Raw genomic sequence first — 57,052 nt, 5'->3', positions numbered from 1 at the left:
CATCCCAAAACCACCAATGCTGGAAATGACATCTCCCGCCGTTTTGTTAGATCTTCCTTGTTTAAAATAATCACTCGCGACAGGATTTGTAAATACTTGTTGGTATTGAGAAAATTTATAAGACTGTCCGTCTTTCACTAATTTGTTTCCGGCCATTGTAACTTGGGAAAAGATACTTTGAAAGCAAAATATGGCTCCAAAAAATAGAATTTTTTTCATTGATTTTTTTTGCTAAAATATCATTTTTTTTAAAGTGAAATCGTTTTATTTTGAAAACAGTCGTTTCGACCAAAAAGAGCTGTATGGATTATAATTAGATCTTAATTTTTTCACGCCAAAAGTTGAATTCTTAAGATTTATGGTCAGAAGATTAAGAGAGTCCTGGAAATAGAGATAATATGCTTTCATATAATCGTATTTTGTCTGCATTTCTTTCATGCATTCAACATCGTCTAAACAACTGTTCGTAGAATAAACCTGCATTTCTTTGATCTTCCAGTTTTTATCAAAAGTCAATAATCGATAACCGGTTTCGGGTGGAGAAGCACCACACATTCCTTGTTTGTTAAAGTTGGAATCCCGTTCAAACGAAAGCATAATTCTATTCTCTGTTTTATCTTCGAAAGTTGAAACAATCTCGTTACCTCCATAACCGTCTAAAATATCGAGTAGATTATAAACCTTTCCATTAGGAAGATGAAGCCATTCATTTCTGCTGGTTACATCCAGGGATTGAGTGTTCAGTTTAATTGTAAATTCTTTATCTTGAATTTTAAGTTTCCCTTTTTGAATTTTTCCGTCACCTTGTTTTATTTCTAAAAACTCCTTGTAATCAGAAAAAGCGGGACAGGGTTCAGTCCAACAAAAAAGATCTCCTACAAATTTGGTTTGTTCTATCTTTTTCTGGTTTTCACCGAAATTGTAAAGTAATAAATCACCATTGTAATATCCAATAAGCGGAATTTTCTGTTGATATTGATCGTACTGATACCAGCCAGTTACAGAGAAAACTTTATCGTGCCATCCAGAAATTTGATAATGTTCCAGATGCAATGTTATGTTTTTTCCGGCGACAAAGCCTTTGAACGTTTCGCTTTGTACCCAATCTTTTTTGAGCGTGATTTTGGGATTTATGAATTGGGAAAGCAAAAAGCAACTTAATAAAAGTGTACTCAATGATAAAATTTTTTTCATTTTCAATTAAATATTTTAAGAAAGATATCATTAAAAAGTATGCCAATTTTAAGAAAAAATTAACATAAATTAATAATTCTTTAACAAAATCTTTTTTAATTGAAATCTTTAATATTTTAAACCGAAAATAAATGACCGACAAATGTACTTATTCTGCGCATCGTAATTAGTGTCACCATTTTTTGACACCGAAAAATTGCTGTGTAAAATTGATAGAAGAAATTTATGAATGAAATTAAAATTGTTTGATGAAGCGCTTAATGTCTTCATTTTCACCATATATAACCAATATGTCAGCACTTTCTAAAACAGTATCCGTATTTACGACGCCTTGTATCTGATTAATTCGTTTTACTTTTCCGAACATGTTTTTATCGGCTATTTTTTTAATAATCGTGACACAAACAAGATTGTAATTGTTTCTAAAACCAACTTGTTCTATCGTTTTTCCAACGAGTTTGTCCGGAATTGCAATTTCTGCAATGCTGTAGTTGATACTGAGTTCAAAAGAATCTACCATTCCTTTGAGAGATAATTTTTTCGCCCACCTCTCCGCACTTTCATCCTCAGGATGAATAATGGTTTCTACATCCATTGCTTCTAAAATTGTTTCATGAATTGGCGTAATTGCGCGGCTGATAATACGATTTGGATGCAGTTTCTTCACCATCGCCGTTGCCATAATATTAGCGCCGGTGTCTTCTCCGATGGCGATAATCACAATATCGGTATCTTTCCAGGGAAGACCGCCCATCGTATATTCATCGGTGGCATCAAGGCAAATCGCATAAGAGATTTTTTCTTTTACAGCTTCAACTTTAGTCATACTGTTGTCTACACCGATAACTTCGCTGCCTAATTTGGTTAATTTTTCAGCCAGAGAAAGTCCAAAATTTCCTAAACCGATGACAATATATTTCATGTTTTTTTAAATTTAATTAATTAAAATTTCCTCTCTCGGATATTGATAATTATAGTATTTCTCCCGCTTCACCATGGCGATCAATAAAGAGAACATACTCACTCTGCCGATAAACATCATCGAGATAATGATTAATTTTCCTGCCGGCGAAAGAGTCGGCGTGGTGTTGATACTTTGACCCACCGTTGAGAAGGCGGAAAAAGCTTCGAAAGCCAAAGTCAGTAAATCTTTATCCGGTTCTGCAATAACAAGGAGAAAGATCCCGATTCCTAAAACAAACAGAGATAAGCCAATGATTGCAAAGGCTCTTCTGATGGAATGTTCTCCGATTTCCCGACGGAATATTTCTGTTCTTTTCTTTCCTTTCGCAAGGCTGATAATATTTAATACGGCTATCGCAAAAGTACTGGTCTTAATACCTCCTCCGGTAGAAGCTGGCGAGGCACCAATCCACATTAGAAAGATACAGATCATCAAGGTTGGAGCAGAAATTAAATTCACATCTACCGTATTGAATCCAGCGGTTCTATTGTTGGCAGAGATGAAAAATGCTTCAACCCAAGCGCCAAAAGTGGAATGATCTTTTAAAGCACCATTATATTCAAACAGGTAGATTGACACGGTTCCAAATAATAGCAGCAAGAACGTGGTGGTTAAAATAATCTGCGAATTCAAATTAATGACCCAAGGCGTATACTGAAATTTTTCTTTGCTAAAAAGAGAAAAAAAGAAATTTCTGATCAACGTTTTTAAATATTTATAGACATTGTACACGATTGGGAATCCGAGACCACCGAAAATAAACAAAGATGCAACCGTAAAATGCAATCCGTAATTAAATTGATAGCCCGGCTCGTATAAATTACCGCTTAACGTAGAAAACCCGGCATTACAAAACGCAGAGATGGCGTGAAATATAGAGAAGAAGATTCCTTTATTGACCGAACCATCAAGTAAAGACAAATCGAGCGTTGAATAAATAATAACCGCACCTAACGCTTCTATAATTACGGTAATAATAATAATTCTTTTTAGGGTATTAAAAACTTCTCCCAATTTATCAGAACTCGTCATTTCGCCCAAGCTGATCTGGTTTTCATAAGAAGCGCCACCACGGAAAAAGTAACTGAAATAACTTGCAAAAGTCATAATTCCGAGACCTCCAATTTGGATGAGTGAAATGATGATAATTTTCCCGAACAATGTAAAATCCTTAGAAGTATCTAAAACAATAAGTCCCGTAACACAAACGGCACTGGTAGCAGTAAAAAGTGCGTCTAAAGGTTTAATTCCGTTTACAGTCGCATTGGGCATCATGAGTAGTGCGGTCCCAAACAAAATAATAGCGAGAAAACTTAAGATAAAAAGCTGCGCCGGATTAATAAAAGTTCTTTTAAAATTGATATTCAAACTGGAGAAATCCCGAATGAAACAGAGGACAATCAAAACGTACAATAGCCGAAGACTAAAGAACTGAAACGTATGCGTTGGGGAAAAGTTATATTCGAAACGCGCCAGATAATAAACAATGATAAAACCGGTTACGAGAATTTCTAAAGGCCATATTTTCCTTGTATGAGGGCTTTTCTTATAAAAATTGTAATACAATATATTGAACAGTGTAAGAATAAAACTGAAATCATAGAAATAAATAATTTGACTGCGGAACAGAAATTCATCAAAAAAGCCAGTCTCGACAATCATGATCAACACGGCTAAAAGACTCGTATAAAAAGAAAAAAGGTTTAGTTGTTTATTCCACATTGTTCAAAAGTGCACTGTAAAAGTGTTTTTAGATTTTTAAGTACTACGAATGTAAATAAATTTCAAATAAAAAGGCTAAAAAAGCTTTTTAATAAAAGAATTTATAGAAAGCTTTTCGGTGCCTATCCTTATTTGCTTATTTTTGTAACCAACCTTTATTTCTATGTACAAATCCATTATTCGTCCGATTTTATTCAAATTCGACCCAGAAGAAGTTCATTATTTTACTTTTTCATTATTAAAGAATTTCCGTTTTCTAACAAAAATTTTTCTTCCAAAACCCATTGAAGATAAAAGATTAGAAAGAGAAGTCTTCGGTTTGAAATTTAAAAATCCAGTTGGGTTAGCCGCAGGTTTCGATAAAGATGCGAAAATGTTCAACGAACTTTCAGACTTAGGATTTGGTTTTGTAGAAATCGGAACTTTAACACCGAAAGCGCAAGATGGAAATCCTAAGAAAAGATTGTTTCGTTTAAAAGAAGATTCGGCAATTATCAACCGAATGGGCTTTAATAATGGTGGAGTAGACGCTGCCGTAGAACGATTGAAGAAAAACAAAAACGTGCTCATCGGTGGAAATATTGGTAAAAATAAGATTACGCCGAATGAAGAAGCCGTCAACGATTATATCATCTGTTTTGAAAAATTGTTCGATCACGTTGATTATTTCGTGGTTAATGTAAGTTCACCGAATACGCCAAATCTCCGTGAACTTCAGGATAAAGAGCCTTTGACAAAACTGCTCGGAACTTTACAAGAATTAAATTTAACAAAGAAAAATCCGAAGCCAATTCTTTTAAAAATTGCACCTGACTTAACGGATACGCAACTTTTGGATATTATTGATATCATTAAAGAAACAAAAATTGGTGGAGTGATTGCAACGAACACGACGCTTTCTCGCGAGAATTTAAATTCAGAAAATAAAAAAGAAACGGGCGGGCTTTCCGGGAAGCCTTTAACAAAACGTTCGACAGAAGTCATTGGTTTTCTTTCTGAAAAAAGCGGAAAAGCTTTTCCAATTATCGGTGTTGGCGGAATTCATTCTGCAGAAGATGCTTTAGAGAAATTGGAAGCCGGCGCAAGTTTGGTGCAACTTTATACCGGGTTTATTTATGAAGGACCGGAATTGATTCGGGAAATCAACCAGAAAATATTGGAGAAAATCTAAGTGCTGATAGAGCTTGGAGCTCTAAACAGCGCTCCGCATCAGATAAAGAAATTTGCCACCGTATAAATAATTAATCCAACTAATCCACCGACAATTGTTCCATTCACGCGGATAAACTGCAAATCTTTTCCGACTTCCAGTTCCAGTTTTGCGCTGAGTTCTTTACCTTCCCAGTTTCCAACCGTGGAACTGATTAAAGCGCCGAATTGATGCGTGTTTTTTAGAATGTATTTATAAGCTGTGGCGCGAACCCAACCATCGATTTTGTTTTGAAATTTCTCATCGGTTTGTAAATTTTGAGAAAGTTCAGTAAGATTTTTTTTGATATAATTTTTCAGCGCAGAATTTTCTTCTTCCAGTTCTTTAGAGAGAGATTTTTTAATTGAGTTCCAAATATCTGTCGAATACTGTTGAATTTTTTCTTCTTTCAAAAAGTCGTTTTTAATGTTTCTAAATTCTTCAACCCATTTTTCTTCGGTTTTAATTTCTTTAGAAAACTCGTAAAGCTTCTGCGTGATTTCTTTTCTTAAAGAATGGTTTTCATCCAATTCAACTTCTTCGAAATATTTCGAAAGTCCGTTGGTAATTTTGTCAGCAATATTGTTATCTACGAACTTTGGAATCAAAAAGTAACTTTCACTTTTCACGCGTTCTTTTACCATCTCCTGATTGTTCAAAACGTATTCTTTAATCTGTTTCGAAAGATTGGTGATGAATCTTTGATGGTCTTTTTTATCTAAAACATATTCGAGTCCGTTACCAATAATTTCATTGATTTTTAAATCATCAGACATTTCTTTCGCTTTTCTGCCGATGAAATTCACGACTTCAGTATCATCCAGTTTATTTAAAATATCGAGAATGATATTCGAAACCTCTTTTATTAAATTTCCCTGATTGCGTTCTTTCGAAAGCCACTCGCCTACAAAATTTGAAATCTTGATCTTTTGAATATAAGGACGAATGTTCTGGGGAGAAAGGAAATTATCAACCACGAAATTTCCGAGATTGTCGCCAATTCTTTCTTTGCTGTTTTCGATCAGGTTGGTGTGCGGAATTTTAATTCCGAGAGGATAGTTGAAAAGCGCTGTAACTGCGAACCAATCTGCCAAAGCACCGACCATCGCCGCTTCTGAGAAGGCACGAATATAGCCAATCCAATGCGCATCATTTTTCTTTTCTAAAATCGTCATTACTACAAATACAATAGCCATCAAAACGAAAAGTCCTGTGGCAAACATTTTGTATTTCCTCAGCTGTATCTTTTTTTCTATATCATTCATTATTTCAAATGTACTAAATTTGAATCGCAAAACTTAAAATCGATACGATCTCACTAGAAAATTAGTTTTAAAATTTATGAAAATCATACTTTCAATATTATTTTGCGTTTCGTTGCAAATGTGTTCTCCAATTAAACCAACCGAAAAATCTACCTCAATGGAAAATTCAACTACAAAAAACAATCCATACTATTCCCGAACAGACCGAACAAAACTGGATGTTCCCAACTCTGAATGGAAAAAAATCCTCGATCCCGATTTATACGCCGTGGCAAGAGAAGCCAATACAGAAAGACCAGGAACTGGTAAGTATAACATCTATGACGAGTTAGGTGATTATTACTGCGCGGTCTGCGGAAATCATTTATTCCGTTCTGATGCCAAATTTTCTTCCACTTGTGGCTGGCCAAGTTTCTTCGAAGCTGACAAAGAAGGAACCGCTTACAAACGAGATTCAACCTATGGAATGGAAAGAACCGAAGTCCTGTGTAAAAGATGTGATTCGCATTTAGGTCACGTTTTCAACGATGGTCCGCCACCAACTGGAACTCGCTATTGTATGAATTCTGTAAGTCTGGAATTTGTGGGCGATAGCGAAAAATCAACAAAATAAAAATTACTTTTATTAAAAACAGAACTGCTCAAAAGATTAATTATGGTAGAATATTTTTATACCTGTCCATACTGTTGGGAAGAAATTTCTGCGCTTTTGGATCCTTCGATTCCGAACCAAACGTATATAGAAGATTGCGAAGTTTGCTGTAATCCGATAGAATTGCACGTGATTTTTGAATCCGAAGAATTGGTTGGCTTTGAAGCGGTGAGTATTGAGCAGTAAATTTCTATAAAAAAGTACATATTTGTACGATAGTTTGTGAAAAGAATTCAATTACAAAAAGCAAAACCTCGACGCAAGCCGAGGTTTTTATTTAAAGGTGAAAAAGCAAAGGTTTAAGCTTTTTCTAATTCTACCGTAAAGTGTCGTAAAATTTCAGATTCCCAAACGATATTGTATCCTTTCTGAATCTCGTTTCTTCTGTCGTAAACATTTTTAATAGCAACCGCAATATAATCCATATGATTGTTGGTGTACGTTCTACGCGGAATTGCCAAACGAACCAACTCTAATTTTGGATAACGGTTGATACGTGTTTCTGGATCTCTGTCGGCTAATAAAGTTCCGATTTCTACAGTTCTTATTCCCGCTTCTTTGTAAATTTCGTTCGCCAAAGTTTGAGCAGGATATTCTTCTCTTGGAATATTGGGTAAGAATTGCAGAGAATCAATGAAAACTGCGTGTCCGCCAATCGGTTTCTGCACAGGGATTCCGAATTTAATTAATTTATTTCCCAGATATTCTACCTGTGAAATACGACTTTCTAAATATTCAAATTCTGTCGCTTCATTCAATCCAACGGCTAAAGCTGCCATATCTCTTCCGGCCATTCCACCATAAGTGATGAAACCTTCAAAAATAATCGTGAAGTTAGAAGCTTTTTTAAAAATCTCTGCATCATTCAAAGCAATGAAACCACCGATATTAACTAAACCATCTTTCTTTGAACTCATCGTCATTCCAACTCCATAAGAAAATGCTTCTTTTGCAATTTCTTTTATGGTTCTGTTTTCCTGACCTTTTTCTCTCATTTTAATGAAATAAGCATTCTCCGCAAATCTGGCAGAATCGAAATAGATTGGAATTCCATAACGGTCAGAAAGTTCTTTTACGGCTTTCATATTTTCCAAAGAAACGGGTTGTCCTCCTGACGAATTACAGGTAATCGTAATTAAACAGAAAGGAATTTTTTCTTTTGGATGCGCTTTATAAACTTCTTCGAGTTTTTCTAAATTGATGTTTCCTTTAAACGGATGTGGATCTTCAATATCAAAAGCTTCATCAACGGTACAATCGATGGCGTGGGCTTTTCTGATTTCAATATGTCCTTTGGTAGTATCGAAATGGGAGTTTCCTGGGATCACATCACCATCTTTTACCAACACTGAAAACAAGACATTTTCAGCGGCTCTGCCCTGGTGTGTTGGAAGTAAATATTTGTAACCAGTAATCTTTTGGACGGTTTGGTGCAGTTGTTCGAAACTTTTAGAACCTGCGTAACTTTCGTCTCCTGTCATCAAGGCTCCCCATTGTTGGTCGCTCATTGCGCCCGTTCCCGAATCAGTTAATAAGTCGATATAAACCTGAGAAGACTTTAAATTAAATAAATTGTATTTGGCGTTTTTTAGCCATTCTTCTCTTTCTTCTTTGGTAGATTGGCGGATTTCTTCAACCATTTTAATTCTAAATGGTTCTGCGTACGGTAATTTCATATAAGGATGAGGAATAATTAATTGGTAATAAGTAATAAAAAACTGCGAGCGATAAGTATAAAAATTACTTACTGCTCATTACTGATTACTAATCATTCCGGCGCTTTGAAGACATTGTCATCGGAGTGGAATCCGGCAACGCCACCACTCACAGCAAATTTCATTGCTTGTGCAGCAGTTACATTTTCTAAAATGGTAATATTAGTTGCTAAAACAAATACGACCCAACCCGAAACAGCATATGAATGTGGAAGATAAACCGAAACGTGTTCGGGAAAACCAACAGACGAAAGGTCACTTTGCGTTAAAAATCCGATGCGCCAAATAGCGGGATTTTCTGTAGTTTTAATAAGAACCGGTTGGTTGAATTTTTTCTTATCTCCAACAAAAGAAGTCATTACGTCTTTCAAAGAAGTGTAGATGAATTTAATTCCCGGAGTATGTTCCAGCAGATAATCGAAACTGTCGACGATTACTCTTCCGATAATGAATTTACTTCCAAGATAACCGATTAAAGTTGTGGAGCAAATAACAATAACGAAGGTCATTCCAGGATAAAAGTGGTCGGATAAAGACGGAATGATATTATCAATACTCGAAACGATATACCAAATAATCCAAATTGTTAAGGCAAAAGGTCCTATAATTAACAAACCTTGGAAAAACGATTTTGCAAAGGTGTTAAGTAATTTCTCAAATTGGTGTTTAGTTATCATCTACGACTGGTAATCATTAAAAGTTCAACCGTAAAAATAAGTAAATTTTAGATGAGTTTTAAAAAAAATATTAACCGTGAATGGTTTCTTTTTTTCCGTAGGATTTTATGATCTCGGCTTCATAATCCAACCATTCTTCCCAACGTGCATTTACTTTTTCAACATCTCCTAATTGTCGTGCGAACCCAATAAAAGTCGTGTAATGTCCCGCTTCAGAAATCATCAGATCTTTATAGAAGGTTTTCAATTCTTCATCTTTGATATTCTCGGTTAGAACTCTGAATCTTTCACAACTTCTTGCTTCTATCATCGCCGCAAAAAGCATTCTGTCGATAATGTATTCCTTGCGTGTTCCCTGAACAATGAATTTAAATAACTGACCAACATAATCATCCTTCCTTTCTCTACCGAAAGTATAGCCGCGCTTTTTTATGATTTCGTGTACTTGCTGGAAATGTTCTAATTCTTCCTGTGCGATTTTCAAAAGCTCCGTAACGATTTCCGGGTATTCCGGACACATGGTTATAATCGTAATCGCATTGGTCGTGGCTTTTTGTTCGCACCAAGCGTGATCCGTCAGGATTTCTTCTAAATTACCTTCAGCAATATTCGCCCAACGCGGATCGGTCAAAAGTCTTAATTTAAACATCGTCTTAATTTTGGCGTAAATTTAATGAAATTAAAAGCATGGTCCCAGACTTTAGACATTTGCTAAAATGGTATTTAATTATAGCAATTGCGAATGTAAAGGCTAATATGTGGCATAAATGTTGAATAATCAATAATTAACATTAAAAAATAAACTATTATGAACACTTTATCTTTAAAAAACGGGCTGGAAAAATTTGGAATTTTTATGCTTACTTTTTTCTTTAGCACATTGGCTTTGGCTCAAGAAGCAACGAAAAATCCAGATTTGAATGTTAATGTTACAACTACTAAAACGACTACTACGGAGCAATGGTATTCGAATCCCCTTTATTGGGTAATTGGTGGATTATTTGTCATCGTACTTATCGCAATTATTGCGAGAGGTAATGGAAAAAGAGACTAGTTCTTATACTAAGGAATAAATGAACTGCTTCGGTTTTATACTGAAGCCGTTTTTTTACGTAAAAATTCCATAATTCGCCAGCCAAAAGCATCAACTTTTTTCAATCCTTCAGAAATAATAATAGCCAAGAAAATATTAATACCAAAAATTAAAACAACCAAAATCCCCCACGGCAAATATTCTTTGAGTGGAACAACAATAAAATAAATGAGAGAGGAACTCATACCCTGCGCAAAATAAAAGAAAATCGCATTTTGGCCAATATAAGTTAGCAAATTATTCTTTTCGATTTTTAGTCGATTATATAAAACAAATAAAGTGAGCAGTGAGAAACTTGCCCAAAAAACATAAAGTAATTTCGGTGGAAACTTCGCTTTATTCATTTTTAAAAATAATTCTTTGCCAGAATTCCAGAAAAGGAAAATAAGAATCAGCATTAAAATTCCATATAAAGCAGGAACCCATTTTGTCTTTATTTTTTTACCTTTTAATTGATGAGCGATTAGGAATATTCCCAAATACAAAGCGACGTAACCAACTTGGCCTGTTGGATAATACTGTGGAAAAACATTAAATAGTAAGGTTAAACCTAAACAAAGTCCGATAAACCAATTGATATGTTTCGGGAAAAACCTTAGAATTAAAACTCCAAAAACGGTTAGAATAAAATAGACTTTTAAATACCAAAAACTCCCCATTACGACAGGAAAAGTATCTGCATTCGTATATTGATGAAGATACCAATTACCAAGATTTTGCCATTGTGGAATATCAGTAATACTTTGCGGAACGTATTTAGTGCCGAAAGTGGAATAGAAATCTTTCATCCAATCGAGACCAAAAATAGTTAAGCCAAATACTTTAAATAAATAATCGAGGAAGAAAAGAAAGGTCACGAAAATCATATAAGTGATCTGCAGTTTCAATAATCTATAAAGCGTCTTTTCGATATTTGCGCCAGAAGTAAGTCCACTTAAAGCAAAAAACAAAGGAACATCTATTAATAAGGACAGAACCCGAAGTTCGGTTGGGACATAAAATTGTCCGGACCAAAAAACGGTGTGGATAAAGATAATAGCAAGTGTCGCGAAACCTTTTGCAAAGTCAATGTAGAGATCTCTTTTCATAATTTATTTGAAAATCAAAAGTAAAGAAAAATTGAATGTGAACGTAAATTTAAAAATGAGTAACGGTCTCAAATGCAAATTCTATTTTTTAAACCGCAAAAGAATCAAAAGTTAAATGCAAAACAGAAGTAATTCAAAAGGTTGCAAAGTGCAGAAGCGTTATTCTATAAACCTTTTGCAACCTTTTGATGACCATTTTGAATAAAGCTTTTCGAAATTTTTGCGGTAAAAAAAGCGGAATAATTTTGAAAATATTCGGTTAAATTAGAACTGATTTTAAATTCATAAGTAATTGGTTCAAAAGATTTTCGGAAATTTAAACGTGTATTGTGGATAACTCAAAATTATTTCTTACTTTTGCACCTCGAATTAACTAACAAAAATTATAAACAATGTTTGCAATTGTAGAAATAGCAGGGCTTCAATATAAAGTTGAGCAAGACCAAAAGTTGTTTGTAAACCGTTTGAAAGGCGATAAAGGAGGAAAAGTTTCTTTCGATAAAGTTCTTTTAACTGTAAACGGTTCTACAACAATCGGCGCCCCAGCTGTAAGCGGTATCACTGTTGATGCTGTAATCTTAGACCACTTAAAAGCTGATAAAGTAATCATCTTCAAAAAGAAAAGAAGAAAAGGATACGAAAAGAAAAACGGTCACAGACAGTCTTTAACTCAAATTCAAATTACTGGAATCACTGGTTTCGATAGTAAGAAAGAAGAGAAAAAAGCTGCACCGAAAGCTAAAAAAGAAGCAGCAGTTTCGGAAGAAGCTCCAGTTGCTAAAAAAACAACCAAAAAATCAGACAGCGAAACCGCTGAATAATTTTAACCAAAAAACCTTAAAATACAATGGCACATAAGAAAGGAGTTGGTAGTTCCAAAAATGGTAGAGAATCGCATTCCAAAAGATTGGGAGTTAAGATTTTCGGAGGACAAGAAGCTATCGCTGGTAACATCATCGTGAGACAAAGAGGTACAACACACCACCCAGGTGAAAACGTGGGGATGGGTAAAGACCACACATTGCACGCTTTGATCGCTGGTAAAGTAGTTTTCAGAAAGAAACAAAACAACAGATCATTCGTATCTATTGAACCAAGCACTGAAACAAACGCATAATTTAAAAAGCGTTTTGATCAATATAAAAAGTCTCAATCTTTAGATTGAGACTTTTTTGTGGTCTATTATTAGAAATTATTTATGATTAAAAATAAAACATGATAAAAGCCTAAATGTTTAAACAAATAGGCTTTTAATACTTCGAATTTTGCGTAATAAAATTTCCGAAGGAAATCTTAATTTTCTTAATTTCTTAACCAGAAACTTAACCGTAAAACGTCTAATTTTTCTCTTTAAGTTTTGTCAATCAATGCGCTACTTTCCTTTATTCAGGAAAGCATCCCAGCCTTGTGCATTCAGAGGAATCAATTCACTGCTTCCTCTTGCCACTAAATAATTTCCTTGATCCAAATCAACGGCGTGACCGATAATGGTAAAATCCGGATGATTTTTAATTTTCTCGAAATCAGCGGGTGCGATTGTAAACAACAATTCATAATCTTCGCCGCCGTTCAGTGCGCACATTACAGGATTCAAGTTCAATTCTTCTGCCGTAGAAATCGTTAAAGAATCCATCGGAATTTTTTCTTCGTAGATTCTAAAACCAACTTTACTTTGATCCGATAAATGCAATGTTTCAGAAGATAATCCATCAGAAACATCAATCATAGATGTTGGATGAATATCCAATTCTTTCAAAGTTTTCTTAATGTCAGTTCTTGCTTCCGGTTTCAATTGTCTTTCCAGAATATAATCGTAGCCTTCCATTTCAGGTTGCATATTAGGATTAGCAAGATAAACAGAATGTTCTCTCTCCAAAATTTGCAAGCCCATATAAGCGCCACCTAAATCACCCGTTACTACTAATAGGTCATTTGGTTTTGCACCATTTCTTTTGATTAAATTTTCAGAATTTTCAAGGCCAATCGCTGTAATCGTAATTACTAAACCAGACGTAGAACTTGTCGTGTCGCCACCAACTAAATCAACTTTGTAATGTTTACATGCCATATAAATTCCTGCGTAAATCTCCTCTAAAGCTTCTACCGGGAAACGGCTTGATACGGCAAGTGAAACTAAGATTTGAGTTGGCGTAGCATTCATGGCAGCAACATCACTAAGGTTGACTACAACCGCTTTATATCCTAAGTGTTTCAATGGAACATATCCTAAGTTGAAATGGACTCCTTCCGCCAAAACATCAGTCGTAACAACTACTTTTTGACCTTCAGGATTAATGACTGCGCAATCGTCACCGACAGAAACTTCTGTAGAAGAATTATCAAAACTAAAGTTTTCGGTGAGGTGTTTAATTAATCCAAATTCACCATAAGCGGAAATTGGAGTTAATTCTGGGTTTTTATCTTCTAGCATTTTATTATTTTAAATTTGATGAGGTTTTTGTAGGAATTTTAACAATTATTCTCCCGACGGTTGATCTTTTTCTTTTTTCCAGCTGAAGGTGTTCTTCTTGTGAAATGCTTCCACATTTTCCGGTTTGAAAGGCAAATCTTTCAAGTCTTGTTTTGTTAAAGTTTTCACGTGTTCCCCCTTGAATTCATTCATCACTTCCAAAACATCATCCGGTGGAGTCGTTGATTTTCTTAACATCGTATCAATCCAAACTCCGGTCGCTTCAGCGGTTGCGCAATGAGTTCCGTCAGGTAAATAAAATTTGTGAACGAACTGATAGATGCTTGCATCTTCCGACATTCCTGCAATTTCCAGCGAAACAAAAACCGTTTGGTCAGCATAGATTTCCTTAAAAAAAGAATACCGCTCATGTAAAATTACCGGTCCAATTCCCCAATAACTTAACTCTTTCAAACCCATTTTATGCGTGTTCATAAAAGCCATTCTGGTTTGCGCGCAATACATAACGTATGAAGAATTGGCCAAGTGGCGGTTCGCATCAATATCGCTCCAGCGAACTTCAAATTTGTAATGATAATCAGACATTTTTACTATTTTTTTTATTTGGACGCCTTGATCCGCCTTCCACTCCCAATCTTTTTTGCCTACGCTTTGGCCAATGCAAAAAAAAGGATTTCCGTTCAAGTCGGGGCGCATATTTCGCTTCGATAGAAGCATTTTATTTAATTTGCAAAATTAAGCATTAATCATGGCTTAGAAAAATAGTATTTTTGCAATTCATCAACCACAAAAAGGCACAAAAGTTTTGAGCTATAAATGAATTCAAAACTCCCAAAAAGTTTGAATTACTAAATTTGCGCTCTTTGTGTAAAACCTTTGTCTTGTCCCTAAGAAAAGATGATAAAAATAGTATATTGAAAAAGAAAAAAATAGTCATAATCGGTGGAGGCGCAGCCGGATTCTTCTGTGCAGCAAATCTCGACGAAACCAAGTTTGAAGTAATCATTCTGGAGCAGAATTCTGATGTCCTGCAAAAGGTGAAGATCTCCGGTGGCGGAAGATGCAATGTTGCCCATGCTTGTTTTGATCCGAAAGAACTGGTCCAGTTTTACCCAAGAGGGAATAAAGAGTTATTAAGTGTCTTTCACAAGTTTCAACCTGGCGACACGATGGAATGGTTTGAACAACGAAATGTTTCGTTGAAGATTGAAAACGATAACCGGATCTTTCCAGAAAGTAATTCTTCGCAAACGATCATTAATACTTTACAGGAAGAAGTGTCCAATAAGCATTTTCAAATACATACAAAATCAGTTGTCTTAGAAATTGCACTAAAAGAGAATCAATATTTAATTACAACCAGCACGAATACTTATGTAGCTGATTATGTTATATACACCACAGGAAGTTCGCCGAAGTCTTTGAAGATGATTCAAAGTTTGGGACATAAAATCGTAGAACCTGTTCCGTCTCTTTTTACTTTTAATATTAAAAATGATACTTTAAAAGATTTGATGGGAACGAGTTTTCCTTACGCGGAAGTTTCTATTCCACAATTAAAAATGGATGAATCTGGCCCGATGTTGATTACGCATTGGGGACTTTCCGGCCCAGCCATTTTAAAACTTTCTGCCTGGAAAGCTAGAGAACTTGCGGATTTAAAATATCAGTTTGAAATCATCGTTAATTTTTTAGGAATCGATTTAGAAATCGCTGAAGAGACTTTTAAAACTTTCCGACAAGATCATCCTAAGAAGACGATTGGAAGTTCGAAAATCTTTGATATTACGACCCGCTTTTGGCATCGAATTATTTGGTTGTCAAAAGTAGATCTAGATAAAAACATCTCTAATGTTTCGGGACAAGAACTACAGAAAATTGTTCAACATCTTTGTGAGAACAAAATGAAGGTCAATGGAAAGTCCACCTACAAAGATGAATTCGTAACCGCCGGCGGAATTGATTTGAAAGAAATCGATTTTAAAACAATGAAATCTAAAATCCTTCCTCAATTCTATATTGCCGGAGAAGTTTTAAATATTGACGCAGTTACGGGCGGATTTAATTTTCAGGCTTGCTGGAGTGAGGCTTGGTTGATTGCCCAAGATTTAAATGCCGTTCAATTTTAAAATTAGTTAAAATCAGGCCCATGAACATTAATTTTATTAAATTTGCACAAATTTAAAAAGTAGAATGAAAAACATATTTGTCCTAGTCTTAGCTCTTATAATGTTGACCTCTTGTCAAACACGCGTAGTAAGTACGCAAAAACCAATGAAAAGTAATTCTCTGGAATTGTATCATAAATACACGATTCAAACCAATGATGCAAAGGTTGTAAAATTGGAAGTTTTAAAATTAGATGACGAAAATATTTACGGGAAATTGAAATCAGGTGAAGACGTTGTTATTAATAAAAGTGACGTTCGTGAAGTTAAGAAACCAGATGTATTCTCCTCGGTAATTATCGGTTTGGCTGCTGTAGCTGCCGTTGTTTTTGTGCCGATTTAATTGGATCTTTAAAATAAAAAAAGGAGTGAATTTCAATAATTCACTCCTTTTTTTATATGATTTTGTGGAGATAAATTAAGCTTTCAGCGCATTAATTTCATCTCTTAATTTTGCAGCTTTTATAAAGTCCAGGTTTTTCGCAGCGGCTTCCATGGCTTTTTGTTTTTCACCAATAAGCTGCTCTATGCCTTCTCCACCATATTTCGCTTTTTGTTCTGCAACTTGTTTCAAGATTTCTTTCTGAGTATATTTTTCATCTGGGAAATCTTTACTTCTTCCCACCATTACTTCAGATATTTTTTTATTTAAAGCAGTCGGAACTTGGCCATGCTTTTCATTGTATTCCATCTGCTTTTGTCTTCTATAAAGCGTTTCATCAATCGTTGCCTGCATTGATTTCGTCATTTTATCGGCATACAGAATCGCTTTTCCATTAAGGTTCCTCGCGGCTCTACCAACGGTTTGCGTCATTGATCTTCGGGAACGCAACATTCCTTCTTTGTCCGCATCTAAAATAGCGACCAGGGAAACTTCCGGTAAATCCAATCCTTCTCTCAATAAGTTAACTCCGACTAAAACATCAAATAAACCAACACGTAAGTCCTGCATGATCTGAATACGATCCAAAGTCTCCACATCTGAGTGAATGTATCGTGTTCTTATTCCGAACTTGGTAAAATACTTGGTTAATTCTTCCGCCATTTTTTTAGTCAAAGTCGTAACTAAAGTACGTTCATCAACTTCTGCACGTTTTTGAATTTCTTCCATTAAATCATCAATTTGATTTAAAGAAGGACGAATTTCAATTACAGGATCGAGCAATCCGGTTGGACGAATAATTTGTTCTACATATTCGCCACCACTTTTTTCAAGTTCATAATCTGCGGGAGTTGCAGAAACATAAATGACCTGATTTTGTATCGCTTCAAACTCTGGAAACTTCAACGGACGGTTATCCATCGCTGCTGGAAGTCTAAATCCGTGTTCTACCAAAACTTCTTTTCTGCTTCTGTCACCACCATACATCGCATGAACCTGTGGAATTGTAACGTGACTTTCATCGATGACCATCAAGTAATCTTTCGGAAAATAATCCAATAAACAGAACGGTCTTGAACCAGGCAATCTTCCGTCAAAATATCGGGAATAGTTTTCTATTCCGCTGCAATAGCCGAGTTCTTTCATCATTTCTAAATCGAGTTCCGTACGTTCTTGTAAACGTTTTGCTTCGTAAGGTTTTTCAATGTCATTAAAGAAATCGACCTGCTTCACCATGTCATCCTGAATTTCGCGAATAGCACTTACTTGCGTATCTTTTGACGTAACAAAAAGATTTGCCGGATAAATTTTAATATCATCAAAGTTATCCATTACGTTTCCCGATAAAGGATCAAAACTTTGAATGGTTTCAATCTCATCACCGAAAAACTGAATCCGAATAGCATTATCGGCATAAGCCGGAAATACATCAACCACATCACCTTTAACTCTGAATGTTCCACGCGTAAATTCATGTAAAGTTCTTGAGTATAAAGCATTCACCAAATCATGAAGCAAACTTGTTCTCGTTATTTTTTGATTTTTCTCAATAGAAATTAATGACTTTTCAAATTCTGCGGGATTTCCAACACCGTAAATACACGAAACAGAAGCGACAATTAAAACATCTCTTCTGCCGGAAAGTAAACTCGCCGTGGCCGAAAGTCGTAATTTTTCTACTTCTTCATTAATGGATAAATCCTTTTCTATATAAGTATTGGTAGAAGCGATAAACGCTTCTGGCTGGTAATAATCATAGTAAGACACAAAATACTCCACGGCATTATTTGGAAAAAACTCTTTGAATTCCATGAATAATTGCGCCGCTAAAGTTTTATTATGTGCCAGAACCAAAGTTGGTTTCTGCGTATTGTTCACCACATTGGCTACCGTAAAAGTTTTCCCGGAACCGGTAACTCCGAGAAGAGTTTGGTATTTCTCACCGATTTCAAGGCCTTCGGTCAATTTCTTTATGGCAGTTGGCTGATCGCCTGTAGGTTTGTATTCTGATTGAAGTTCGAATTTCATCTTGCAAAAATACGGAAAAGAAAAGAGGTGGAATTTATAATGCTCGTCTGCAAGATTGAAAGTGTCTATAAAAGCAATATTGTAAAAAGGAGTAAATTGAATTTACTCCTTTTTTAATTTAAAAAGCGTAAGTGCTTCATTTATAGAAGATTTTATGATTTAACTCAATTGGGTTATTATTCTCGCGGATTTCTTTTTGCTCCCTTTCGTTCATTTCTTTAAAATTAGGAATCAATTCATTGCCCTTTTCATCAACCCATTTCATTAAAACTGGTCCTCCTGCATTTTTACCATTTATTTCCCGGGTCGGATCTGAATAATAATCCAGTGCTAATTTTTCATATTGTTTCCAGGAAACGGGTAACGCTTTTTCTTTCTCATACAATTTGCGATCGGAGTTTTTAATTTGAACTAATGAAAAAGTATAATCATTTTGAGTGTCATTAATTTCAGTAATTAAGCCAGGTAATCCATGAAAAACATAAGGTCCTTCTTGCAATGGAATTTCATTGGTGAACCACGCGGTCCACTTTCTGCCACCGTAAGTTGTAGTTGCTTTTTGAGCTTTCATTCCTAACGTTTCCTTCGTTTCTTTCTCAATATTCCAAATTAGTTCTTCATCGATTTTAACGGTAACGAGTTTTTGAAAGTTGTTGATAAATTTCTTCGTTTCCCTTGTCTTCAGATCTTTCGAAACACTTTTGAAATCCTTAAAAGAAGTGGTCATAAAACTTAGTCTCTTCGTAGCATGAAAAGTAGAATCTGCTTCTTTGTCTTTTAATGTTCTAAACATTGATTTCCCATCATTGATATCTAACGCAAATTTTTCCGTAGCGATGCTGTCTTTTGTCGGATTCGGTTTGAATTTTAATTCATAAACGAAACTTTTATTTTGGGAGAAGACGAAACTAAAGGCGAATAGCGAAGCTATTTTTATGAATTGTTTAAACATATTTTCTCGAATTTTTTAACTCAATCTATTGCGGTTTATTGAAACTGCATTGTTAAAGGAAGCGTAAATCTATAGTTTACTGGTTGGCCATCTTCCGTTGCTGGTTTCCAAACATGGTCGATACTTATTAGTTTTACCACTCTTTCTGCTTCTTTATTAAATGTTTCGTTTGGACCTTCAGCTAACACGTCGGTCATCCTTCCATTTTCGTCGATTTTCGTATAAATGACTGTTTTTATTACACCTTTTTGATCTTTAACAACAGAAGTATCAAAATTGGTCTGAATTAAAGTTCTAAAAGCATTAATTCCATCTGGAAATTGTGGTAGAATTCCTGTAAATTTTGCTTGTGACGGTGGAACTGGTGTTGCGACATCTTGTTTTTTCTTTATTGTATCTTTCTTCAATTCAAATTCTTCTCGTATTTTCTTGGAAACCTCAATGAACTCTTTCTCCGCTGCTGTAGCGTTCGTCTCAACAATTGGCATGGCAATATCTTGCTGTTCATTTTGAAGAGGAGTAGGTTCTGCAATAGCAGATGTTTCAGTCTGTGCATTTGCTTTCTTAGTAAAAAGCACAAATAGAATGGCGAGGACTGGAAGAAGAGTAAATTTCTTCAACCAAGTAAATCTGGAGTTTTTAGAAGTCATCATAATAAATCTTTTTTTGGTGTTATTAAAATCGAATTGGTGTGTAAGATTAGAACTTTGTGAAATTTTAATTTCATTTAAAATTAAATGTTGATAGTTACTGATGTCATAATTATTTTGCAAAACATATTCATCAGCCAGAAATTCATGATTGGTGATCATTGCCTTTTTGAAAAAGAATAAGGCTGGATTAAACCATGAAAATATTTTTAAAAATTCTAAAAACAAAATATCAGCGCTATGTCTTTCAACGATATGACATTTTTCGTGTAGAAATATGCGTTCATCAATTTGATCATTGACTAAATGTTTTCTGCTAAAATAAATGGTGTCCAAAAAACTGAACGGAGCATAATTTTTATCGATAATCAGAATGTTCTGGTTTCTGTAGTTTCTTTTTTCACCTTTCAAAAATTTAATCTTAACGATAGAGTAGATAAATTTGATTAAAAAGAAAATAGAAACCGCGACATAAAAAACAAGTAAAAATTTAATCCAATCGATACCTGCATCTTTTATTATATTGATTTGTTGAAAATCCTGAACGGGTTCTCCAATTATTAAATTGGATTGACCTTTTGCGATAAAAGTAGAATCAAAAGGAATAAAAGGAATTACGTAAGCAAATAGTAAGGCAACCAAAAGATAAATCCTATTGAATTTAAATATCCGCTCCTTTTCTAGAAATAAATAATAGAAACCAATAAGCAAACAGGAAGAAAGGGTGATTTTTAAAATAAGTGTTTCCATATTTTTACTCTTTTATTTGGTGATCGATGATCTCTCGAAGTTCTTTCAACTGGCTTTGTGAAAGCTTTTTATTGGAAGCGAAAAATGAAGCAAATTGCGATACGGAACTATTGAAAAAACGGTCAATCATCGAATTCATCTCCTGATTGAAATACGTTTCCTTATCAACTTTAGGAAAATACTCTCTTGAGTTGCCAAAGGTTTTATATCCTACTAAATTTTTCGTCTGCATTCTTTTTAGAAGCGTTGCTATCGTTGTTGAAGCGGGTTTTGGGTCAGGATAAATTTCTAAAATATCTTTCATGAAAGCAACTTTCTGTTCCCATAAAATATCCATGATCTGTTTTTCGGCTTCGGTTAATTTCTGTTTCATTTCTACAAATTTATATCTAACTCTACAAATGTAGAATAACTTTTTTAAATGCACAAGATATTTTTGTATCTTTATTAAAAGTGATAACGAGGAATGTTTTTTGTTGTCAATAATAAATCATTAAATACAATTACCAATGAAATATTCAATCTTGTCAATCTCAGCAATTACCGCTTTTTCATTTTTGGCTGCGTGTTCTGGAAATTCTACAACTTCAACTGTCGATAGAAACAGTGTGATATCAGCAGATCAATTACCAAATCCTGAAACTGCCGAGAAAAATTCACCTACCTATAAACCAGCCTTTGAAAATCAAACCAGAGCTGAAGGTTTAAAAACAAAAACTGCTTATCAAGTGGAAGTTATTAATTCAGCATTAGGAAAACCTTGGGGAATTATCAATTTACCTGATGGTCGATTTTTGATTACAGAAAAATCAGGCTTCATGAATATTGTTACGGCAGACGGAAAAACAATTACTAAAGTGGGAGGTTTTCCTACAGTTGATCCAAATGGACAAGGTGGCTTGTTAGATGTTGCACTTGACCCTGATTTTAAAAATAACAGAATGATTTACTGGACTTTCTCCGAACCTGTTTCAGGTGGAAATCACACTTCTGTCGGGAAAGGAAAACTTTCTGCTGATGAAAAAAGAGTTGAAAATCCACAAGTTATTTTTAGAGCAACCCCAACTTATGATGGTAAGTTGCATTACGGAAGTCGACTGGTTTTTGATAAAGACGGAAATCTCTTTGTAAGTACTGGCGAACGTTCAGATCTGGAAACAAGACCATTAGCACAAAATACAATGGCGTATTTAGGGAAAGTTTTAAAAATTACGAAAGATGGAAAACCGGCGCCGGGAAATCCTTTCCTTGGAAATTCAAAATATAAACCAGAGATTTATTCTTACGGACATCGAAATCCACAAGGTTTAGCCCTGGATGAAAAAGGACAGCTTTGGGAAGCCGAGATGGGACCAAAAGGTGGCGACGAAGTTAATTTAATTCAACCCGGAAAAAATTACGGTTGGGGAGATGTTACGTATGGAATTGAATATAGCGGGAAAAAAGTGGGAGCAGGAATTCAGCAGAAGGAGGGAACTGAGCAGCCCGTCTATTATTGGGATCCATCAATTTCAATGAGTGGAATTACTTTCTATACCGGAAATATCGACGAATGGAAAAATAATATGATGCTCGGCTGTTTGAGTGGTGAGAAAATTATCCGTTTAGTGATAAAAAATAATAAAGTTGTTGGCGAAGAATGGCTGTTGGCAGATACAAAAGAGCGTTTTCGTGATGTGTTAAGTGGACAGGATGGAAACCTCTACGCCATTACTGACACTGGAAAGCTGTATAAAATCTCAAAGAAATAAATATAAAACACAGAATGTTTATCTTTGCACCCGTAAAATTTAACATAGAAATTATGAAAAAAATATTTTTATCTGCAATGATTGCAGTTTTCGGAATTGCAAATGCTCAGTCTGACGCTTTCAAAGGAGCTGGTGATACGCGTTACCAAATCGGTGCAAACCTGCAAAATGGTGGAACAGGAATTATGACTTCGGCAGATTTCGGTTTAGGAGAAAGTTTCTCCATTGGTGCACAAGCCGGATATTTATTAGGTGCTAAAGAAATCGAAGGTTTTGACAAACCTTCATTTGGTGATCGCTTTGACATTAAAGCGAGATTCAATGCAAATCTTGGTAGTGTTTTAGGATTACCGGAAAATATCGATGTTTATCCAGGTCTTAATTTAGGTCTTAAAAACTTTGGTGGTCATTTAGGAGCGAGAATGTTCTTTGATAAAGGTTTCGGTCTTTTTGCTGAAGCACAAGTTCCTTTCGCTAAATACAGCGATAAAGATAAAGTGTACAAAAACCTGAACAATCAGTTCCAGATGAATGTTGGAGTTTCATTTGATCTTTCAAAATAATAAGATCAACAATCTGATATAGAAAAAACCTCGGCTTGCGTCGAGGTTTTTCTTTTATCACATTTAAAAATTGACCATTCACTTAAAAATCGTGGCTCTTTCACTTTTACCTTGGCTCTTATTTAACTAAGCTTCTTCTAGCTGAGCATGTTTTTTAATTAAATCTTGCTGAACGTTCGAAGGAACCAATTGGTAATCGGCAAACTTCATCGTAAATTTCGCACGACCACCAGTAATGGAACGCAGCGTAGAACCGTAATCGTGTAATTCTGCCAATGGAACATCTGCCAATATTTTTTGATAATGACCTTCGGAATCCATTCCTGAAATAATCGCACGTCGGGTTTGTAAATCTCCCATCACGTCGCCGGTATCTTCATCAGGACAAAGAATTTCTACAGAATACATTGGTTCCAAAAGTTGAGGTTTTGCTTGATGGAATGCTTCTTTAAAAGCACCAGCCGCAGCCAGTTGGAAAGAAATATCATTCGAATCTACACTGTGCATTTTTCCATCATAAATAATTACCCGAATATTTTGACAGCGGGAACCTGTCAGCGGACCTTCGCTCATCTGTTGCATAATCCCTTTTTTAATGGCGCCGATATAACGGTTATCAATGGTGCCGCCGACGATACACCAGTAAAAAGAAAGTTTTCCGCCCCAAGGTAGATCTTCAGTTTCTTTTTGTCGAATGTTAAAGCCAGTGGGCTCTTCCATTCCATCGTAGAAATTTTCTACTCTCATATGGATTTCACCAAATTGACCATTACCGCCGGACTGTTTTTTGTGGCGATAATTGGCATCAGCGTTTCCGGTAATGGTTTCTCGATAGGAAATCCTCGGTTCGGCAAAATTCATTTTTACACCAAAGTCATCCTGTAATCTTTCTTTCACTAAATCCAGATGCAATTGACCTTGACCATGAAGAATCGTTTGTTTTAATTCAGAAGATTGTTCCACTTTCAATGTTGGATCTTCTTCCTGAATTTTATGTAAAGCTGTTACCAGTTTTTCCATATCGGCAGCAGCATCGGTATAAATTGCTTTTCTAATTCTGCTTTCCGGGAATTCCATCGGACGAACTTTTCGGTCTAATCCTTTTAAATTTAAAGTGTGGTTTGAACGCGCAAATTTTAATTTAACGGTAACGCCTAAATCTCCGGCAACCAATTCATTCACCGGAATTCTGTCTTTTCCGACCGCCACGAATAATTGAGAAATACGTTCGGTTTCACCATTTTCAGCATTCACCAATTCATCGCCTGGTTTTAAAGTTCCACTTAGAACTTTGAAATAAGAAATGATTCCAACTTGTGGTTCAGAAATCGTTTTATAAATAAAAATCGTTGTTTTATCATCGGAGTTATAAGAAACTTCATCGCCATTTTCTAATTTTCTGGCAGGTCTTTCGGCAGGAGAAGGCGCGATGTCATCAAGGAATCCCATCAGTCGGCCACTTCCCATATCTTTTAAACCACTGGTTACAAATACTGGAAAGAATTGTTGTTTGGCTAAAGCGATGGTAATTCCTTTCGCCAGTTCTTCTTCAGAAAGATAACCTTCTTCAAAATATTTCTCCATTAAACCTTCTTCATTCTCAGCGGCGATTTCTACCAAAGCATTATGCATTTCGTTAACTCTGTCGATTTCACTATCCGGAATTTGTTTTTTCTCCGGCTTCCCACCATCTGCTGGAAATACGTACATCACCATTCTTAAGGCATCGATAATAGAATTAAAATTCTCGCCTGAATTATAAGGATATTGAATTGGAAGAAGCTTGGTTCCAAAACGTTCTTTTGCCTGTTCTAAAGTTTTATCGAAATCGGCTTTCGGATGATCCATCTGGTTGATCACGAATATCGCAGGAGTCTGATATTTCTCAACATATTCCCAAACGAGTTCAGTTCCTACTTCCACGCCATTGGCTGCATTTAAAACGATAATCGCGGTGTCTGCAACCTTTAAAGAAGATACTACTTCGCCAATAAAATCATCAAATCCCGGCGTATCAATCACGTTGATTTTATTATTTCGCCAGTTGACGAACATTTGGTGGGAAAAGAGCGTTTTCCCTTTTTCATGTTCTAAATCAGTATTGTCGCTCACCGTGTTTTGACCTTCTACACTACCACGGCGCTTAATCGCCCCGCCTTCGTACAACATGGTTTCAATCAATGTAGTTTTACCACTGTCGGAATGTCCGAGCAAAACCACATTTCGTAAATTTTTGGTATTAGCACTCATAATATTTGATTTTAATAATTTAATGATAATACTAAAAAGGAAATGGCGAGCACTTGATTTTTAGGAATCTAAAGTTACAAAAGATTTAAATTGATTGTACGCAAACTTATTTTTTAAAGAGATGATATTTAGCATTGTCTTAATCAAAAAATTTCATTTGAAAATTTTTGTTAAAGGAATCTTTTATCAAAACGACCGTCAGTAATCGTTACAACTTGTCCAGCAGAATTTTTTGCTTTAAAATTAAATGTACCAGATGCTATTTTATTTATTTTATCAAATTTTGAAAAGGTAATACTGCCATCAAAATCTGTATTTGTTGTATAATATTGTAAATAATCTAATCCTTTTTCATATCCTGCAACATTATTATTATCTAATTTATAGATTCGATTTACGATTTCATCTACATCAGAAATATAAATAACAATGCGATTATTTATGTTATTCGCTTGTTGGAAAACAATTTTCATTTTATATTTCCCATTTGCATGTTCATACATTGTAGCATTAACACCCCCACCATTAAGATCGGGATAAGCGATTTTTGCAACCCACACTTTTCCATCTACCAATGCACCACCTGTGTTTTTACCAGATTGTGTGGCTTCGGGGAGAACGTTGGGGTCTGCTTCGCGGTCTTTGCAAGCAGAGAAAAGTCCTATTGAAAGTAAGGATAGAAGAATAAGTTTTTTCATATAAAATGTTTTTTCGTTTGGTTTAAAGATATACTAATTCTTGATTCCATAATATTTTTTTTTAATCACAGGTGTTTTCGTAATAAAAACGCAAAAAAAAACATAAATTATTAAATTGACTGATGGTAAACAAAAAAGAACGGACAAATTGCCCGTTCTTAAAAATAATCAAAAGATTAACTTATTTTTTGATCAAACCAAGTTCAACCAATCTTTCATGAAGATATTCTCCCGCTGTTGTATCTTCATACAATTTCGGATGATTTTCATCCACACAATTTTCTAAAGCATTCAGCGGCATTTCGCTCACCGGATGCATAAAAAACGGAATCGAATATCTAGAAGTTCCCCACAATTCTCTTGGCGGATTAACCACTTGGTGAATCGTAGATTTCAGTTTGTTATTGGTATGTCTCGACAACATATCGCCAACGTTGATCATCAATTCGTCTGGTTGCGCAATGGCGTCAATCCATTCGCCTTCATGATTCATTACCTGAAGACCTTTTCCTTGTGCGCCCATCAATAACGTAATCAAATTGATGTCGCCATGAGCAGCAGCACGAACTGCGTTGTCAGGTTCCTGAGTAATCGGCGGATAGTGAATTGGTCTTAAGATAGAGTTTCCTTCAGCGACGTATTTATCGAAATAAAACTCATCTAAACCAAGGTACAACGCCAAAGCTCTCAAAACATAAACGCCCGTTTTCTCCAACATTTGGTAGGCTTCTTTTCCAACCACGTTGAATTTAGGATTTTCTGTAACTTCTACATTATCCGGATATTCAGCTGCGTATTTTGAGCCGTCTTCCAGATACTGTCCGAAATGCCAAAACTCTTTAAGATCTCCTTTTTTGAAACCTTTTGCAGTTTCTTTTCCGAAACCTACATAACCACGTTGTCCACCGATTCCGGGGATTTCGTATTTCTGTTTTGTTTCTACTGGAAGATCAAAGAATTGTTTTACTTCGCCATAAAGTTCATCAACCAATTGGTCATTCAAGAAGTGACCTTTTAGCGCAACGAAGCCAATATCTTCGTATGCTTTTCCGATTTCATTTACAAATTTTTGTTTGCGTTCCGGTTCACCCGAAAGGAAATCACGCAAATCCACACTTGGGATCTGTTTCATATTGTTTGATTAAGAATTCGTGGGCAAATTTAAGTTTTTTTAGATTAGAATTTTCTTTTTGTATGAAGGATTCTAAAAACTTCAATTTCTTTTCCATTCAAAAAATAGTGTACTCCGAATGGGAAATATTCTAGAAAAACGATTCTGTTACCTTTGTATCTTTCTTGAAACTGAAGCGGGTTTTCAGACAGCCTTGCAAGAGTTTTGTCTAGATCATTCCAAAATTTATCAAGTAAAGAGTGACTCTTTTTTAAGTAATAATCATTCGTTTCTTCGAGGTCTTCTTGTGCTTGATCTGAAAGAGTAATGAAATATTTCATCTGTTAAACTTCTTTTTAACCTCTTCCCATGATGTGAAATTGATCAATCCTTTTTCTTTTTTTTCCAGCATTTCGTCGATCATTTTCATATAATCTTCGGTGATTTCAAAATCATCATTTGCTTTTTCAGTAAGAACTTTTTCAAGATAGTTTTTCAAATTTCTGCCATCTTCCTGAGCTTTTATTTTAAGTTTTTCGATAATCGTTTTATCCAAAGAAACTTCTTTTCTAACCTTATCTTGTATCATTTCAGTAAAATTTACGATAAATATACGTATAAAACGCGGATTAAATATTTGTAAATTAAATTTTAATTATCAGTAAATTTGCCGCAATCCATTTAGATTATGAAACAATTCTCTTCCAAACGAAGCATTCAGATATTAGCCCATTTATTAAAAGAGTACGGAATTTTCGATATCGTTATTTCTCCCGGCTCCCGAAATGCACCGTTGGCGATTCACTTTTCAGAAACCGATGACTTTAACTGTTACAGTATTGTGGATGAAAGAAGTGCTGCTTTTGTTGGAATGGGAATGGCGAAAAGCATTAAAAAACCTGTAGCTTTAACTTGTACAAGTGGCTCGGCTGCGGCGAATTATTATCCGGCAATTACGGAAGCGTTTTATCAAAATACGCCGTTGTTAATTTTAACGGCCGATCGTCCGATTGATTTTGTTGATATTTTTGATGGTCAAACGATTCGTCAGAAAGATCTTTATCAACAACATTCTTACGGAGATTTTCAGTTGCTCGAAGATTCAATGGAAAACGCCGACGAGGAAAATTTTTCTATTATTAAAAAAGCGATTGAAGTTTGTTTTGAAAAACAAGGTCCAGTTCATATTAATATTCCGTTAGAAGAACCGCTTTATAATATGGTTTCGGAACTTCCGAACTTTCCACCAGTTGAGAAAACCATTCGGGAAACGACTTATGATTTGCCTCCAAATTTAGTGGCAGAATGGAATACTTCGAAAAGAATTATGCTTCTAGTAGGTACGAGAGATTACAGTGAAGAACTGGAAATGCAGTTAACTCAATTGGTTAAAAATCACAGTGTTGTTGTTTTAAAGGAAGCCAATTCTAATTTGAAACACGATAAGTTTTTTGCCCATATCGATCGTTATATTTTTAATTTTAATGAAGCTGATTTTAAAACGTACGCACCGGATTTATTAATTACGGTCGGACAAAATGTAGTTTCCAAGAAAGTAAAACAGTTTTTACGAAAAGCGAATCCGAAATGTCACTGGCATATTGATGAGGTTTGGCATCCTGATACGTTCTTCGCTTTGACGGAAAAAGTAAAAGCAACGCCTGAAAAGTTTTTTGCTAAATTATTAAATTTCATTTCATTGGAGCCAAGTCCTTATTTTAATCTGTGGGATGTTTTACGTGATAAAAGAGATTTAAAACACGATGAATATTGTATAGGAACAACGTTTTCTGATTTTAAATTATTTGAATTGCTTTCTAAACAACTGCCGGAAAAGACCAATTTACATATTAGTAATTCTTCTGCGATTCGATATGCGCAGCTATTTAATTTCGATAATAATAGAATTTACTGTAATCGCGGAACAAGTGGAATTGATGGCTCGACTTCAACGGCGATGGGATTTGCAATGAAATCTCAAAAGCAAACCGTTTTGGTTACAGGAGACATGAGTTTCTTTTATGACATCAATGGTTTGTGGAACAATTATATTCCACCTTATACCCGAATTATTGTCTTTAATAATGGAGGAGGAGATATTTTCAAAATTATTCCGGGACCAAGTTCTACGAATGCTTTGGATGAATTTATCCTGACGAAGCATCACAAAAATGCAGAACATTTGGCCATGCATTTTGGATTTGCCTATACTAAAGTGGATGATGAAATTACCCTTTCGCGAGTTTTAGATAATTTCTTTAAACATGATGAAAAGGCGAAGATCCTGGAAGTTGATACTTCTGCCGTCGAAAATGCTGAAGTTTTAAAAGGATATTTCGAATTTTTGAAATCTTAATTTATAGTTCTATTTGGTCAGAATTCTTTGGTAAATTCTTAATGCAGTTGATCGGATAACTGTACGCGTCGTCGAATTCATTCATCGCATTAATCAATTGAAAATGAGAATAGTCGTTCAGATTTTGCAAGGTGATTTCGGCTTCTTTAATTTTCTTTGATTTAAGTAAATGCTGTCTTTGAACGCCATTCAATAAAAAGGTTTTTGGCGTAAACCAGTCTTTTCCTTTTTTAAATAGGAGATTAGAATAAGAAGAGTCCGTAATATGATTGTTTTTTACAATAATAATTTCTGCAGCTTTCGATAAAATTTTCATTTTTTCGAGTTCTTTTCGGTCTTCGAATTTGAATGAATAATCGTACGAATTATTTTCAACCAACTGAAAATCGCTGATTTCAGACATCGCATACGGAATCATCTGCGTCCTGTAAGTTCCAGTTAAATCGTAAACGATTCTTAGTTTGTAAAGGCCATCTTCATCATGTTCCAAGCTTTTAAAAATATCGGCTAAGTTGATCGATACTTCTTTACCAAAATAAGAAAACGTTTCATTGACGCGTTTCTGATGTTGGTCTAAGAGAAATATTTCCTTGTCTTCTACCTTAATGCTTTCAATGAATTGGGACATATATTTTGTTTTTCATTTCTTGATACTCGTCGGCAAAAGTACTCAAATGAGTGATGCCACCACCACTTTTAAAATAAAGTTTTCCACTTTCTTTTTCGATGAATCTAATAATCACGCAGGAATCCAGATTCTTTCCGTCGAACCAACCGCAAACGCCCGTATAGAAGCCTCTGTCGTACTTTTCTGCTTCCAGAATTATTTCTAAAGTTTTTGGTTTTGGAGCACCGAGAATAGAGCCAGCCGGAAGCAAACTTTTCATTATACTTCCTATTTTATTCTGAAATTCAGGTTTCAGTTTCCCCGAAATTTCTGAACTCATCGCATAGAGATTTTTCTTATTTGTTTTAAGGAAATCGATTCGTTGAAATTCGTTGACTTTTACTTCATCAGCGACCATGCTTAAATCATTTCGTAGCAAATCTACTACCGTATAATGTTCGGCTTTTTCTTTAACATCATTCTTTAAAACTTCGATCGCATTTTCCTTTGCCGCGTCGATTGTGCCTTTCATCGGATGCGTAAAGATTTGATTATCGATAATTTCAACAAAAGTTTCCGGAGAAAAAAAGACGAATTCATCTTTATAAAGCACTTTATATTTTGCTTTCGATAAATAGAATATTTCTTCTAAACTGAGGTTGATTTCAATTTTAGTTTTGCAAGTATAATTAGTGAGATAAGAATTCCCTAATTTCAGATTTTGCTGAACGATATCAAATCCTTTTTGATAATCCTCTTTACTTTCTGGAAACGATTTTAATTGAATATTACTTTTTTCCTCTTGTTGATGATTGGTGTTTGTATAGTTTTGAAAATCAATTAATAAGCTATTTTCTTTTAATTCGTTTTCAGTATAAATCAGTACGTTTTCCACTACAAAATCAACCATAAAAAAGAAGGGAACTTTCTGTTGGGAAAGCTCATCCATTTTATCAAAGTTCGGATGATTGTTTTTTAGCATTTGGCAAAAATACTCTTTTTAGGAGTTAATCTTTAGGTTTTGCTTATTTTTGCACCATGGAAAAAAAATACCCTCAAAAGGTCAGCATACAGGAAATTTTAAAAACCGCATTTACCTATTGGAACAGTACTTTGTTTTATCAACTGTCGTTTAGTTTACTCTATTTTTCATTGTTTTTTTTGGGTTATTTCTATCTGTTCAAATATTTTGGATTGTGGGATCAAGTGAGCCAATACAGTGAATTGATCAAAACCGATATTCCAGCGTTTAATAAAAAAATGGAAGAGGTTTCAAAATTACCGCAAACTCAAGGTTTTCTTTTAGGAATTTTCTTTCTGTTTGCTTTGTTAAATCCTTTAAATGTTGGTTTCTATAAAATTTACAGAAAGATAGATCTTAAGGAAAAAGTGGGATTGAACGATTTATTCGCAGGTTATCTCGGCTTTGACTTCTTGAAGTTTTTCGGCTTCTACCTTTTTTGGATGATTGTATTTTCATACGCCAATTCATTATTACTACTCGGCGTTGTCTGGATTATTCTAACTCTTTTCTCAATTCCTTTAATGTTCTTTATGAACGTCAATACGATTGAAGGTATTAAGTTGACCTTCAGGGGTTTGAGACAAGATTTCACTACGATTCTCATTTCAGTGGCGATTGCAGTATTATTCAGTTTATCGGGAATTTTGCTGTTTGGATTTGGGTTTTTATTCACTTTTCCATTTTGGCATGCAATGATTTACACTTTATATCAGCAATTCTTTAAAGAAAACGAAGAGAAGGTTTTGTAAAGTTTGACCATATAAATTTTTAATAATATATTTGATAACATTAAAAATAAGACTATGGATACTTTTCAAGAATTTGATCAACCAATCGGCCCGGAAAAATCGGCAGGCGCTATTATTTCCCATGCTTTCGAAATATATAAAGGAGTGTTTCTTTATGCGATTGCAGCGCTACTAATTTCTTTTGTAGTTTCGTCATTAGTTCAACCGATTTCAGGATTTAATCAAGCAGATCTTATGGAAGAAGTGAAATCATCTGGTGGTGGTTTTCCAAATTTATGGGTTGTACCAGGTTTTGTATTTTATTCGGGACTATCAGGTTTGGTAAGTCTACTACTAGCACCATTGTATGTGGGAGTTATTTATATCGCCAACAAATATAATCTTCAAGAGTCTATAAAATTCTCTGATTTATTTATTGGTTTCAAACAAAATTTTGTGAACATTTTGATTTACACTTTAATATCGTGGATCATAATGGTAGTTGCATTTACATTGTGCTTTCTTCCAGGTGTTTTTGTGATGCCTTTCCTGTTATTAGGATATCCTATTTTGTTATTTGAAAACGCTAGCTTTTCTGAAGCTTTGAGTAAATCATTTTCTCTTGCTAAAGATAACTACGGCACTTTTTTAGGAACATCGATACTCGGTTTCTTAGTAAGTATTGCAGGAATATTTCTATGTGGAATTGGAATTGTTTTCACGGCGCTTTTCTATCTTGTAGTAATGTATTCAGCTTATTGTGCGTTCTGCGGAAGACCAAGACCCATTGTGCTTAAAAATTAATTTAAACATTCTGATATTTTATAGAATATCTGTACATTTGGAAGCAATGGTTTTTGGCCGTTGCTTTTTTTAATAATGAATTATGCCAAATAAAAAACATCAAATCAGTGAAGTAAAGATCAAGCAGTTCTTCTTGCTCGTCGTGATTATCGTGCTTGCAGGTTTAATCTGTTTTCATTTATCCTTATTTGTTCCCTCTCTTCTTGGTGCGATAACGCTTTATGTTATTACCAGAAAATACAATTTATATCTCCAGGAAAAGTTAAAGTGGAAACCTTGGGTTGCTTCTTTGGTCATCATTTTGGGAACGTTGGTCGTACTTATTTTGCCAATTTATTTCATTGCCGATCTGCTTATTGAAAAATTAGGAAACGCGTCAGCTTACATGGAAAAGTTCAATGTTTTCATTGATAAAATTCATGATTATATTTATTCTAAAACCAATTTCGATATTTTAAGTGAAGAGAATCTGGCAAAGTTAAAAGAGAACGTTGCTAAGTATTCTACTTCTGCGCTCAGTAGTACTTTCAATACTTTAACCGTAGTGGCTTCGATGTATTTTATATTGTATTTCATGTTAGAAAAGCCACTTTTTTTTGAAAGATTATTGAAAAGTTCCGCACCTCTAAAAAGAGCCAATGTGAATTTATTAGGAGAAAAAATTCGAAAAATGGTGATGGCAAATGCAATTGGAATTCCGGTGGTTGCAATCGGACAAGGTGTTATTGCATTGATTGGTTATTTTATTTTTGGTGCGCCAAGTGCTATTTTATTATTTGCTTTAACTTGTATTGGTTCGATGCTTCCGATTGTGGGAGCGGCGATTGTATATATTCCGGTTTGTATCTTTATGATTGCAGAAGGGAAAGTTGGGTCGGGTTTAGGATTGGCGGTGTATTGTTTAGTTGTCGTAGGATTAACCGATAATTTATTAAGATTTACATTATTAAAGAAACTTGAAAATATTCATCCACTCAATACCGTTTTCGGAATTATTATGGGTATTAATCTGTTTGGTTTTATGGGCTTGATTTTTGGACCGATATTAATTTCGATTACCATTTTGTTAATCCAGGTTTATCGCGATGAATTCTCAGAAGATGACCGCGAGCTTATTATGCCTGAACCGAAAGAAATTGAAGAGAAAATTGATTTAAGTATCTAAAAACTGTTTAAAGATTTAGCGCTATGATTCCCGAATTACGTCCCGAAATATTACAAGAAATCTGTTCAACCGAAATGCCTTTTGGAAAATACAAAGGCACTCTTTTGGTTGATTTACCCATCAATTATTTAGAATGGTTTCAGCGCCAGGGAATGCCGCCCGGTAAATTAGGAATGCAACTTTCTACGATTTATGAAATCAAGATGAATGGATTAATGGATTTGCTTACGCCGTTACGAGGCAAAGCTCCGCAAGCTCCGACTAAGAAGAAGGTTTTTAAGTTTTAGTTGTGAACGTTTTTAAAAAATACATTTTTGCGATTTTAACAGTATTACTGTTGATTTTAGATTTTTGGTGCGTATTAGATTTAATTAGAGGATTTGAATATTTAAATGAAATTAGAAACAATGCAGATTTATTACATAAATATATCTGGATTAATTTCAATATAACTATTTGGCTAATTGTTATTAATGCAATTTATATTTTAATTCTGACTTCAAAATATTTTTATTTGATTAAAAAGAATTAGATGTGTTCAATCGGAACCTTGGAAAAACATTGTTCTAATTTTGTAATTCTTCTTCTTTATTTAAATAACTTCCCTACAATTTTTCCAATTTCCACGAAATCATTCGCATTACCAATATCTCGGGTATCTTTTCGATATTCGATTTCATCTTCGTGAGCTGGGAAAAGCAATAAGAAATTTCGCTCACGGAAATGTTGATTAAGATAATCCGGGACATGATGCATTTCAGATTGATAAGAAACCATTGTACGATGCGCCATGAATAAAATTAAAGCGTCATTGTCTTTCATTTTATTAAAGAGTTTCGGCAACTCATTCCAGTTATTAAAAATTATGAAACTCGCATCGATGTTTACTTTCTTTCTGATCTTTTCGATCATGGCAATAGTTGCATCGTTTCCGTAGAATTCTATTTTAGAACCGGAATTTCGGGCAAGGTTCCAAACCTTTAATAACGAATGGAAAAAGCGTGGTTCTTTTGCTGCGTTTTCTGGAAAAATCACTAAATATTTTTGAACGGTAGAAGCAGGTTGTATTGCATGATAAACTAAAATATTGGCCGCATTATTATTTAAATAGCCGCTGTATAAATTATAGACAAAACTTGGTGAAAATCCTTTTTCTTCATCAATGCCAATCATTAAATCAGTAATCGAATATTCTTTAATTACATTGTTAATTCCGTCAATAACATCAGTATCATAGCGAGTTACCTTCGTTATTTTGACATCAGCAGAGGCTCCAATTTCAACAACTTGATTTAATAAAGTCTCTGCATTCTTTTTCGAAGAATCATTTTTTTCTTCATTAATGATATTTAAAGCAAATAGATTTTCAGTGGTATTTTTAGATTTAATCAACAAAGCGAGATTCGTCATTGGCTCGATCGTGTTGCTGTGATTTACCGCTAATAAGATATTCTCAGTTTCAGGATTCGTTTCAGAAATGGTATTTTCATTATCAGCTTTTACCAGTTCTTCCGCATTTTTCTGAGTAACAAAAGAAGAAATTGTACAAGAAATTAAAATCAAAAGAATACTGCCATTTAGAACGCTTTCATCCAATAATCTGATGGGTTCGCCTAAATCTGTTTCGCCGATAATAATATTATAACCAACGGTTACGGTTGCTAATGTAGCCGCTGCTGAGGCTGAGCTTAAGCCGAAAATAATCCCGCCTTCTGGTTTGGTAAAAGAGAACGTTTTCTGAGTTGCGATGGACGCTAAGTATTTTCCGCCAATTGAAATGGTAATCATTAACAAAGCAACTTTTATGGTTTCAAAATCTTTAAAGAAAACCGTCACGTCAATCAACATTCCGACACTAATAAGAAAGAACGGAATAAAGATCGCATTTCCAACAAATTCAACTCTATTCATTAATGAGGAAGAATGAGGAATTAATTTATTCAGAGCTAATCCCGCGAGAAAAGCGCCAATAATCGCTTCAATCCCGGATAACTCTGCAAGAAGTGCTGCTAAATAAATCATGACCAATACGAAGATGTATTGCGATATTTTATCACTTACTTTTTTGAAAAACCATCTAGCAATAATTGGAAATCCAACTAATACAATTACAGCGAAAATAATGATTCCCACAGAAAGTTTGGTCCAGAAAGCTGCGTTAACTTCTCCCGTCGTCATTCCGACCACGATTGCTAAAACCAAAAGCGCAAGAATATCGGTAATCACCGTTCCGCCAACGGTGACATTTACAGCACGATTTTTCACTACTCCTAATTTGCTAACCAACGGATAAGAAATCAGCGTGTGAGAAGAAAAGATACTGGCAAATAGGAAGGAAGTCAGCCAGTTATAGTGTAGTATAAAATGTGCTGCAGCGATTCCAATTATAAAAGGAATTACAAACGTATAAGCACCAAAGCCCATACTTTTGTATTTGTTTTTCTTAAACTCGGCTAAATCAATTTCTAATCCAGCGAGAAACATAATGTAAAGTAAACCAGTAGTTCCTGTTACTACGATGCTGCTGTCTCGCGTTAGAATATGAAATCCGTTCGGTCCAACAACTGCACCGGCGATAATTAATCCCAACAAATGAGGAACTTTAATTTTATTAAGTAAAAGAGGTGCAGAGAGAATGATAATTAAAACCACCAAAAACTTAAGAACTGGATCTTCTAAGGGAAGATCGAATTGAGACACTTTTAAGAGCGTGAGCATAATTTAGTTTTTGATTTTTTCTAAGTCTACGGAGAATTTCGAGGTGCAGTTATTGCCAGTGAATTCACGGCTGCCTTTTATTCTACCTGTAGTTTGATCAGAAAGTTGTAAGGTAATTACAGATTGAGTTGTTGATGCTGAACTATTTTCTGAGGTTAATTTTAATTCAGTTCCATTATATTTTCCGGTGTAAATTTTTTCACCACCGCTTTTATTGGTTATTTTTAAATTATTTTCTGTGAATTCCCAAAGATCGTTTCTTAAATCACCAATAACATGTTCCGAGCAATTAGAGTCGGTACAAATCATTTTTCCATTCCATTTTCCTAAAATGTTTTCGGGCAGTTTTATTGCGTTCATTGTATCAGCAGGAATATGTTCTAGACTGTCGCGCATCATTTTTAATGATTGATAATCCTGTTCTTTCGCAGCGAATTCCTGTTCTTTCATTTGAAGTGCAGCTTCTCGCTCTTTCAGGTGATTTTCCTGCTCAGGATTGTTGCAAGAATTGAGAATTAGCGTGAAAGCAACCAAGAATATTAAAAAGGATTTCATGAGCGAAAGTTTGTGATTGACTTTAAAAATATAAAAAAAATCCCGAATTTAAAAATTCCGGGATTGTAGATTGTATAATTTTGGCAGGAATTATTCCTTCATTTTTGCGATTACATCGATTCCTCCTTTTGTTTTATCACCGATTTTGCAAGTGATTTCTGTGTCAAGAGGTAAGAAGATATCCATTCGGGAACCGAACTTAATGAAACCGAATTCGTGACCTGCTTTTGCGTGATCACCTTCATTACAATAGAATACAATTCTTCTTGCAACATAACCAGCAATCTGGCGGAATACTACTTTATGGTTGGTTAAACTTTCTATCGCAAGTGTTGTTCTTTCGTTTTCTGTTGAAGATTTTTCATGCCAAGCAACCAAGTATTTTCCTGGATGGTATTTTTTATAAATAACCTTTCCTGAAACTGGATAACGGCAAATGTGAACATTCAAAGGTGACATAAAAATCGAGATCTGAATCGCTTTTCCTTTGATGAATTCATCTTCTTCAACTTCTTTAATCATTACCACTTTTCCATCAACTGGAGCAATTACGTTTTCTTTGTGATCCAGGATGTCTCTGTGTGGAACACGGAAAAACCAAAATACTAATCCATAAATAATCAGCAAAGGAATGATGATGGCCAAACTCCACATCTTTAAGAAATAAATTGATATTAAACCAATAACTGCAAAAAGTAGACTCGCTACGATTATAGTTCCTTTGGATTCTTTGTGTAGTTTCATGTTATATAAATTTTTCTAAAATAAAGTACAAATATACGACAGGCACACAGATAATAAAACTGTCTAACCGATCTAAAATACCACCGTGTCCTGGGATTACATTTCCAGAATCTTTAACACCGAAAGTTCTTTTTAACTGACTTTCTACCAAATCTCCTAATGGTCCGAAAACGGAAACTAAAAATCCAACGATGATATAGTTCCCTCTTAAGTCGGGATAGTATTGTTCAATGAAATAGCCAAGAATAATGGTGAAGAAAACGCCACCGGCAAAACCTTCCCAAGTTTTTTTAGGAGAAATCTTTGGAGCCATTTTATGTTTACCTAAAAATTTCCCTGTGAAATAGGCGAATGAATCGCTACTCCAAATCAATACGAACAGAAAAAACACTTCTAAAGTAAAGGTATGATCTTCAGTTGAGAATTTTGGTAATCCCAACGCAAATCCAAATGGAAGCGCTGTATAGATGACCGTGAAAATAAGTTTCCCGTTGTCGTAATAGAGTTCTTTAGAAAAGCGGAATAAAGTGACTACCGCAATTACGATAAGTGAAAGTGCTAATATTTCGGATAAATTAAAATCGAAATAAAAACCGTGATTGAAATATCTTTTTGAAAATCGGTAAAATACTAAAACGATTAGTGGAAAAACAAGCCATTTTTCCCAGCTTTTAGGATCGAATTTCATCATTTTAACACATTCCCATGCTCCCATGAAAAGGAAAAAAGTAATTAAACCGTAATAAAGGTTTTGTTGCTGTACAAGATCAGGTGAAATGTTATTTAAGAATTGCGCGCCCAATGGAGTGGTGCAAAGAACAACGACTAAACCATATAAAAGACCACCGAAAAGTCGTAGAACTAAATTTTTATCCAAAATTGTATGATTAAATATTTTAAGAAGATTGTCTTTCAGATTACTTGATCAAAAGATATTAATCTTCGAGCAAAAGTAAGAAAAGTTTTGTGTTATCCTTATTTGGAGTATCTAATTTAGAATTGCTTCCGCTGATAGAAGTAAGATTTCTAATATTTCCGTTGCGCTTGATTTTGCTCATGGCATCATTCAGGTTGTTCACAATTTGGGAGACATTAGCCATGATGATTACTTTTTCAGGTAATCGGGACGAGTGATAATGCAAAATGTTATTATGGGAAAGCATGATTCTGCCGTCATAAGCGATTAAGTATTCGCAAGTGATAAATGCACAATCATTAAAAAGCTCCAGTTCACTAGTATAAGGAACATTAACTACATTAAGGAAATTTTTCAAATCATTATCCCAACAGAAAACAGATTTTACATTTTCTATTTTCAGGATATGATTTAAAGTCTGAAGTGCTTCTGCTTCATCAGCACAGTAATTAAAAAATCCACCGGAATGGGTAAATAATTGGGCAAACTTATAGTCAAGGTCAGCGTTTTTCAACTGATCTCCAAGTTTCACCAAATCCTGCTCTTCATCCTCTTCAGGCTGATTCAGTATTTTCCCCACCAATTTTTTAAATAGACTCAATTCCTTTTAATTATGCGATTGTTCTACAAAAATAGAAAATATTTGTTTACTTAATCAATTAAATACAAAAATCCTGATTATTTACATGAATATAAATAATCAGGACTCAATTTATTAAAGTTGTGAATTAGATTCGGGTCCTAAGATTTCTGCATCTTCAACCGGAGTTTTCGCTTTATGAGTATTAGAAACAGGATGTTCTGTTAATTCAGGATCCCAAGCTCTTTCACCGAAAACTTCTTCCAAGTCTTCTCTAAAGATGACTTCTTTTTCTAAAAGTTTCGCAGCAAGTGCATCTAATTTATCTTTATTATCAGCTAAAATCTGCAAAGCTCTGGCATATTGCGTTTCAATAATTTTCGAAATTTCTTCGTCAATCATTTTTGCAGTATTCTCAGAATACGGTTTTCCAAAGCTATATTCAGATTGTCCTGTACTGTCGTAGTAAGATATATTACCGATTTTATCGTTTAGTCCGTAAATGGTAACCATTGCTTGCGCTTGTTTGGTTACTCTTTCTAAATCTGAAAGCGCGCCAGTTGAAATGTTTCCGAAGATGGTTTGCTCAGCAGCTCTACCACCTAAGGTCGCACAAAGCTCGTCATACATCTGCTCAGTAGTCGTCAACTGTCTTTCTTCCGGAAGATACCACGCTGCACCTAATGAACGTCCTCTCGGAACGATAGTCACCTTTAATAACGGTGCTGCATGTTCTACCAACCAAGAAATAGTTGCGTGTCCTGCTTCGTGATAAGCAACTCTTCTTTTTTCTGAAGGCTTAATTGCTTTATTTTTCTTTTCAAGACCACCGATAATTCTATCAACAGCATCTAAGAAATCTTGTTTCGTTACCGATTCATGAGAATTTCTTGCTGCAATTAAAGCGGCCTCATTACAAAGGTTTGCGATATCTGCACCACTAAATCCTGGAGTTTGTTTTGCCAAGAATTCTCGATCAATATTCGGTTCCATTTTAATTTTAGCCAAATGCACATCGAAGATTTCTCTTCTTTCATGCAACTCTGGTAAGTCAACATAAATCGAACGGTCAAATCGACCAGCTCTCATTAAGGCTTTATCTAAAATATCTGCTCTGTTGGTTGCCGCCATAATGATCACATTCGTGTCGGTTCCAAAACCATCCATTTCTGTCAGTAATTGATTCAGAGTGTTTTCTCTTTCATCATTTCCTCCCGTCATGTTTCCTTTTCCTCTGGCTCTACCGATAGCATCAATTTCATCAATGAAAATAATCGCCGGTGATTTCGCTTTCGCCTGAGCAAATAAGTCTCTTACTCGGGAAGCTCCAACTCCTACAAACATTTCGACAAAGTCAGAACCTGACAGCGAGAAGAAAGGAACTTTCGCCTCACCTGCAACTGCTTTTGCTAAAAGGGTTTTACCTGTTCCCGGAGGACCAACTAATAATACTCCTTTCGGAATTTTACCTCCCAGTTTGGTGTATTTTTCAGAGTTCTTTAAAAAGTCTACCACTTCCTGAACTTCTTCTTTTGCACCTTCCAGTCCTGCAACATCTTTAAATGAAACTTGAACTTTATCTTTTTCGTCAAACAGTTTTGCTTTTGATTTACCGATAGAGAAGATTTGGCCACCGCCTCCGCCGCCACCGCCGCCCATCATTTTGCGGAAAATCACAAAATAGAAGAGTGCCATGATTGCGATCCAGAAAACCGCGGTAAATAATAACTCCGTCATTGGATTTTTACCAACTCCGTAATCTTTTTTAGTTACGATGGCTGGGTTATCCTGTTTGATTTTATCGAATTTTTCCAAGAAAAGCTGTAGGTCTCCGAAACTGATTGTGTAATCGGGTTTTGGAGAAAAGTCAAATGCTGAAAAAGGGCTTCTTTCTTTTGCAACCTGCTTACTATCTAATGCTTTTTTAGCAGCCGGTGTAAGAAAAACATCTGCCTTTTCGGTATCTTTATAAATCAGTACATTCTGAACTTTACCCTCTGCCATTAAGGCATAGAACCCTTCTTCGTCTAATGAATTCGCTGAGGAATCCCCATTCATATTCGAAAAGAAAAAGAGTAAAATGGCCACAATCGCAATTGGGAAAAACCAGTTAAATCCTTTATTGTTATTCATATCTTTTTATAAAAATTTTGACGAAATGGTTCTCGTCAACTATCAGTAATTAATTTTCGATTTTGGTGATCTTTGCATCTCCCCAAAGCTCCTCAATATCATAGTATTCTCTGGTTTCTCTCTGGAAAACGTGCACCACTACGGATACATAATCCAACAGAACCCAAAGTGAGTTTTCACTCCCTTCCACATGCCATGGACGGTCTTGTAAATCATTTCTAACCTTTTTTTGGATGTTTCCGGAAATAGCCGAAACTTGGGTGTTAGAGTTTCCGGTGCAGATTACGAATGTTTGCGCTGCCGAATTTTCGATGGTCGATAAGTCGAAGATCATGATGTCTTCTCCCTTGGTATCTTGTATTGCCTCTACAATTTTGTCGATTAGTAGTTGCTTTTCTGTGATTTTGTTCATTAAAAATTTTGTATAATCTGCAAATTTATTGTTTTTTTATTTAAATAGTCTCAAATTTACCAAATCTAACTCTTAAAGTTTTCATAAATGATGTGCTTGTTCTATCTCAAAGAATGTTCTTCAACCCATGATGAGATTGAGAAATTTATATCTCATGACACTCTTGATCTGCAAGCTGTTTGCACTTTTAATCAAACTAAAGGCAAAGGCCAGTATGGAAATTCCTGGGAATCTGGTAACGATTTAAGCTTGGCTTATTCAGTCGCAGTCCCTGATGAACTCATTAAATTACCCAATCATTTATTCAATTTTCATACCGCTGAAGTATTGACTGATTTTCTTGCCATTCTGACAAATCATACGCCTCAAATTAAGTGGCCAAATGATATTATCATTAATAATAAAAAAGTTTCTGGGATTTTAATTGAAAAGAAAATTATTAAAAGAAGATCGTATTTCCTTATCGGTATTGGGGTAAATGTTTTAGAAGAAAATTTCAAGCATCTCCCAAAAGCAGGCTCATTACTTACTCAAACCGGAATTAGATTCGATCTTGAAAGTTTGACAGAATCATTACATGAGTATTTGGTCGAAAATTTAACGAAACCAACTTCTGAAGAATCGGTATTGAAAAAGTTGAATGAACGGTTGTTCCGAAAGGATTTAATCTCTGTTTTTCAAATCGGTCAATCAAGACAAAATGGCATTATTAAAAAAGTAGATGAAGACGGATTTCTTTGGGTTGAATTAGAAAACGATGGATTAAAGAAATTCTTCCATAAAGAGATTGCGCTTCTTTATTGATTGGCTCTTTTAAAATAAAGATACAAGGCAAGTGGGCCAAAAATAAAGTTAGGAATCCACATTGCGAGAAGTGGTGATATTGTTTTATTGGCGGAAACAACCTTTAAAACTTCAAATGAAAATACAAAGACAAAAGCCAGTGAAATCCCAATTGCGAGGTTCATTCCTAAACCACCCCGTTTTTTTTCAGATGAAAGAGCAAGTCCTAAAACCGTCAAGATAATTACCGAAAATGGCATTGAGGTTCTCTGATAAAGCTCATTCAAATAGTTATTGAGATTTGCGTTTCCTTTTTCTTTTTCCCGGTTGATGAATTTAATAAGTTCAGGCGTAGTTTTATTTTGACCTAATAAAACATCAGGAAAAAGTTCCTCCGGAGATTGACCGAAATTTTTAGACATCGTGTTTCCTTGAGCTAATTTTTCGGTGTCATTTTTAAGGAATGACTTTTCTAAATAATTAGTCATTAAGAATAACTTTTTATCCTTATCCCAATAGAAATCTGCAGCATTTAATTGATAAATCAACTTTCTGTCTTTATCAAATTTCTGGTAGAAAAAGCCCGAACCACGCTTCTCTTTTTTATTATAACTTTTAATAAAGATGTACTCGGTCTTTGAAAGTTGAGTCGCAACTTCAGCATTTCCAGTGAATTCTTCCCGGTTTTTTGCACTATAAGTATAAGGTTCTAATTCGTTCTTCTTAATGTTTGCCAGCGGTAATAAAAAGTGATTGATCAATAAAGCGGCAATCGCAATCACTCCAGACGTTATAAAATAAGGTCTGGCAAATCGATGGAAACTAGCTCCAGAACTTATGATGGCAACAATCTCAGTATTGTTGGCGATTTTTGAAGTAAAGAAAATAACCGAGATAAAAACCAAAATCGACATGAAGGTAATAACCAGATTTACAATCCAATACGGATAGAAATCAATCAAAAATTCAGTTACGGTAAAGCCGTTTGATTCAATTCTTGGAGCTTTTGCCTGGACATCGATGACCAAAATAATAATCGTTAATAACCCTAACATGAACCCAAAAGTTCCGAGGTATTTTTTGATGATATAGAGGTCAATTATTTTCATAAATACTTTTAGAATTTTTTTAAAGTCTTTGTCTAAGAATTGGGTCGATTGATTGTTTCCATTCGTAGAAATCGCCAGCGACAATATGTTGTCTTGCAACTCTAACTAGATCCAAGTAGAAAGCTAAATTATGAATAGATGCAATTTGTTTTCCTAAATATTCTTTGGCCACAAATAAATGACGAACATATGCTTTCGAATAATCTGAATCTACATAACTCGTTCCGAATTCATCTAAAGGAGAAAAATCACTTTCCCACTTCTTATTCTTCATATTCATCACGCCTTGCCAAGTAAATAACATAGCATTTCTGGCATTTCTGGTTGGCATTACACAATCCATCATGTCGATTCCTAAACCGATAGATTCTAAAATATTCCACGGAGTACCAACACCCATTAAATATCTTGGTTTTTCGACTGGCAAAATATCAGTTACGATATCTGTGATTCTGTACATTTCCTCTTCTGGTTCTCCTACAGAAAGTCCACCAATTGCATTTCCTACTGCGTTTTGTTCTGAGATAAATTCTGCAGATTTTATTCTTAAATCAGCATAACAAGATCCTTGAACGATGGGGAAAAACGCTTGCTTATGACCGTATAATTCCGGGTTTTCTGCATTCCATTTTATACATCGTTTTAACCAGCGATGCGTAAGATCCATTGATTTTTTAACCTGGTTATATTCTGCGGGATAAGCAACACATTCATCAAAAGCCATGAAGATATCTGCACCAATCTTTCTTTGGATATCCATCGAAATTTCAGGTGAAATAAAATGAGTACTTCCGTCAATATGAGATTTGAATTTTACGCCTTTCTCATTTAATTTTCTCGATTTTGACAAAGAGAACACTTGGTAACCACCAGAATCGGTAAGAATTGGTAAATCCCAGTTCATGAATTTATGAAGACCTCCAGCTTGCTGCATGATATCCATTTTTGGGCGAAGATTTAAGTGATAGGTATTTCCTAAAATAATCTGCGCTTTGATATCATCTTTTAGTTCTCTTTGATGAACGGTTTTTACAGAAGCAACTGTTCCCACGGGCATGAAAATCGGTGTTTCAATGGTGCCGTGATCTGTTGTAATTGTTCCGGCTCTAGCTTTTCCGGTTGTGCTTTTATTGATTTCGAAAAATGGGGACTTCATATTATCTTGCAAATGCAGGTAAGTTTTTGTTTTCTTTTAATTTCTTCTCGATATAGATTTTTGCTTTTGGATCTTTGTTTAAAACAATATCCTGTGCGTTATCTATTATCTTTTCTATGTCGCCGGTGGCGGTGTAGTATTTATAACTTTCAACAAAATCATTTCCTTTGATTTTTTTTTGTTGAAGGGTGTATCGGGTTGCATTATCTAAATTGGTATTTTCTACCACCATGTTCAGTTGCTCATTTATTGCAAAGTCTGCAAGTAATTCTGACATGGTATCTTTCGGAACAAGGTTTTTTGGTTGGTCAATCAGTTGCGAACAAGCCATCATTAAAAATGAAAAAAGCACCAATGTTATTTTTCTCATAACTTCCCGATCATGGATTTCCATTTTAAATTTAAAACTCCAAAAACAGCTTCGTGAATAATTCCGCCATTCATTTTGCTTACTCCTAATTCTCTGTTGGTGAAGATAATAGGAACTTCTACAACTTTAAATCCTTTTTTAATCGCACGGAATTTCATTTCAATCTGAAAACCGTATCCTTTTAATTTAATTTTGTCTAAACCAATTTCTTCCAAGACTTTTCTGGAGAAACAAACGAATCCCGCAGTCGTATCATGAATTGGAATTCCCAAAATCATGCGCACATATTTAGAAGCGAAGTAAGAAAGAAGAACTCTTCCCATTGGCCAGTTAACCACATTTACTCCTTTTGAATATCGGGAACCAATACTCATATCTGCTTTTAAGCATGCTTGAAATAATTTATTGAGATCAGCTGGATTATGTGAGAAATCAGCATCCATTTCAAAAATATAATCGTAGTTATTTTGCAGAGCCCATTTGAATCCATGGATATAAGCTTTTCCTAAACCATCTTTTATTTTTCTGATAATTAAATGAAGATGATCAGGGTAAATTGTCTGCAGTTTTTTTACAATTTCTGCCGTTCCGTCGGGCGATGAATCATCAACAATCAAAACATGAAAATTCTCCTTCAGCGCAAAAACTGTAGCGATTATGTTTTCAATATTTTCCTTCTCATTATAAGTTGGAATGATGACGAGTTTTTTCATCTTAAAAATTAAGGTGCAAAGATAAACTTTTCCGCCATTATTAATAGGGACGATTTTGACGACCGGGATTAATTCCAAGTTAAATAGCGTTAATATATCTTAACATATTCCTTTAATATTCTTATTTTTGCAAAAACTTTACTTTTGGTTAGAATCGTGCAACAAAACGATTGGGTGGTATTTATCATCGTCGGTTGTATTTTACTTTATGTGTTCATGCTTTTATATCTTCATCGCGATTCTTCGGTGAGGGTTTTTTTGATGCAGAAATTCGCAGACTCTTCTAATAATTTTTTGAGTTGGTTGATTATCAGTGTCGTTTTTACGCTTTTAATGGCAACGCTTATTTCGCAGTCGATCCCAATTGTTCCAAAACAAATAACCGACATTCATTTCTTCGGATATGAGCTCAATAAATTTGGATATACCTTGATTTCACTAATTATATTTTATAGCCTTAAAAGTATGTTGTCCTATATTTTTTATGCTGGGACAGGAAATATGAAAAGGTGGACTCTTTTTCAATTCACCGCATCGAAGTTTTATTTTACAGTTTCATTTGTGTTAATGGCTTTGTGTATTTATCAATATTTTTACGATATAACTGATTTACAGTTATTTGATTATTATTTCGTTGGTTTACTTGGTGTTTTTGTGTTTAAAGTTTTATTTTATTTGCTCTCACCCAACCAGATATTACCTGACAAGTGGTATTATAAATTTTTGTATATTTGCACCCTTCAATTTGCACCTGTTTTGGTGCTATGGAGAGTATTATATCTTTAAGAAATTTTGATGATGAAAATTAAATCTATACTGGTTTCACAGCCCGCGCCTAATGAGTCTTCTCCTTATTTGGAAATTGCAAGAAAGGAAAAAATCCGAATAGATTTTAAGCCTTTTATTCATGTAGAAGGAGTTGATGCGAAAGAGCTTAGAACGCAGAAAATTGATTTGTCGCAATTTACCGGTATTATTTTTACCAGTAAAAATGCGATTGATCATTATTTCCGTTTGGCAGAAGAAATGCGTTTCGCAGTGCCAGATTCTATGCGTTACATTTGCCAATCAGAAGCGATTGCGAATTATTTACAAAAACATATTGTTTACAGAAAAAGAAAGATTGCTTTCGGTGAAAGAACTTTTGCTGATTTGATTCCGCTTTTCAAAAAGTTCCCATCCGAGAAATATATTTTACCGGCATCTGATATTATTGGTTCTGATATCCAAAATGTTTTAGATTCTTCTGGAATTGACTGGACGAAAGCCACCATGTATAAAACGGTAAGTAGTGATCTAAGTGAAATTAACATTGCTGATTATGATATGTTGGTTTTCTTTACAAGACAGGGAATTAAATCGTTGCATGAAAACTTTAAAGACTTTGAACAAGGCAAAGTTAAAGTTGCTGTTTTCGGTTTAACTACTGAGCAAGCAGCTAAGGATGCTGGGTTGAGAGTTGATGTAATGGCTCCGAGCAAAGAAACGCCATCAATGACTATGGCAATTGAAAAATACATAAGAGGGCTGGAGAAATAATTTCTTCAAGTCTAAATAACATAATCAAAAAACCGCCTTTTTCTTAGATTAAGTCGGTTTTTTATATTTAAATATCTACTCTAAATGAGCCATAATAATATCACTCCGCCAAAAGCGAAAAAAATAGAGAAAGTTCTGGAAATCCACGGTGATCAAAGAAACGATCCTTATTTTTGGTTGAACGAAAGAGAGAATCCTGAAGTTATACAATACCTGGAAGAAGAAAATTCTTACGCTGAATCGGTAATGAAAGAGACCGAAGATTTTCAGCAACTTCTTTTTGATGAAATGAAAGCCCGATATAAAAAAGATGATGAGTCACTTCCTTATTTTTTTAATGAATATTGGTATATCGTTCGGTTCGTAGACGGAAAGGAGCATCCTTTGTTTACACGAAAATTTCAGACTTTAGAAAATGAAGAAGAACTTTTATTAGATGTAAATGTTTTAGCAGAAGGTCAAAAATTTTTCGAAGTTGGAAGTGTTGCTGTTTCTCCGAATAATAAATTGATGAGTTATTCGTCCGATAATATGGGACGAAGAATTTATAATATAAATTTTCAGAATTTAGAAACTGGCGAAATTTTACAAGATCAAATTCCAAATACGACTGGAAAAGCAGTGTGGGCAAATGATAATGAGCATGTTTTCTACATCAGAAAAGATGACAGTTTGCGAGCGTTTCAGGTTTTTCTTCATCAATTGGGAACGGATTCTTCGCAAGATGTTTTAATTTTTCATGAAGAAGATGAAACTTTTGATGTGAATGTTTTTAAAACCAAATCTTTAAAATATATTTTTATTTCAAGTTCGAGTACGATTTCTGACGAGCAGAGATTTATTCCTGCAGATGATGTTATGGCAGACTGGAAAATAATTCAGCCAAGAATTGATGATTTAGAATATTCGGTTGAGCATTTTGAAGATGAATTTTATATCATTTCAAATGCTGATGATGCTACCAACTTTAAAATTTCGAAAACTAAAGTGGCCAATCCAGGACTAGAAAATTGGATTGAAGTAATTCCACATCGGGAAGACGTTTTGTTGGAAGGTTTTGAGATTTTCCAAAACTATCTGGTTCTTGAAGAAAGAATGGAAGGTCTTTTACAAATCAAAATCATTGATACGAAAAACAACACTTTCCATTATTTACCTTTTTCAGATCCGACTTATACGGCTTATATTGGGTTGAATTTAGAATTCGACACCGAAAAATTGCGTTTCGGATATACTTCTTTAACGCAGCCAAGTTCGACTTTCGAATATGATATGAAAGAAAGAACGACCAAATTGTTGAAACAACAGGAAGTCTTAGGTGGAGATTTTGTTCCGGAAAATTATATTTCAGAAAGAATTTGGGCAACTGCCAGAGACGGAAAAAAAATTCCGATTTCTTTGGTTTATCATAAAAATACCGTGAAATCTGCAGAAACTCCTTTATTGATTTATGGTTACGGAAGTTATGGACATACCATCGATGCGAGTTTTTCGAATGTTCGACTATCTCTTTTAAATCGTGGTTTTATCTACGCAATTGCACACGTTCGAGGTGGAGAATATATGGGAAGAGAGTGGTATGAAGATGGAAAAATGCTCTTCAAGAAAAACACGTTCTTTGATTTCATCGATGCTGCTAAGTATTTAGTAAAAGAAAATTATACTTCTGAAAAACATCTTTATGCGATGGGCGGAAGTGCCGGCGGACTTTTGATGGGAGCGATCATTAATTATGAACCGGAATTATTCAATGCAATTGTGGCGCAAGTTCCTTTTGTTGATTTGGTAACGACGATGTTAGACGAAACGATTCCTTTAACAACGGGAGAATTTGATGAATGGGGAAATCCGAAAGACAAAGAATATTACGATTATATAAAATCATATTCTCCTTATGATAATATAGAAGCGAAAAATTACCCGCATATTTTGATTACAACAGGTTTGCACGATTCTCAAGTTCAATATTGGGAACCTGCAAAATGGACGGCAAAACTTCGGGAATTGAAAACCGATACTAATATTTTGATTTTCAAAACCGATATGAGTTCCGGTCACGGCGGTGCCAGCGGAAGATTTGAATCTTTAAAAGAAGATTCTTTGGAATATGCATTTTTAATGAAATTAGAAAATAAGATAGATGGAAAATAAATCAGAAAGCCAACTTTGGGAAGAAGTTGAAGCGTTTTTTGTAAAGACTTTTGATACCGAAAAACATCCGCAGATTGACACGATTCTATTTTTAATCGGAGTTCAGGAATTAGGAAGCGGACAACAAAAATATACGAAAGATGACAAGTTGAATATTCTGCATATCGCAGTTTGTCGTTTGTTAGAACCTTTTGGTTACTATAAGTTCAGAGATTATGACGATGACGGCTATCCGCATTTCGATGAAGTTGCGCCACTTCCGGAGTTGAAACCGAATGAGCAACAGATTCTAATGAAGAAAGCGATTATTCAATATTTTATTGATGAAGAACTTTTTTAGATAAATAAAGACTGATTTTTAAAATCAGTCTTTTTTGTTTAATAGTTCTTCCAGTTGATTAAGTCCCATTTTAAAACCTCCTTCAAAGCCCATTTCTAAAAGAGCTCTCATATCTTCTGTTGTTTTGAAGTGAATATTGACCGTTAATTTCGTGCCTTCTTCAACTCCCGTAAAACCAAGTAGCCAATTGCTGGCTGGAAATTCATTACGCATACTTCCGTTTTCATCTGTAAAAAAGGCAGAGTAGTCGAAACTGCGATGAAAATTGATTTCATGAAAACGAACTCCGCTGAAACTTTTTTCGTTTTCCGGACCAACCATCGCGTAATTCCAAACTCCTTCCGGCGCAAAATCCATTTTTAAAGTTTGGCATTTCCAAGGTTCTGGAGCCCACCATTGATCGAGTAAATCTGCCTTTGTAAAGTGATTCCAGACTTCATCAACGGTAGTATGGAAAATCTTCATGATATAAAGAGAGGCCGAATTGTCATCTTTATTAAAAATTATTTCAGTTTTCATTCTCTGATTTTTATCAAATATATTATATTTTAACAGAATATTCTTAATTTGAGTTAAAAAATTGTTGATTAACAATACTTTGTTAAAAAAAAGTCTTTTATGAAATTAAACACAATATTTTGGCCTTTCTTTTGTTATAATATTCTTAAAATGAGTAATTTTAACAATTCATTTTTAATTAAAAATAATGAGCAATAAGTTTATTCCATTTATATCAGTGTTGATGACCATTTCGATGATTGTCTTTGTCACCTTGCAATTGTATTGGATTAAGGAATTATACAGTGCGCTGAATCAGGATTTTTCTAATAAAGTATATTCTTCTTTAGAGTCTTCTGCATTAAAAGTTTCCCAATTGGAAGTTGATAAATATCTAAATCAGGATTATAAAAATTTTGGAAAAAACGTGGTTGACGGCAGTAATCAGCCAACTCAAACTTATATTCAACAAAACGCAGATTCTGCTAATAAATCAACGATTACATTTCAGAAAAGTATCGTTGAAAATCAGAATTTCCCTATTTCGCAAAAGGGAGATAGTTTGAAACTAACGAAACTCTATACCGATGAAGGAATTTTGAAAATTAATAAAGCGCCCAATAGTTCCGAACCACTTACTGCACAGATGAGTAAAGATATTAATAATAATACTTATGCGTTAAGAGAATTTGCAAAATTGAGTGCTTCGAATTTACCGATTGAGCAAAGAGTAGATGCAAAAACATTGGATTCTGTTTTGACTAAAGAATTGAAATTGAATGGTTTGGATACGAGTTTTGGTTTTGCGGTAATGGATCGGAAAAATGAAATGACAAAAGTGGTGAATAGTACTTTTTCTGATCAAAAAGAAAAAAATAATTATACTTATCCGCTTTTTACGGATAATAAAGACAGAACGATTTATACGCTGGCAGTTGTTTTTCCTAGGAAAGATTACTCTTTGGCCAAAACGAATTTACCAATGTTATTGGGGACTTTCATGTCTTTGCTGACGATTTTGGGGATTTATATTATCTCCATTAATTATATGATGCGACAGAAAAAAATCGCTGATGTCAAAACAGACTTTATCAATAATATGTCACATGAATTCAAAACACCATTGGCTACAATTTCTGTGGCGACTGATTCTTTGGTAAACGACAAAATTGCAACCAATCCAGAAAAGGTGAAATACTATGCAGGTTTGATTAAGCAGGAAAATTTGCGGATGAAGAAGCAAGTTGAAAATGTTTTGAATATGTCGAAGCTGGAAAGGAATGAGGTAGAATTGTTTTTGAAAGAAACTGATGTTCGAGCTTTAATTAAAAGAACAACGGAATCTTTTGGATTGATTGTCGCGCAAAGGCACGGAACATTAACTCAAGAATTTAATACTGATAAGTATCGCTTTAAAATTGATGAATTCCATATTGCAAATGCTTTGGTGAATTTATTAGATAACGCTAATAAATACTCACCAGAAGCTCCAGAGATAAAAGTGAGTACCAGAAATGAAGGAAATTGGTACGTGGTAGAGATTTCTGATAAAGGAATGGGAATGGAAACCGAGAATAAATTAAGGATTTTCGAGAAGTTTTTCCGGGAAGAAACTGGGAATATTCATAATGTGAAAGGCCAGGGACTTGGATTATCCTACGTAAAAAAAATAGTAGAATTACATAAAGGTGTAATTATCGTTGACTCTCAAAAAGATAAGGGAAGCACGTTTACGATAAAGCTACCGATGAATGTTTAAAAAATATCGATACTATATATAGTGTCATTTAACAAAAAAAGATTGAGGTAAAACCTAATAACTTTAAATATAAAAATTATGAGCAACAGAATCTTATTAGTAGAAGACGACCAGAGTTTTGGTGCGGTTTTGAAAGATTATTTATCGATAAATAATTTTGAAGTAACCTTGGCTACAGATGGTGAGCAAGGTTTAAAGGAGTTTACGGAAAACGAATTTGATATTTGTATTTTCGATGTGATGATGCCGAAGAAAGATGGATTCAGTTTGGCAGAAGATGTAAAAAGAATTGATAAAAATATACCGATCATTTTCCTTACCGCGAGAAATATGCGTGAAGATATTTTGAAAGGTTACCAATTGGGTGCTGATGATTATATCACCAAACCTTTTGATACGGAACTTTTATTATATAAAATTAAAGCAATTCTGCAAAGAAGCGCGACGGCTGAGAACGACGAACAGGAACAATTTAAGATCAGTAATATTTTCTTTGATTCAATGTTGAGACAATTAAGAGTAAATGAAAACGATTACAAGCTTTCACCAAAAGAAAATGAATTGCTTAAATTACTTTGTCAGCACAGAAATGATTTTATGCCAAGAGATTTAGCTTTAAGAAAAATCTGGAAGAAAGAGAATTATTTCACTGCTAGAAGTATGGATGTTTACATTGCTAAACTCAGAAAATTACTGAAAGAAGATGATGGTTTAGAAATCATCAACGTACACGGAGAAGGGTTCCGTTTGTTGGTGAAAAATTAATCGCAAAAAAAAAGGTTAATGTGAAAACCTATATATAAAGAAGCCGCTTTCAATTTAGAAAGCGGCTTCTTTATATATAGTAATGATGTTATTTTGCTTCTACACAGAAAACACGATATTGAACCGACGTTGCATCTTTAAAAAACTTTTTAATTTGAGCTAAATCACTTGCAGCACTTTGCTTGGTAAAATAACTTCCGGCCAGTACTTTATAGTTTGGTCGTAAAGAAGCATCCGTTTCCACTTTCATATTTGGAAATCTTCTTCTGAAGAACATTCCAACTTCTCTTGCTTCTTCATTGCTTTTCACAACTGCGATTTGAATTTTGTAACCACTGATTCTTGGATTTCTGCGACAGATTTCTGCGTTAGTAAGTTCTTTTTCCGGTACAGAAATTTTCGGAGTGGTTGTTTTTGATGAGTTATCAGAATACTCATTGTCGAAATTGGAAGAGGATGTACCTGTTTTTGTAGCACATTTGTCTTCGATATTACTTAATAAGTCGCTTACTTTTTGATCCATCATGATGGAAAGAGGCGTCCCGGAAATAGTATCTTTGGTTACAACTTGTTGTGCTTCAAATATATTTGTGGAAAACAAAGAGATGGCGACGATTATTTTAAAAAGGTTTTTCATTAAAAAAGATTTTTACAAATTTAAAACAAATAAAAATTATACCAACATTTGTTATTTAGAAGCATTACAAATTAAGTGAAATGACATAATGGCAATTGTATCGGCTGTTAAATTTATCTTAAAAACCTTATTTTTGCAAAGTTGAAAGTAAACTCAATATAATTTACTAACCCAAGATTTTATAAATGATTAGTTGGAGAAAGCATTACAAAAGAGGTCTCATCGCAATAGGTCTATTGTTGTTGACCAGTGCTTCTATTTACGCTCAAGGAGATGCTAAGAACGGTGAAAAGCTTTTTAAAGCAAATTGTACCGCCTGTCACGCATTGGACAAACAGCTTGTTGGTCCTGCTTTGGGTGGCATAGTAGACTTAGTTAAAAAGGAGCAAAATTTAGACACGGACTGGCTTCATAAGTGGATTAAAGACAATAAGGCTTTAAGAGCTTCAGGCGATAAGTACGCGAACGAAATTTTCGAAAAATTTAATAAAACTGAAATGACAGCATTTCCTAATCTTACTGATCAGGAAATCGATGACATTTTAGAGTACACAACAAATCCACCAGCACCGGAGCTCGCAGCAGAAGCGGCAGGGGAAGGAGCGGTAGATAATAATTCGGTTGCTGCTTTAGAGGCTGCAAAAATGCAATCGATGAATTCGAAAATTATTTTGCTTTCACTTTTAGCGATTGGTGGTTTATTAGTTTGGTTGCTTTTGAAATTGAAACAGTTGGTTAAACTGCAACAAACAGATGAGTTAACAGGACTTAATGCCAGCAGAGCAATTTCTTTTGCAGATCTGTACAGAAAATATGATTACATCGGAAAAGGAATCTTAGTTGTTCTAGGGGTTCTTGCTGCTTATGGATTGTGGAACTGGATGATGTGGATTGGAGTGTATAAAGGTTATAAGCCTGAGCAACCGATTCATTTCTCACACAGAATTCACGCAGGAGAAAACAAAATTGACTGTCAGCTTTGTCACTCTTCCGCAAAATATGGTAAGGTTTCTGAAATTCCTTCTATGAATGTTTGTATGAACTGTCACCGTAGTATTTCTGAATACAATGGAAAATATATGGAGCCAGGAAAAGATAAAGCATTCTATGATGGTGAGATTCAAAAAATCTATGCATCAACTGGATGGGATCCTGCTTCACAAAAATATACTGGTAAAACACAACCTGTAGAGTGGACAAGAATTCACAATATGCCGGACTTTGTTTACTTTAATCACGCTCAACACGTGGTGGTAGGAGAGCAAGCAATCCTTAATTCTTATAATCAGAAAAATCCTAATGCGAAAATAGATATCGTTTGTAAAGCTTGTCACGGACAGGTAGATACCATGAATGTGGTGCAAATGGCAAATGATTTCACAATGGGATGGTGTATAGAATGTCACAGAACTACTGAGGTAGATATGAACAATGGTTATAATAAAGAGTACTTCAAAAATCTACACGACAAACTGAAAAAACAGTACGGGTCAGGTGCGAAAATCACTGTAGATGCAATTGGAGGTCTTGAGTGTGGTAAATGTCATTATTAATAACAAAAATTAGAAGTATCAATGGCTTCAAATAAAATACAATTCAGAAGTATTCAAGAACTGAAAGATCCGAGCTTAAACGGACGATTGGCTGCAAAAGAATTTCAGACTGAAATTCCGGTAGGCGAAAAGTTAAGCGGAAATCAATCAACTGAATCTGGTCCTTCCAGAAGAGATTTCTTAAAACTATTAGGATTCTCTACGGCAGCGGTTACTTTGGCTGCTTGTGAAGCTCCAGTAATTAAGACGATTCCATATGTGGTAAAACCGCACGAAATCATTCCAGGTGTTCCTAATTATTACGCCTCAACTTTTTTTGATGGATCTGATTTCGCCAGTGTTCTAGTTAAAACAAGAGAAGGTCGTCCAATTAAAATTGAACCGAATCCACTTGCTAAACATTTAGGTAAAACAAGTGCAAGAACGCAAGCTGCAGTTCTTTCATTATATGATAACGATAAAGTAAAGCAACCAAAATTTGACGGTAAAGATGAAACTTTCGATAAAGTTGACAGTTTCGTTTTAAAAGGTTTATCTGAAGCGCAAGCTGGAGGAAAAAGAATCGTTGTTTTATCGCATTCATTCCCTTCACCTACATTCAAAAAATTGTTTGGTGATTTCAAAGCAAAATATCCTACGGCTGAACTCGTAACTTACGATGCACTTCCACACACTGCAGCTTTAGATGCAGCACAGGAAGTATTCGGACAGAGGAGTTTACCAGTATATGACTTATCGAAAACACAATTAGTGGTTTCTTTCCAGGCAGATTTCTTAGGCGAATTTAACGGAGGTTCTTTAGAAACTTCATACGCTTTAGCAAGAACGCCAGGTAAAGATATGTTGAGACACATTCAAGTGGAATCTAACATGACTTTAACCGGAGCTAATGCTGATACAAGAGTTAGATTAAAGCCAAGTGCTGTAAATAAAGTTTTAGTAGAAGTTTATAACGGACTAAACGGTGGAAGCGTAAGCAAAGAAGCTGGAGAGTTAGTTAAAGAACTACAAGAAAAAGGAAGCAACGCTGTTGTTTTCGCTGATGGTTCTAAAGCGGCTCACGTTTTAGCCAACTTAATTAATCAAAAATTAGCCTCAAATGCTTTCACTGGGAAAGCGAACTTCTTAAAGGAGTTTGATGCTGAAAGATATGAGCAGTTATTAGCTTGGATGAATGCGGGACAGGTTGGTGTATTAATCGCCAATAATGTAAACCCAATTTATTCTAATAACAAAGGAGAAGAATTTAGAAAATCTCTAGAAAAAGTTCCTTACGTTATTGCTGTAGCTGATAAGAAAAACGAAATGTACAAAGCAGCGAAAGCTGTAATTCCTGTAGCAAACTGGTTAGAAAGCTGGGGAGATATGACACCGGAAACTGGTGTTTATACTTTAATGCAGCCTACGATCCAAAAAATATTTAAATCAAGACAGATTGAAGAGTCTCTATTGGTTTGGATGAATGGAAAAGACAATCCAGCTAATAATTATTATGATTATTTGAAAGCGAATGCTGCAACTTTAATTGGTGGTACTACTTTTAATAAAGCACTTTATAGTGGTGTTATTGAGGGTGGTAATACTGCAACACTTGCTTATACAGGTGGTGATTCAGCAAAAGCTATTTCAGAATTAACAGGTTTC

The 57,052-nt window shown here is 34.8% G+C and carries 59 protein-coding genes (2 of these 59 running past the window's edge); 24 read left to right on the top strand and 35 right to left on the bottom strand.

Features of this window, described 5'->3' with window-relative positions; genetic code table 11:
- From Q73A0000_RS12065 to Q73A0000_RS12050, 4 genes are all read right to left on the bottom strand, one after another.
- On the bottom strand, positions 1–219 hold the start of the coding sequence (locus Q73A0000_RS12065; RefSeq protein ID WP_193811190.1) for a hypothetical protein. It extends 273 nt beyond the left edge of the window; 219 of the gene's 492 nt are visible here — the first part of the coding sequence; the start codon lies at positions 217–219; its stop codon lies beyond the left edge, outside the window.
- 45 nt (positions 220–264) lie between these two features.
- Complete coding sequence (locus Q73A0000_RS12060; RefSeq protein WP_193811189.1) at positions 265–1,194, bottom strand: hypothetical protein; 930 nt, start codon at positions 1,192–1,194, stop codon at positions 265–267.
- A gap of 235 nt (positions 1,195–1,429) precedes the next feature.
- Positions 1,430–2,116, bottom strand: a complete 687-nt coding sequence (locus Q73A0000_RS12055) for a potassium channel family protein (protein ID WP_193811188.1) — start codon at positions 2,114–2,116, stop codon at positions 1,430–1,432.
- 12 nt (positions 2,117–2,128) lie between these two features.
- On the bottom strand, positions 2,129–3,880 hold the full coding sequence (locus Q73A0000_RS12050) for a TrkH family potassium uptake protein (protein WP_193811187.1): 1,752 nt from the start codon (positions 3,878–3,880) through the stop codon (positions 2,129–2,131).
- A 163-nt stretch (positions 3,881–4,043) separates the two neighbouring features.
- Here Q73A0000_RS12050 and Q73A0000_RS12045 point away from each other — a divergent pair, with 163 nt between their 5' ends.
- On the top strand, positions 4,044–5,051 hold the full coding sequence (locus tag Q73A0000_RS12045; RefSeq protein WP_193811186.1) for a quinone-dependent dihydroorotate dehydrogenase: 1,008 nt from the start codon (positions 4,044–4,046) through the stop codon (positions 5,049–5,051).
- A gap of 38 nt (positions 5,052–5,089) precedes the next feature.
- Here Q73A0000_RS12045 and Q73A0000_RS12040 read toward each other — a convergent pair whose 3' ends face one another.
- Positions 5,090–6,334, bottom strand: a complete 1,245-nt coding sequence (locus tag Q73A0000_RS12040; RefSeq protein ID WP_193811185.1) for a DUF445 domain-containing protein — start codon at positions 6,332–6,334, stop codon at positions 5,090–5,092.
- 118 nt (positions 6,335–6,452) lie between these two features.
- On the opposite strand from Q73A0000_RS12040, the gene msrB reads away from it, so the two are divergent.
- On the top strand, positions 6,453–6,947 hold the full coding sequence (gene msrB / locus Q73A0000_RS12035) for a peptide-methionine (R)-S-oxide reductase MsrB (protein ID WP_410504131.1): 495 nt from the start codon (positions 6,453–6,455) through the stop codon (positions 6,945–6,947).
- A 42-nt stretch (positions 6,948–6,989) separates the two neighbouring features.
- Positions 6,990–7,172 carry a CPXCG motif-containing cysteine-rich protein gene (locus Q73A0000_RS12030; RefSeq protein ID WP_193811183.1) on the top strand — a complete coding sequence of 61 codons (183 nt, stop codon included), beginning with the start codon at positions 6,990–6,992 and terminating at the stop codon, positions 7,170–7,172.
- Between the two features lie 113 nt (positions 7,173–7,285).
- Here Q73A0000_RS12030 and Q73A0000_RS12025 read toward each other — a convergent pair whose 3' ends face one another.
- The 3 genes from Q73A0000_RS12025 to Q73A0000_RS12015 all read right to left on the bottom strand — a co-directional run bounded on the left by Q73A0000_RS12025 (position 7,286) and on the right by Q73A0000_RS12015 (position 10,027).
- On the bottom strand, positions 7,286–8,662 hold the full coding sequence (locus tag Q73A0000_RS12025; RefSeq protein ID WP_193811182.1) for a tryptophanase: 1,377 nt from the start codon (positions 8,660–8,662) through the stop codon (positions 7,286–7,288).
- Positions 8,663–8,754: 92 nt separating this feature from the next.
- Positions 8,755–9,378, bottom strand: coding sequence for a DUF502 domain-containing protein (locus Q73A0000_RS12020; RefSeq protein WP_193811181.1), 624 nt, complete (start codon positions 9,376–9,378; stop codon positions 8,755–8,757).
- A 70-nt stretch (positions 9,379–9,448) separates the two neighbouring features.
- Entirely contained in the window at positions 9,449–10,027 is a 579-nt protein-coding gene (locus Q73A0000_RS12015; protein ID WP_193811180.1) for a tRNA-(ms[2]io[6]A)-hydroxylase, read from the bottom strand.
- Positions 10,028–10,186: 159 nt separating this feature from the next.
- Here Q73A0000_RS12015 and Q73A0000_RS12010 point away from each other — a divergent pair, with 159 nt between their 5' ends.
- Positions 10,187–10,432, top strand: a complete 246-nt coding sequence (locus tag Q73A0000_RS12010; RefSeq protein WP_193811179.1) for a hypothetical protein — start codon at positions 10,187–10,189, stop codon at positions 10,430–10,432.
- 35 nt (positions 10,433–10,467) lie between these two features.
- Here Q73A0000_RS12010 and Q73A0000_RS12005 read toward each other — a convergent pair whose 3' ends face one another.
- Positions 10,468–11,559, bottom strand: a complete 1,092-nt coding sequence (locus Q73A0000_RS12005; protein ID WP_193811178.1) for an acyltransferase family protein — start codon at positions 11,557–11,559, stop codon at positions 10,468–10,470.
- 392 nt (positions 11,560–11,951) lie between these two features.
- Between Q73A0000_RS12005 and rplU the strand changes: the two genes are divergently transcribed.
- Together rplU and rpmA are read left to right on the top strand one after the other, a co-directional pair.
- Positions 11,952–12,380 (top strand): 50S ribosomal protein L21, encoded by a 429-nt coding sequence (rplU, locus tag Q73A0000_RS12000; protein WP_133439209.1) that lies wholly within the window; start codon positions 11,952–11,954, stop codon positions 12,378–12,380.
- Between the two features lie 26 nt (positions 12,381–12,406).
- Positions 12,407–12,676 carry a 50S ribosomal protein L27 gene (rpmA, locus tag Q73A0000_RS11995; RefSeq protein ID WP_193811177.1) on the top strand — a complete coding sequence of 90 codons (270 nt, stop codon included), beginning with the start codon at positions 12,407–12,409 and terminating at the stop codon, positions 12,674–12,676.
- A gap of 255 nt (positions 12,677–12,931) precedes the next feature.
- Here the strand turns inward: rpmA and thiL are convergent, their stop codons facing one another.
- Both thiL and Q73A0000_RS11985 read right to left on the bottom strand, forming a co-directional pair.
- Positions 12,932–13,990, bottom strand: coding sequence for a thiamine-phosphate kinase (gene thiL, locus Q73A0000_RS11990; protein ID WP_193811176.1), 1,059 nt, complete (start codon positions 13,988–13,990; stop codon positions 12,932–12,934).
- Positions 13,991–14,035: 45 nt separating this feature from the next.
- Positions 14,036–14,575 carry an acyl-CoA thioesterase gene (locus tag Q73A0000_RS11985; protein ID WP_193811175.1) on the bottom strand — a complete coding sequence of 180 codons (540 nt, stop codon included), beginning with the start codon at positions 14,573–14,575 and terminating at the stop codon, positions 14,036–14,038.
- A gap of 329 nt (positions 14,576–14,904) precedes the next feature.
- On the opposite strand from Q73A0000_RS11985, the gene Q73A0000_RS11980 reads away from it, so the two are divergent.
- On the top strand, positions 14,905–16,119 hold the full coding sequence (locus Q73A0000_RS11980) for an NAD(P)/FAD-dependent oxidoreductase (protein WP_193811174.1): 1,215 nt from the start codon (positions 14,905–14,907) through the stop codon (positions 16,117–16,119).
- Positions 16,120–16,183: 64 nt separating this feature from the next.
- Positions 16,184–16,501: a bacteriophage spanin2 family protein gene (locus Q73A0000_RS11975; RefSeq protein WP_193811173.1), complete on the top strand. Its 318-nt coding sequence runs from the start codon at positions 16,184–16,186 to the stop codon at positions 16,499–16,501.
- Positions 16,502–16,576: 75 nt separating this feature from the next.
- On the opposite strand, the gene uvrB is transcribed toward Q73A0000_RS11975, so the two are convergent.
- The 4 genes from uvrB to Q73A0000_RS11955 all read right to left on the bottom strand — a co-directional run bounded on the left by uvrB (position 16,577) and on the right by Q73A0000_RS11955 (position 21,293).
- Complete coding sequence (gene uvrB, locus Q73A0000_RS11970) at positions 16,577–18,568, bottom strand: excinuclease ABC subunit UvrB (RefSeq protein WP_193811172.1); 1,992 nt, start codon at positions 18,566–18,568, stop codon at positions 16,577–16,579.
- A 136-nt stretch (positions 18,569–18,704) separates the two neighbouring features.
- Positions 18,705–19,520, bottom strand: a complete 816-nt coding sequence (locus tag Q73A0000_RS11965; RefSeq protein ID WP_193811171.1) for a GLPGLI family protein — start codon at positions 19,518–19,520, stop codon at positions 18,705–18,707.
- Positions 19,521–19,555: 35 nt separating this feature from the next.
- Positions 19,556–20,920, bottom strand: a complete 1,365-nt coding sequence (locus Q73A0000_RS11960) for a M56 family metallopeptidase (protein WP_193811170.1) — start codon at positions 20,918–20,920, stop codon at positions 19,556–19,558.
- A gap of 4 nt (positions 20,921–20,924) precedes the next feature.
- Positions 20,925–21,293 carry a BlaI/MecI/CopY family transcriptional regulator gene (locus Q73A0000_RS11955; RefSeq protein ID WP_193811169.1) on the bottom strand — a complete coding sequence of 123 codons (369 nt, stop codon included), beginning with the start codon at positions 21,291–21,293 and terminating at the stop codon, positions 20,925–20,927.
- Positions 21,294–21,429: 136 nt separating this feature from the next.
- Between Q73A0000_RS11955 and Q73A0000_RS11950 the strand changes: the two genes are divergently transcribed.
- Positions 21,430–22,671, top strand: a complete 1,242-nt coding sequence (locus Q73A0000_RS11950; RefSeq protein WP_193811168.1) for a PQQ-dependent sugar dehydrogenase — start codon at positions 21,430–21,432, stop codon at positions 22,669–22,671.
- 53 nt (positions 22,672–22,724) lie between these two features.
- Entirely contained in the window at positions 22,725–23,234 is a 510-nt protein-coding gene (locus Q73A0000_RS11945; RefSeq protein WP_193811167.1) for a DUF6646 family protein, read from the top strand.
- A 126-nt stretch (positions 23,235–23,360) separates the two neighbouring features.
- On the opposite strand, the gene Q73A0000_RS11940 is transcribed toward Q73A0000_RS11945, so the two are convergent.
- The 5 genes from Q73A0000_RS11940 to Q73A0000_RS11920 all read right to left on the bottom strand — a co-directional run bounded on the left by Q73A0000_RS11940 (position 23,361) and on the right by Q73A0000_RS11920 (position 27,882).
- The gene (locus Q73A0000_RS11940; protein WP_193811166.1) at positions 23,361–25,484 is read right to left on the bottom strand and encodes an elongation factor G; all 2,124 of its coding nucleotides are present in this window, start codon (positions 25,482–25,484) and stop codon (positions 23,361–23,363) included.
- Positions 25,485–25,654: 170 nt separating this feature from the next.
- Positions 25,655–26,182, bottom strand: coding sequence for a DUF6252 family protein (locus Q73A0000_RS11935; RefSeq protein WP_193811165.1), 528 nt, complete (start codon positions 26,180–26,182; stop codon positions 25,655–25,657).
- Positions 26,183–26,363: 181 nt separating this feature from the next.
- On the bottom strand, positions 26,364–27,314 hold the full coding sequence (locus Q73A0000_RS11930) for an isopenicillin N synthase family dioxygenase (RefSeq protein WP_193811164.1): 951 nt from the start codon (positions 27,312–27,314) through the stop codon (positions 26,364–26,366).
- 44 nt (positions 27,315–27,358) lie between these two features.
- Entirely contained in the window at positions 27,359–27,634 is a 276-nt protein-coding gene (locus Q73A0000_RS11925) for a type II toxin-antitoxin system RelE/ParE family toxin (protein ID WP_193811163.1), read from the bottom strand.
- A complete protein-coding gene (locus Q73A0000_RS11920) occupies positions 27,631–27,882 on the bottom strand; it encodes a hypothetical protein (RefSeq protein WP_193811162.1) in 252 nt (83 codons plus the stop codon). Before Q73A0000_RS11920 ends, Q73A0000_RS11925 begins: the two co-directional genes overlap by 4 nt.
- A gap of 99 nt (positions 27,883–27,981) precedes the next feature.
- Between Q73A0000_RS11920 and menD the strand changes: the two genes are divergently transcribed.
- Positions 27,982–29,649, top strand: coding sequence for a 2-succinyl-5-enolpyruvyl-6-hydroxy-3-cyclohexene-1-carboxylic-acid synthase (gene menD / locus Q73A0000_RS11915; RefSeq protein WP_193811161.1), 1,668 nt, complete (start codon positions 27,982–27,984; stop codon positions 29,647–29,649).
- Between the two features lies 1 nt (position 29,650).
- Here the strand turns inward: menD and Q73A0000_RS11910 are convergent, their stop codons facing one another.
- Together Q73A0000_RS11910 and Q73A0000_RS11905 are read right to left on the bottom strand one after the other, a co-directional pair.
- The gene (locus Q73A0000_RS11910) at positions 29,651–30,277 is read right to left on the bottom strand and encodes an aminotransferase class IV (RefSeq protein ID WP_193811160.1); all 627 of its coding nucleotides are present in this window, start codon (positions 30,275–30,277) and stop codon (positions 29,651–29,653) included.
- The gene (locus Q73A0000_RS11905) at positions 30,261–31,238 is read right to left on the bottom strand and encodes an aminodeoxychorismate synthase component I (protein WP_193811159.1); all 978 of its coding nucleotides are present in this window, start codon (positions 31,236–31,238) and stop codon (positions 30,261–30,263) included. The genes Q73A0000_RS11910 and Q73A0000_RS11905 overlap by 17 nt, the downstream gene beginning before the upstream one ends.
- A 56-nt stretch (positions 31,239–31,294) precedes the next feature.
- On the opposite strand from Q73A0000_RS11905, the gene Q73A0000_RS11900 reads away from it, so the two are divergent.
- The 4 genes from Q73A0000_RS11900 (at position 31,295) to Q73A0000_RS11885 (ending at position 34,264) form a co-directional block, all read left to right on the top strand.
- Entirely contained in the window at positions 31,295–32,029 is a 735-nt protein-coding gene (locus Q73A0000_RS11900) for a hypothetical protein (RefSeq protein WP_193811158.1), read from the top strand.
- A 54-nt stretch (positions 32,030–32,083) separates the two neighbouring features.
- Positions 32,084–32,812: a beta-carotene 15,15'-monooxygenase gene (locus tag Q73A0000_RS11895; protein ID WP_193811157.1), complete on the top strand. Its 729-nt coding sequence runs from the start codon at positions 32,084–32,086 to the stop codon at positions 32,810–32,812.
- Positions 32,813–32,894: 82 nt separating this feature from the next.
- The gene (locus Q73A0000_RS11890; protein ID WP_193811156.1) at positions 32,895–33,977 is read left to right on the top strand and encodes an AI-2E family transporter; all 1,083 of its coding nucleotides are present in this window, start codon (positions 32,895–32,897) and stop codon (positions 33,975–33,977) included.
- A gap of 23 nt (positions 33,978–34,000) precedes the next feature.
- Complete coding sequence (locus Q73A0000_RS11885; RefSeq protein WP_193811155.1) at positions 34,001–34,264, top strand: DUF3820 family protein; 264 nt, start codon at positions 34,001–34,003, stop codon at positions 34,262–34,264.
- Positions 34,265–34,565: 301 nt separating this feature from the next.
- Here Q73A0000_RS11885 and Q73A0000_RS11880 read toward each other — a convergent pair whose 3' ends face one another.
- From Q73A0000_RS11880 to rsfS, 7 genes are all read right to left on the bottom strand, one after another.
- Entirely contained in the window at positions 34,566–36,695 is a 2,130-nt protein-coding gene (locus tag Q73A0000_RS11880; RefSeq protein WP_193811154.1) for a cation:proton antiporter, read from the bottom strand.
- A 3-nt stretch (positions 36,696–36,698) separates the two neighbouring features.
- Positions 36,699–37,250, bottom strand: coding sequence for a hypothetical protein (locus Q73A0000_RS11875; RefSeq protein ID WP_193811153.1), 552 nt, complete (start codon positions 37,248–37,250; stop codon positions 36,699–36,701).
- Positions 37,251–37,340: 90 nt separating this feature from the next.
- Positions 37,341–37,994: a phosphatidylserine decarboxylase family protein gene (locus Q73A0000_RS11870; RefSeq protein WP_193811152.1), complete on the bottom strand. Its 654-nt coding sequence runs from the start codon at positions 37,992–37,994 to the stop codon at positions 37,341–37,343.
- A 1-nt stretch (position 37,995) separates the two neighbouring features.
- Positions 37,996–38,871, bottom strand: a complete 876-nt coding sequence (locus Q73A0000_RS11865) for a phosphatidate cytidylyltransferase (RefSeq protein WP_193811151.1) — start codon at positions 38,869–38,871, stop codon at positions 37,996–37,998.
- Between the two features lie 58 nt (positions 38,872–38,929).
- Entirely contained in the window at positions 38,930–39,511 is a 582-nt protein-coding gene (locus tag Q73A0000_RS11860) for an LUD domain-containing protein (RefSeq protein ID WP_193811150.1), read from the bottom strand.
- A gap of 114 nt (positions 39,512–39,625) precedes the next feature.
- A complete protein-coding gene (gene ftsH, locus Q73A0000_RS11855) occupies positions 39,626–41,623 on the bottom strand; it encodes an ATP-dependent zinc metalloprotease FtsH (protein WP_193811149.1) in 1,998 nt (665 codons plus the stop codon).
- A gap of 49 nt (positions 41,624–41,672) precedes the next feature.
- Entirely contained in the window at positions 41,673–42,035 is a 363-nt protein-coding gene (gene rsfS / locus Q73A0000_RS11850; protein WP_193811148.1) for a ribosome silencing factor, read from the bottom strand.
- Between the two features lie 87 nt (positions 42,036–42,122).
- On the opposite strand from rsfS, the gene Q73A0000_RS11845 reads away from it, so the two are divergent.
- Complete coding sequence (locus Q73A0000_RS11845; RefSeq protein WP_193811147.1) at positions 42,123–42,839, top strand: biotin--[acetyl-CoA-carboxylase] ligase; 717 nt, start codon at positions 42,123–42,125, stop codon at positions 42,837–42,839.
- On the opposite strand, the gene Q73A0000_RS11840 is transcribed toward Q73A0000_RS11845, so the two are convergent.
- From Q73A0000_RS11840 to Q73A0000_RS11825, 4 genes are read right to left on the bottom strand one after another with little or no spacing between them, the layout of a single operon-like run.
- The gene (locus tag Q73A0000_RS11840; protein ID WP_193811146.1) at positions 42,833–43,927 is read right to left on the bottom strand and encodes an LptF/LptG family permease; all 1,095 of its coding nucleotides are present in this window, start codon (positions 43,925–43,927) and stop codon (positions 42,833–42,835) included. The genes Q73A0000_RS11845 and Q73A0000_RS11840 overlap by 7 nt on opposite strands.
- Positions 43,928–43,946: 19 nt before the next feature.
- A complete protein-coding gene (gene tgt, locus Q73A0000_RS11835; RefSeq protein WP_193811145.1) occupies positions 43,947–45,083 on the bottom strand; it encodes a tRNA guanosine(34) transglycosylase Tgt in 1,137 nt (378 codons plus the stop codon).
- 1 nt (position 45,084) lies between these two features.
- The gene (locus tag Q73A0000_RS11830) at positions 45,085–45,477 is read right to left on the bottom strand and encodes a DUF4296 domain-containing protein (protein WP_208458777.1); all 393 of its coding nucleotides are present in this window, start codon (positions 45,475–45,477) and stop codon (positions 45,085–45,087) included.
- On the bottom strand, positions 45,450–46,166 hold the full coding sequence (locus Q73A0000_RS11825; RefSeq protein WP_193811143.1) for a polyprenol monophosphomannose synthase: 717 nt from the start codon (positions 46,164–46,166) through the stop codon (positions 45,450–45,452). The genes Q73A0000_RS11830 and Q73A0000_RS11825 overlap by 28 nt, the downstream gene beginning before the upstream one ends.
- Positions 46,167–46,310: 144 nt before the next feature.
- Here Q73A0000_RS11825 and Q73A0000_RS11820 point away from each other — a divergent pair, with 144 nt between their 5' ends.
- From Q73A0000_RS11820 to Q73A0000_RS11805, 4 genes are all read left to right on the top strand, one after another.
- Positions 46,311–46,952, top strand: coding sequence for a DUF4271 domain-containing protein (locus tag Q73A0000_RS11820; RefSeq protein WP_244140735.1), 642 nt, complete (start codon positions 46,311–46,313; stop codon positions 46,950–46,952).
- A 12-nt stretch (positions 46,953–46,964) separates the two neighbouring features.
- Positions 46,965–47,705 (top strand): uroporphyrinogen-III synthase, encoded by a 741-nt coding sequence (locus Q73A0000_RS11815; RefSeq protein WP_193811142.1) that lies wholly within the window; start codon positions 46,965–46,967, stop codon positions 47,703–47,705.
- 99 nt (positions 47,706–47,804) lie between these two features.
- Positions 47,805–49,856, top strand: a complete 2,052-nt coding sequence (locus Q73A0000_RS11810; protein WP_193813716.1) for a S9 family peptidase — start codon at positions 47,805–47,807, stop codon at positions 49,854–49,856.
- Positions 49,846–50,196 (top strand): hypothetical protein, encoded by a 351-nt coding sequence (locus Q73A0000_RS11805; protein WP_193811141.1) that lies wholly within the window; start codon positions 49,846–49,848, stop codon positions 50,194–50,196. Before Q73A0000_RS11810 ends, Q73A0000_RS11805 begins: the two co-directional genes overlap by 11 nt.
- 24 nt (positions 50,197–50,220) lie before the next feature.
- On the opposite strand, the gene Q73A0000_RS11800 is transcribed toward Q73A0000_RS11805, so the two are convergent.
- Positions 50,221–50,715: an SRPBCC domain-containing protein gene (locus Q73A0000_RS11800; RefSeq protein ID WP_193811140.1), complete on the bottom strand. Its 495-nt coding sequence runs from the start codon at positions 50,713–50,715 to the stop codon at positions 50,221–50,223.
- A gap of 187 nt (positions 50,716–50,902) precedes the next feature.
- On the opposite strand from Q73A0000_RS11800, the gene Q73A0000_RS11795 reads away from it, so the two are divergent.
- Both Q73A0000_RS11795 and Q73A0000_RS11790 read left to right on the top strand, forming a co-directional pair.
- Positions 50,903–52,453 carry a sensor histidine kinase gene (locus Q73A0000_RS11795; protein ID WP_193811139.1) on the top strand — a complete coding sequence of 517 codons (1,551 nt, stop codon included), beginning with the start codon at positions 50,903–50,905 and terminating at the stop codon, positions 52,451–52,453.
- Positions 52,454–52,531: 78 nt separating this feature from the next.
- A complete protein-coding gene (locus Q73A0000_RS11790; protein WP_193811138.1) occupies positions 52,532–53,218 on the top strand; it encodes a response regulator transcription factor in 687 nt (228 codons plus the stop codon).
- An 88-nt stretch (positions 53,219–53,306) separates the two neighbouring features.
- On the opposite strand, the gene Q73A0000_RS11785 is transcribed toward Q73A0000_RS11790, so the two are convergent.
- Positions 53,307–53,855 carry an SPOR domain-containing protein gene (locus Q73A0000_RS11785; RefSeq protein WP_193811137.1) on the bottom strand — a complete coding sequence of 183 codons (549 nt, stop codon included), beginning with the start codon at positions 53,853–53,855 and terminating at the stop codon, positions 53,307–53,309.
- A gap of 185 nt (positions 53,856–54,040) precedes the next feature.
- Between Q73A0000_RS11785 and Q73A0000_RS11780 the strand changes: the two genes are divergently transcribed.
- Together Q73A0000_RS11780 and Q73A0000_RS11775 are read left to right on the top strand one after the other, a co-directional pair.
- Positions 54,041–55,408 (top strand): c-type cytochrome, encoded by a 1,368-nt coding sequence (locus Q73A0000_RS11780; RefSeq protein ID WP_193811136.1) that lies wholly within the window; start codon positions 54,041–54,043, stop codon positions 55,406–55,408.
- A 21-nt stretch (positions 55,409–55,429) separates the two neighbouring features.
- A protein-coding gene (locus Q73A0000_RS11775; RefSeq protein ID WP_193811135.1) for a TAT-variant-translocated molybdopterin oxidoreductase crosses the window boundary here: on the top strand, positions 55,430–57,052 show its 5' portion. The gene runs 1,470 nt beyond the window's last position; 1,623 of the gene's 3,093 nt are visible here — the first part of the coding sequence; its start codon is at positions 55,430–55,432; the stop codon falls past the right edge of the window.

It is taken from the genome of Kaistella flava (ex Peng et al. 2021) (assembly GCF_015191005.1).
Lineage (GTDB): Bacteria > Bacteroidota > Bacteroidia > Flavobacteriales > Weeksellaceae > Kaistella > Kaistella flava.
Note: the sequence above shows the minus strand (reverse complement) of the source record. Positions and strands in the feature narration are given on the sequence as shown.

Coding starts and splice junctions, on each gene's coding strand:
- Q73A0000_RS12060 (WP_193811189.1), bottom strand. CDS start 1,194: ATGAAAAAAATTTTATCATTGAGTACACTTTTATTAAGTTGCTTTTTG.
- Q73A0000_RS12055 (WP_193811188.1), bottom strand. CDS start 2,116: ATGAAATATATTGTCATCGGTTTAGGAAATTTTGGACTTTCTCTGGCT.
- Q73A0000_RS12050 (WP_193811187.1), bottom strand. CDS start 3,880: ATGTGGAATAAACAACTAAACCTTTTTTCTTTTTATACGAGTCTTTTA.
- Q73A0000_RS12045 (WP_193811186.1), top strand. CDS start 4,044: ATGTACAAATCCATTATTCGTCCGATTTTATTCAAATTCGACCCAGAA.
- Q73A0000_RS12040 (WP_193811185.1), bottom strand. CDS start 6,334: ATGAATGATATAGAAAAAAAGATACAGCTGAGGAAATACAAAATGTTT.
- msrB (WP_410504131.1), top strand. CDS start 6,453: ATGTGTTCTCCAATTAAACCAACCGAAAAATCTACCTCAATGGAAAAT.
- Q73A0000_RS12030 (WP_193811183.1), top strand. CDS start 6,990: ATGGTAGAATATTTTTATACCTGTCCATACTGTTGGGAAGAAATTTCT.
- Q73A0000_RS12025 (WP_193811182.1), bottom strand. CDS start 8,662: ATGAAATTACCGTACGCAGAACCATTTAGAATTAAAATGGTTGAAGAA.
- Q73A0000_RS12020 (WP_193811181.1), bottom strand. CDS start 9,378: ATGATAACTAAACACCAATTTGAGAAATTACTTAACACCTTTGCAAAA.
- Q73A0000_RS12015 (WP_193811180.1), bottom strand. CDS start 10,027: ATGTTTAAATTAAGACTTTTGACCGATCCGCGTTGGGCGAATATTGCT.
- Q73A0000_RS12010 (WP_193811179.1), top strand. CDS start 10,187: ATGAACACTTTATCTTTAAAAAACGGGCTGGAAAAATTTGGAATTTTT.
- Q73A0000_RS12005 (WP_193811178.1), bottom strand. CDS start 11,559: ATGAAAAGAGATCTCTACATTGACTTTGCAAAAGGTTTCGCGACACTT.
- rplU (WP_133439209.1), top strand. CDS start 11,952: ATGTTTGCAATTGTAGAAATAGCAGGGCTTCAATATAAAGTTGAGCAA.
- rpmA (WP_193811177.1), top strand. CDS start 12,407: ATGGCACATAAGAAAGGAGTTGGTAGTTCCAAAAATGGTAGAGAATCG.
- thiL (WP_193811176.1), bottom strand. CDS start 13,990: ATGCTAGAAGATAAAAACCCAGAATTAACTCCAATTTCCGCTTATGGT.
- Q73A0000_RS11985 (WP_193811175.1), bottom strand. CDS start 14,575: ATGTCTGATTATCATTACAAATTTGAAGTTCGCTGGAGCGATATTGAT.
- Q73A0000_RS11975 (WP_193811173.1), top strand. CDS start 16,184: ATGAAAAACATATTTGTCCTAGTCTTAGCTCTTATAATGTTGACCTCT.
- uvrB (WP_193811172.1), bottom strand. CDS start 18,568: ATGAAATTCGAACTTCAATCAGAATACAAACCTACAGGCGATCAGCCA.
- Q73A0000_RS11965 (WP_193811171.1), bottom strand. CDS start 19,520: ATGTTTAAACAATTCATAAAAATAGCTTCGCTATTCGCCTTTAGTTTC.
- Q73A0000_RS11960 (WP_193811170.1), bottom strand. CDS start 20,920: ATGGAAACACTTATTTTAAAAATCACCCTTTCTTCCTGTTTGCTTATT.
- Q73A0000_RS11955 (WP_193811169.1), bottom strand. CDS start 21,293: ATGAAACAGAAATTAACCGAAGCCGAAAAACAGATCATGGATATTTTA.
- Q73A0000_RS11950 (WP_193811168.1), top strand. CDS start 21,430: ATGAAATATTCAATCTTGTCAATCTCAGCAATTACCGCTTTTTCATTT.
- Q73A0000_RS11945 (WP_193811167.1), top strand. CDS start 22,725: ATGAAAAAAATATTTTTATCTGCAATGATTGCAGTTTTCGGAATTGCA.
- Q73A0000_RS11940 (WP_193811166.1), bottom strand. CDS start 25,484: ATGAGTGCTAATACCAAAAATTTACGAAATGTGGTTTTGCTCGGACAT.
- Q73A0000_RS11935 (WP_193811165.1), bottom strand. CDS start 26,182: ATGAAAAAACTTATTCTTCTATCCTTACTTTCAATAGGACTTTTCTCT.
- Q73A0000_RS11930 (WP_193811164.1), bottom strand. CDS start 27,314: ATGAAACAGATCCCAAGTGTGGATTTGCGTGATTTCCTTTCGGGTGAA.
- Q73A0000_RS11925 (WP_193811163.1), bottom strand. CDS start 27,634: ATGAAATATTTCATTACTCTTTCAGATCAAGCACAAGAAGACCTCGAA.
- Q73A0000_RS11920 (WP_193811162.1), bottom strand. CDS start 27,882: ATGATACAAGATAAGGTTAGAAAAGAAGTTTCTTTGGATAAAACGATT.
- menD (WP_193811161.1), top strand. CDS start 27,982: ATGAAACAATTCTCTTCCAAACGAAGCATTCAGATATTAGCCCATTTA.
- Q73A0000_RS11910 (WP_193811160.1), bottom strand. CDS start 30,277: ATGTCCCAATTCATTGAAAGCATTAAGGTAGAAGACAAGGAAATATTT.
- Q73A0000_RS11905 (WP_193811159.1), bottom strand. CDS start 31,238: ATGCTAAAAAACAATCATCCGAACTTTGATAAAATGGATGAGCTTTCC.
- Q73A0000_RS11900 (WP_193811158.1), top strand. CDS start 31,295: ATGGAAAAAAAATACCCTCAAAAGGTCAGCATACAGGAAATTTTAAAA.
- Q73A0000_RS11895 (WP_193811157.1), top strand. CDS start 32,084: ATGGATACTTTTCAAGAATTTGATCAACCAATCGGCCCGGAAAAATCG.
- Q73A0000_RS11890 (WP_193811156.1), top strand. CDS start 32,895: ATGCCAAATAAAAAACATCAAATCAGTGAAGTAAAGATCAAGCAGTTC.
- Q73A0000_RS11885 (WP_193811155.1), top strand. CDS start 34,001: ATGATTCCCGAATTACGTCCCGAAATATTACAAGAAATCTGTTCAACC.
- Q73A0000_RS11880 (WP_193811154.1), bottom strand. CDS start 36,695: ATGCTCACGCTCTTAAAAGTGTCTCAATTCGATCTTCCCTTAGAAGAT.
- Q73A0000_RS11875 (WP_193811153.1), bottom strand. CDS start 37,250: ATGAAATCCTTTTTAATATTCTTGGTTGCTTTCACGCTAATTCTCAAT.
- Q73A0000_RS11870 (WP_193811152.1), bottom strand. CDS start 37,994: ATGAAACTACACAAAGAATCCAAAGGAACTATAATCGTAGCGAGTCTA.
- ftsH (WP_193811149.1), bottom strand. CDS start 41,623: ATGAATAACAATAAAGGATTTAACTGGTTTTTCCCAATTGCGATTGTG.
- rsfS (WP_193811148.1), bottom strand. CDS start 42,035: ATGAACAAAATCACAGAAAAGCAACTACTAATCGACAAAATTGTAGAG.
- Q73A0000_RS11845 (WP_193811147.1), top strand. CDS start 42,123: ATGATGTGCTTGTTCTATCTCAAAGAATGTTCTTCAACCCATGATGAG.
- Q73A0000_RS11840 (WP_193811146.1), bottom strand. CDS start 43,927: ATGAAAATAATTGACCTCTATATCATCAAAAAATACCTCGGAACTTTT.
- tgt (WP_193811145.1), bottom strand. CDS start 45,083: ATGAAGTCCCCATTTTTCGAAATCAATAAAAGCACAACCGGAAAAGCT.
- Q73A0000_RS11830 (WP_208458777.1), bottom strand. CDS start 45,477: ATGGAAATCCATGATCGGGAAGTTATGAGAAAAATAACATTGGTGCTT.
- Q73A0000_RS11825 (WP_193811143.1), bottom strand. CDS start 46,166: ATGAAAAAACTCGTCATCATTCCAACTTATAATGAGAAGGAAAATATT.
- Q73A0000_RS11815 (WP_193811142.1), top strand. CDS start 46,965: ATGAAAATTAAATCTATACTGGTTTCACAGCCCGCGCCTAATGAGTCT.
- Q73A0000_RS11805 (WP_193811141.1), top strand. CDS start 49,846: ATGGAAAATAAATCAGAAAGCCAACTTTGGGAAGAAGTTGAAGCGTTT.
- Q73A0000_RS11800 (WP_193811140.1), bottom strand. CDS start 50,715: ATGAAAACTGAAATAATTTTTAATAAAGATGACAATTCGGCCTCTCTT.
- Q73A0000_RS11795 (WP_193811139.1), top strand. CDS start 50,903: ATGAGCAATAAGTTTATTCCATTTATATCAGTGTTGATGACCATTTCG.
- Q73A0000_RS11790 (WP_193811138.1), top strand. CDS start 52,532: ATGAGCAACAGAATCTTATTAGTAGAAGACGACCAGAGTTTTGGTGCG.
- Q73A0000_RS11785 (WP_193811137.1), bottom strand. CDS start 53,855: ATGAAAAACCTTTTTAAAATAATCGTCGCCATCTCTTTGTTTTCCACA.
- Q73A0000_RS11780 (WP_193811136.1), top strand. CDS start 54,041: ATGATTAGTTGGAGAAAGCATTACAAAAGAGGTCTCATCGCAATAGGT.